Source organism: Xanthobacter sp. 126 (assembly GCF_000526175.1).
Taxonomy (GTDB): domain Bacteria; phylum Pseudomonadota; class Alphaproteobacteria; order Rhizobiales; family Xanthobacteraceae; genus Xanthobacter; species Xanthobacter aminoxidans.
In genome coordinates, this window is the sequence record NZ_JAFO01000001.1 from 4,827,870 (window position 1) to 4,884,534 (window position 56,665).

Below are 56,665 nucleotides of genomic sequence, written 5' to 3' on the forward strand. Positions count from 1 at the left end.
CCCTTGGCGCTGCCGGCCGTGTAGTTGTCGCCGAACTTCACGTCGGCATTCACGAAGCTGTTCCAGCCCGAGTCCTTGGCGAAGACGTTGAACCCGACGCCGACTTCACCGAACAGGCCGTCGAAGTTGTCGACGGTGCCGAAGGGCACGCCCGGATTGAAGATCGTGACGGCGTTGTCGCCGAGGAACTCGTACCAGAGGCGGCCGGTCACGCTCGCCTGCACCTTGTAGGTGGCGGCGTCGTAGATCTGGCCACCGACGCGGGCGCCGAGGCTGCCGCGCAGGCTGTCGTTGTTGCCGAAGTCCACGAAGGTGTTTCCGGCAATGGCGAGGTTGGAGATGTTGGTGTTCACGTAGGTCAGGGTGGCGAGGCCGTCGACGAACCCGCCATTGGCCCAGGTGTAGAGCCGGTAGCCGGTATCGAGCGCGAAGCCGACGTTCCGGGCGTCCGTGGACTTTCCGAAGTAGCCGATGCCCGCGAGCGTCGGCGCATTGTAGTCCATGGAGAGGAAGTCGGCCTTGATGAGGGCGTCGAAGTACCAGTTGCCGGTGATGTAGGTGGCATAGGCACCGACCGTCCCACCCGAGTAATCCGCCGAGGTGGGCGAATTGCTGAAGTTCAGGTTGGACCCGACGTAGCCACCGAGGACACCGAACACCACCGCGTCATTGGTGGCGAACACGCCTTCCTTGCCGAAGTCGGCACCGGCCATGAACCCGTAGATGCTCTGGTTGTAGCCGGTGTCGAACCCGTAGAGGTTGCCGCCGGCCGCGAAGGTGTTGGAGGCATCGCGAGAGCCCCAGCTGCCCACCACCTTGCCCCAGATGCCGGGGGTGACGGAGGCCGGAGCCCCGTCGATGGTCTTGATGCCTTCCTTGGTGACGAGCTGCGTGGGCGTGCCCTGCAGGTAGGTGCGCAGGTCGGCCTGGCGGTCGAGCCACACGCCGGTGGTCTCGTGCCAGATGGCCTGGGCGCCGGTGACCAGCTTCGGCAGCTCGAACACTTCCTGGTCGGGCAGGCCGATCAGGTAGTGGTCGTTGCCCATGACCGTGAGGTCATAGAAGAACAGACCCTTGTCGATCACGCCGCCGAACTTGGCCGAGTAGTGGCTGGAGTTTGGATCGATGACGAAGTTGTTCGGGTCCGTGGTGCCGGTGGCGGTCGGCAGGTCCACCACCTTGATGCCGGCGAGGTTGAAGGCGCCAGGACCGGGGTTGACGTCGTGGATGAGCAGGCTGGTGACGCCGGTGGTGACGGGGCCGGCAATCTCAAGGCCGTTCACGTCCTTGCCCTCCACCCCCAACTGGTCCGAGGTGGAGCCCGGCGCGCCGAGGTAGCTGTCGAGGCCCACCTTGCTGTTGCCGACGCCGTTCCAGGTGCCGCTCACGTAGGTCACGTCGCGGGTGCCGTTGCCGGCGATCTGGCCGGGGGTCTCGTCGATCATGGTCAGCAGGCCGCTCTGGAGGAAGAGCGGATCGCCGTTGTTGAAGGTCTCGAGGCTGTTGAAGGTGGTGGTCTCGGCCACCGCCCCCTGCAGCGCGGTGACGATGCGGCCGGTGTTGTTCAGGGTGTCGTTGCCGCCCCCGAAGTAGTTGTTGCCGACCGTCACCCAGGTGTTCGACGACAGGTTGTTGAAGGTGTCGTCGTTGTTGGTGAGGCCGATGCGGCCGACGATGGTGCCGTTGTTGGTGATGGTGGTGGCGCCGCCGTCGGTGTCGATGACGATGTCGCTCGCCGCCACGATCAGGCCGGGCAGGTTGACGCCGCCCAGGTAGCTCCAGGAGCTGACCAGCGTGCCGGCACCCACGTTGATGATGGTGCCGTCATCGCTGTTGACCGAGATCACCGCCTCGCCCCAGCTCTTGCCGGAGCCGATCACCGCATTGTTGGTGCCGATGTTCACCGTGGCGAAGTCGGCCGAGAAGATGCGGATGGCGTTGCCGACGCCGGTCATGTCCGCGTCGCCGCGGATGATGCTGCCGTCGGAGGTGTTGACGGTGACGTTGTCCCAGCCGCCGGCGCGGATGCCCTTGTCGTTGGCGAGAACCACGGAGTTGACGCCGGTGGCGACGAAGACGTCGTTGCCCGGGCCGAAGGCGAAGTTGGTGGCGGTCAGCCCGTCGTCGCCCGCAGCCACCGCGCTGGAAGTGCCGGTGGTGAGGAAGACGTCACCGGAGCCGGCGAACTTGTTCGCCACGATGCCGTCGCCACCCGCGGTCACGCCGCTGGTGGTGCCGGTGGTCACGGTGACGTTGCCGGTGGAGCCGATGGACTGGGCCTCGATGCCGTTGCCCGAGGTGGTGATGTTGCTGAGGAGGCCGGTGGTGACCACCACGTCACCCGTGCCGGCGAACCGGCCGGCGAAGATGCCGCCCGCGGTGGCATTGATGGCCGAGGCCGTGCCCGTCGTCACCGACACGTTGCCGGTGCCGAAGGTCTTCGAGGCGATCACGCCGAAGTCCTGGGCCGCGATGGTGGTCGAGGCCCCCTGGTTCACCGTCACGTCGCCGGTGCCGAAGAGGACATTGGCCTCGACGCCGTTGGCGGTGGTGGAGGTGACGTTGGCGTTGGCATTCACCAGCACCGCGCCGTCGCCGCCCTTCAGGATGAAGATGCCGTTGTCGGTGGCGGTGATGGCCGCGTTGTTGGTCACGGTCACGTCGCCGGTGGTCAGCGCCAGCGAGCGCACCTGGATGCCCTCGTCGCCGGCGGTGATGGTGCCGTTGGTGGTGACGATGACGTTGCCGCCGCCGAGCTGGCTCACCGCGATGCCGTCGTCACCCGCATTGATGGTGCCGTTGGCGGTGGTGAGGATGGTGACCGGGCTCTCGCCGATGGCATAGGCATGGATGCCGTCGCCGCCGGTGGCCGCGCCGCTGAGGCCGCCGACCGCCGCATCCACGTCGATGTTGGTCGGGCCGTCGCCGAGCTTCACGGTCAGGATGCCGATGCCGTCGGACTTGATGGTGCCGCCCGCATTGACGTTCACGTCGATGGCGCCGTTGCCGATGTTGGCGCCGACGATACCGATGGTGGTCGCCTGGACCTCGGCGTTCACGTTCACCGTGGCGGTGCCCGAGCCGATGGTCAGCGCGCCGCCGCCGATCGCGGGCGGGTCGATGACGCCGTTGATCGTCAGGGTGGCGTTGCCGGTGCCGCCGGCGATGGCTGCCGCGCCGATGAAGCCGCCGGCCGCGACCGACACCTTCTGGTTCACCGTCACGTCGGTGTTGCCGCCGGTGTTGAAGCCGACGACGCCCGCGATGGCGGCGTTGACCGTGCCGTCAGTGACCACGGTCACCTGCTGGCCGGCGCCGATGTTGCCGCCGAGGACGCCGATACCGTTGGCCGAGGTGACGGCCGCCAGCGTGTGCACGTCCACCGTGCCACCGTCGCCGATGGAGAGGGCGCCGACGCCGAGCAGGTCACCGCTCACGGTGCCCTCGGTGAGCACCTTCACGGTGTTGTTGTTGCCGAAGGCGAGGCCGGCGACGCCGAAGCCGTCCGTGGAGGTCACGGCCGCCTTGGTGTTGATGTCCAGCGAGCCGCCGGTGGCGCCGAGGATGCCGCCGACGCCGAGGAGGCGGCCATCGACCGTCTGGTCGGTGGTGACCTTCACGGTGTTGGCGCCGCCGCCGATGGCGCCGCCGAACACGCCGAAGCCGTCCGCCGACTTCACCGTGTCCTTGGTGTGGACTGTCACCGCGTTGGTGTCGCCCAGCGCCAGGGCGCCGACGCCGAGGTAGCGGCCGGTCACCGCCTTGTCGGTGGTCACGTCGATGGTGTTGGAGCCGAAGCCGAGCGCCGCCACGCCGAAGCCGTTGGCGCTGTCCACGGTGTCCTTGGTCTCGACGGTCAGGGTGCCGCCGGTGCCGCCGATGAGGCCGCCCACGCCGAGCAGGTCGCCCGTCACCGCCTTGTCGGTGGTGACCGAGACGGTGCTCGCGCCGGTGCCGAGGCCGCCGCCGAAGACGCCGAAGCCGTCCGAGGAGGTCACGGTGTCGAGGGTGTGGACCGTGACGGTGTTGGTGTCGCCGATGCCGAGGGCGCCGACGCCGAGGTAGCGGCCTTCGACCGCCTTGTCGGTGGTGACGCTCACCGTGTTGGCGCCGGTGCCGATGGCGCCGCCGAACACGCCGAGGCCGTCAGCGGACTTCACCGTGTCCTTGGTGTGGACCGTGACGCTGTTGCTGTCGCCGAGCGCCAGCGCGCCGACGCCGAGGTAGCGACCGGTCACCGCCTTGTCGGTGGTCACGTCGATGGTGTTGGAGCCGAGGCCGAGGGCCGCCACGCCGAAGCCGTTGGCGCTGTCGACCGTGTCCATGGTCTTGATGGTGAGGGTGCCGCCCGTGCCGCCGATGACGCCGCCCACGCCGAGCAGGTCGCCGGAGACCTGCTTCTGGGTGGTGACGTTCACCGTGTTGGCGCCGGTGCCGATGGAGCCGCCCAGCACGCCGAAGCCGGAAGCCGAGGTGACCTTGGCCTGGGTCTCGACGTTCACCGTGGTGCCGCCGCCGCCGAGGTTCAGCGCGCCGACGCCGAGCAGGTCGCCGGAGACTTCCTGCTGGGTGGTCACGTTGATGGTCTGGCCGGTGCCTAGGCCGAGGGCCGCGACGCCGAAGCCGTCGGAGGAGGTCACCTTGTCCTCGGTGACGATGGTGAGCTGCGAGCCCGCGCCGCCGATGAGGCCGCCGACGCCGAGGAAGGTGCCGTCCACCTGCTCGCCGGTGGTGACCTTCACCACCGAGCCGTCGCCGATGCCGGCGCCGACCACGCCCGCGCCGCCGGAGGTGACGGCCGCGGTGGTCTTCACGTCCACATTGCCGTTGGCGCCGATGGAGAAGCCGCCCACGCCGAGCAGGCCGGAGTCGATGGCGCCCGAGGTGGAGACCTTCACCACCTGGTTGTCGCCGATGCCGCCGCCCAGCACGCCGATGCCGTCATTGGTGACGGACGCGGAGTTCTTCACCTCCACGGTGGTGGCGATGCCGGTGGTGTTGTCGCCGATGACGATGCCGCCCACGCCCAGCACGCCGCCGGTGATGGCGCCGCTGTTGGTGACCTTCACCTGGCCGTCGTCGCCCACCACGAGGCCGGCGACCGCCGCACCCTGGGTGGTGATGGCGCCGGAGTTGGTGACGGTCAGGGTGCCCTTGTCACCGATGATGCCGGCGAGCACGCCGCCCACATCCGCGTCGATAGCGCCGGTGTTGTTGACGGTGGCGCCGTAATTGTCGCCCACCGCGAGGCCGAGCACGCCGACGCCGCTGTTGTTGACGATGGCGCCGTTGTTGGTGACCGTCAGGCCGTTGGCCTGGCCCTGGCCGACCGCGATGCCGGCCACGCCGAGGAAGCCGCCGGTGACGACGCCGCCGTTGCTGACCGAGGTGATCGCCGAGCCCGAGCCGTCGAGGTCGATGGCGGCGCCGATCACGCCGATGCCGTTGGTGTTGATGGCGCCGCTGTTGGCCACCGAGACGTTGGTGACGCCGGCGCCCGGGCCGTTGTCGATGCCGATACCGGCGACGCCCACGAGGTTGGCGTTCACCACCGCGAAGTTCTGGACGTTGACCGCGTTGCCCTCGCCGACCGTGAGGCCGAGCACGCCCACGCCGCCGGAGGTCACGACACCGTAGTTCTGCACGCCGACGGAGTTGCCGTCGCCGATGCCGGCACCGCCCACGCCCAGGAAGCCGGCATCCACGACGCCGAGGTTCTTGACGGCGACGGTGTTGCCATCACCCACCGCGAGGCCGGCCACGCCGATGGCGAAGTCTTCGACCACGCCCTTGTTCTGGACATCCACATCCGCGCCGGGGAGGGCGCTGTTGTTGCCCACCTTGATGGCACCGACGCCCAGCAGGGGGGTGGTGCCGACGCTCGATTCCACGGAGGCGTTGTTGTCCACCACCGCGCGGCCGTCGCCCACGTTCAGCGCGATGACGCCGATGAGGTTGGCGTCGATGTTGCCCGAGGTGTTGGCGGTGGCAGTGCCGTTGCCGATGGCCACCGAGCCCACGCCGATCAGCGGCGGGTCGATGGTGCCGGAGAAGTTGACGGTCGCGTTGCCGTTGTTGGAGATCGCGCCGACGCCGATCAGCCCGTCCGAGCTCACATTGCCGGTGGTGTTGACGGTGGTGTTGCCGTCAGTGTTGAAGGCGAGCACGCCGCCGAGGGTGCCCGACACGTCCTTGGTCTTGACGTTGACGTCGCCGCCGGTGCCGACCGAGCCGGCCAGCACGCCGAAGCCGCCGGTGGCGTCCACGTTGTCGCGGGCGTCCACCTTCACCGAGTTGCCGGTGCCGATGCCCACCGCGAGGATGCCGGTGCCGTTGCCGGCGGTGACATTGTCCTTGGTGGTGACGTCGACGGTCGCCTTGCCGGTGCCGACCGCCGAATTCCAGGTGGACGGGTCGCTCGGGTTGAAGCCGGAGAAGTCGCCGACGCTGGCGCCGATGGCGGAGATGCCGTTGCCGTTGGTGCCCTCGATGTCGCCGGAGACGTTCACCGTGGTGTTGGCATTGCCGTTGAGGCTGCCGGCCAGGGCGAAGATGCCGTTGGAGCCGCCGGTCACATCCGCCGAGCCCTGGACGGTGGTGGTGGCGGTGTTCGGGCCGCCCGAGACGGGCGCGGTGATGGCGGAGGCATTGATGCCGGCGCCCGTGCCGCCGATCACGCTGCCGCCGTTGGCGGTGACGGTGGTGGTGGCGTCAACGCCCACGCCGCCGAGACCGACCGCCGAGGCCGAGGCGTTGATGCCGTTGGTGCCACCCTGCACGAAAGTGCCGCTGGTGGAGACGCTCGAGATGGCCGGCAGCTGGAGCGGGCCAGCCGAGACGCCGACGGCGGTGGCGTTGATGCCGTCACCGCTGGTGCCGGTGGCGGTGCCGCCGATGAACTTCAGGTCAAGGTCGGTTCCCGCGGCGGCCACGCCGTTGGTGCCGCCAGTGAAGAAGGAGTTGTTCGCGGTCAGGTTGACTTCCTGCGCGAGGAAGTTGGCGCCGGACCCGGTGGTACCGGAGAAGAAGCCGCTGTTGGTGGTCGCGTTGACGGTGCCGAGGGCGTTGAAGTTCAGGCCGTTGGTACCGCCGCTGACGAACGCGGCAGGCGTCGAGGAGAAGGTGATATCGCCGGCCAGGGAATTCAGGTTGATGCCGTTGCCGGTGGCGCCGGTGCCGGTGGCCGAGCCGGCGAAGCCGGTCATGGAGATGTTGCCCAGCACCGAGGTGCCGCTGATGCCGTTGGTGCCGCCGGTGGCCGAGCCGGTGAAGTTGTTGGCGTTGATCCCGTTGCCGGAGAGGATCTGAATGCCGTTGCCGGTGGTGCCGGTGGCACTGCCGGCGAAGTTGTTCATGGTGACGCCGGTCGTGCCGTTGAGCACGAGGCCGTTGGTGCCGCCCTGGATGATGCCGGCCGACGTGGACGAGAAGTTCACGCTGCCGAGCGTGGCGGTGAGGTTGATGCCGTTGCTGCCGGCTTCGGTACCGGTCGCCGAGCCGGCGAAGCCCGTCATGGTGATGTCGCCGGTGGCGGCGAGGCCGTAGATGCCGTTATCGCCGCCCGTGGCCGTGCCATGGAAGCCGGTGGCCGAAATGCCGTTGCCCGAGGTGAGGCGGATGCCGTCCCCGGTGGTGCCGGTCGCCGTGCCGGAGAAGTTGTTCATGGTGACGCCGGTGGTCCCGCTCAGGACCAGGCCGTTCGTACCGCCGATTGCGGAGCCCGAGAAGTTGTTGGCGGTCACCGAACCGAGGGTCGCCGTGGCGCTGAAGCCGTTGCCCGAGGTGCCGGTGGACGAGCCGTTGTAGCTGTTGATGGTGATGCTGCCGGCGGGCGAGGTCAGCACGGTGCCGTTGGTCGAGCCGAGGACGGTGTTCGTCCCGGACGAATTCATCGTGATCGAGCCGAGACCGACCGTGCCGGAGAGGCCGTTGCCACCGTTGTTGGAGACGTCGGCGCCGTTCTGCAGATTGATCGTCAGGCTGCCGCTGGCGAAGCCTGTCAGACCGCCGGTCTTCGTCGTGTCGCAGGTCAGCGTCGCATTGCCGAACAGGTTCGAAGCATTGTTGCACGCCGCATTCGCCGTGCCCGGCTGAATGACGCCTGCAAGCACCGTCGCCAGTGCGGAACTGAGGAGGAGCGCCCGTGTCCGGCCGCGGGTGACGGATGCCCCCTTCGCAGAGGACCGAACATTCGCGCCAGACAGGATGGTGCCGCCCGTATTGACCATCTTCACCCCCAACATGTGGCGGCAGGAGGAAGCCCTCCGCCAGCCAGAACCTGTTTCGGCCGCCATATTGTGCGACCATTGGTTGTGGAGCGATTCTCACACTCCTCGAACTGAGGCGAACTTACCCAGCGGATGCAATCGCCTCTCCGCAGGACGCGAATCATCACTGCTCAAAATGCGAATTTCTTCATATTCGCGTGAGGTGTTGCACTTCTGCCATAGTCTTATTTATTGTTTTAATTCAATGAGTTAACCATAAAATCGACGCATGGCGGTTGCCTGCAACCGCTCTACGGCGGAGCCGAAGACAGAATAGCTGACGGTAATTTCGTAGCGCGGATTGCGTTTAGACTCTGTTTGACGTGTTGTAACGCCCGTCAAGGGAGGCGTGGCGGCCAGTCATGGGGGAATTTCAAAAGATTTCGCAGACGCAATATTTGAGTATTCATGATTGCTCTGCATCAGACTCACAGTCTCATCGTGCGCTGTTGCAAGGTAGCGATGAGGCTTTGCCCAAGGTCAAAGCGGTTAACAAGCGGTTAAGCGTGCGTCAGACGCTGTTGCCGAATGTGGCGATTATTTGCGCAGACGCGCCACAATTGGGCGCCCTGCGCATGACGGTACTGGAGCTGCCCCTGACCTTGGCGGGGCGGACCAGCGAATCCTCCACCATCACGCTCGATCAGGGGGCGGCCCAGCCGATCCCGGCCAATATGCCTTTCCTTGCAACGGTTCGCCGCGGCGCCGACATCCACTTCCCCGCCGGGTCGGTGATTCTGGTGGCGGCCCCGGACCGCTCGCCAGGCGCCGGAGAGGCGGGCGCGGGCGGCGGCGCGCTGTCCACGACGCCGGATGCATCGGTTGACCTGCTCATCACGCAGGCACAGTGCATTGTCGGACGCGAACTGCCGCCGGCCTTGGCGCGGGCCTGCGAGGCTGGCCTTCTCGCGCTACTGTCGGTTGCGCGCGAGCACGAGAGCGGCACTCCGCCCACCGGCGACCATCTCTTCCGCGACATCCTCGCCGACATCGCCGCCAACTGCCGCCAGCAGGATTACGGCGTGGCCCAGGTGGCGCAGCGCTACAAGCTCAATGTGCGCACGCTCCAGAAGATGTTCCAGAAGCACGGCACCACGCTCAGGGAGCACATCACCGCCGCGCGCCTGAAATATGCGGGCGCCGCTCTGCTCGATCCCGTCAATGCCGGGAAGAAGGTGTCGGACATCGCGTTCGAGGCCGGCTTCAACGACATCGCCACCTTCAACCGGCTGTTCCGCCGCACCTTCGGCCGCGCCCCCTCGGCTTTCCGCACCGAGGCCAACCAGGCGGCCGCCGACGTCGCCCGCGCCGAGCGGGCCGACGTCAGCCAGGCGGGCTGACCGCCTCCCGGCGTCACCCTTGGGAGTCGAGCGCCTGCCGGCGTCACCCTTGGGAGTCGAGCGCCTGCCGGCGTCACCCTTGGGAGTCGAGCGCCTCCCGGTGTCACCCTTGGGAGTCGAGCGCCTGCCGGCGCCTGCGCACCGCATCCGCGAGCGCGTCGAGGGCGGGATCGCGCACCCCGTGCCCGGCCAGCCCCTCGCATGTGGCGAACAGATAGTCGGCGGCCGAGCCGATGGCGCCCTGGGCGTTGGCGAGCCGGTCCACCACCTCCGCCTCGCTCAGCCCGCCGGCATAATGCGGGTTGGTGCGGTCCATGGTGAAGGCGATGGCGCAGCCGATGTGCCCGCCGGCGGGATCGCTCACCTCCAGCCAGCGCGGCACGTAGGCTCCGGCCAGCATCTCCCGCCGCCAGAGCAGGGAGAGTTCGTGCTCCAGCCCCTCCTCGGGCAGGCGGAGGGCGACGCCGGTGCAGTCGCCGCCCGCATCGAGGGCGAGGGTCAGGCCGGGATAGGCCGGCGAGCCGCGCCCCACCACCGTCTCCAGGCAGAAGGCGCGATGCCAGCCGTCGATGCGGCCGACGCGGCATTCCTCCACACGCACGGTCGGGTTCCAGATCAGCGAGCCGTAGGCGAACAGCCAGGCCGGCCCCTCCGGCCGCGCCGCCAGGGTGGCGTTGAGGGAGGCGGCGCGCTCGGCCTCCGTGAGCACGGCGAGGTCCGGCGCGTCGCGCGCCACCAGCGCGTCAATGCCGCCGGCCTCGATAAGTTCGCGGGTAAGAGCATGCATCTTCATGGCTGCCCCTATTTAAGCAGGAACCGCGCCAATTCCCATGCCCGCGTCCCATCGGCGGAGCACCTTCCCCGGGTACGGCCTCCCGAGGGGCATCGGGCTCGGCATTGGGGCTCGGCATTGGCGCTTGGCATTTGGCTTGGCAGCAATAGCCGTGCGATGAAGGGGAAATGAACCGCGACCTCCACCGTCCGCCATCGGCGACGGCGGGCGCGGACGTCGGGGCTCGCCGGGGGGCGCGGCCGGCTCCGGTCCATCATCGGCGCGGGATCGCCCGCGCCGCGAGCACGAGCGCGAACTGCCCCGCATGAATGATGCCTCCGCCAGCCGCACCGCGCCCCGCACCACGCCGGATCTCCGCGCCTGCGACCGCGAGCCGATCCACATTCCGGGCTCCATCCAGCCGCACGGCCTTCTGCTTGTGGCCGACCCGCGCAGCCGCACGGTGGTGGGCGGCGCCGGCGACATCGAAGGCCGCCTTGCCGGGGACTGGCTCGGCGCCCCCCTCGACGCCCTGCTCGGACAGGATCTGTCGACGCCGCTGCGTGAAGCGCCGCAAAACGGCGTCACCCGCCTCGGCCTCGTCGCCGGGCGCGCCGAAACTTTCGAGGTGCTGCTGCACCGCGCCCCGCAGGGCATCCTGGTGGAGCTGGAGCCGGCGCCGGAGGTGCGGCTTGGCGCCGCCGAGGTGCTGGCCGGGCTCGATGCCGCATTCGTAAGCTTCGAGCGCGCGCCGGACCTGCGCAATTTGTGTGCAGAAGCCGCCGCCGTGTTCCGCCGCATCACCGGCTTTGATCGGGTGATGATCTACCACTTCCTCGACGACGAGGCGGGGACGGTGCTCGGCGAGGCGAAGGCGAAGGAGATGGGCTCCTTCCTCAACCACCACTTCCCCGGCAGCGACATTCCCCGGCAGGCGCGCGCGCTCTATGTGCGCAACCGCGTGCGGGTGATCCCGGACGTGGCCTACGAGCCCGCCCCGCTGCGCCCCGCCGAGGCGGGGCTCGCCCAGCTCGATCTGTCCGATGTGATGCTGCGTTCCGTCTCGCCCATCCACATCCAGTATCTGCACAATATGGGTGTGGGCGCCTCCGCCTCCGTGTCCATCGTCAAGGACGGGGTGCTGTGGGGGCTCATTGCCTGCCATCACCGCACACCCCGGCGCCTGCCTTACGAACTGCGCATGGCCTGCCAGTCCCTGGCCGCCAACCTCGCCCGCCAGATCCGCACCCGCGAGGAGGCGATGCAGTATCGCGACCGCATCCGGCTGCGCGGCGCCGAGGATTCCCTCGCCGACTATCTCTCCGCCGACGCCCCCGTGGAGGATGTGCTGGCCCGCCACGGCGACGATCTGCGCCGGGCGCTGGGCGCCGACGGCTTCGCCATGGTGGAGGCCGACCGCGTCCGCGCATCCGGCCGCTGCCCGGACGAGGCGGCGCTCCGGCGCATCGCGCGCTGGGTGGAGGCCAAGGCGCAGACGCGGGCCTTCAGCACCCATGCCCTGCCCTCCCTCCTGCCCGCCGCCGCCGAGTTCGCCGCGCTGGCCAGCGGCGTCGCGGCGGTGAGCATCCCCGGCGACACGCCGCTGATGCTGCTGTGGCTGCGCGCCGAGCAGGTGGAGGTGGTCAACTGGGCCGGCAATCCGCATCGCGATGACGCGGCCGATCCCTCGACCCTGCTCACCCCGCGCGCCTCGTTCGAGGCGTGGAGCGAGACCGTGCGCGGCAAGGCCCGCGCCTGGTCGCTGGCGGAGGTGGAGACCATCAGCCGCCTCGGCTACGCGGTGCTGCAGGCGCGCCAGAACCGGCGCGTGCGCGACCTCAACCGCCGGCTCTCCCTGACCGTGGTGGAGAACGAGCAGCTGCTGCAGCACAAGGACTTCCTGATGCGCGAGGTGAACCACCGCGTGCAGAACAGCCTGCAGCTGGTGTCCTCCTTCCTGCGCCTGCAATCGCGCCGCCTCGGCGAGAGCGAGGCGGCGTCGGCCCTGGCGGAGGCCGAGCGCCGGGTGGCGGCGGTGGGCCTCGTGCATCGCCAGCTCTATGCCGGCGAGCAGGTGGAGGTGGTGGACCTCTCGCGCTATCTCATCGACCTCACCACCGAGGTCACGAGCGCCCTCGGCAAGGAGTGGGAAGCGCACATCATGCTCGATGTGGCGCCGGTGCTGATGGCGGCGGACCGCGCGGTGCGGCTGGGGCTGATCCTGACCGAGCTGGTGCTCAACACCGCCAAATATGCCTATGGCGGCGCCCCCGGCCCGCTCAGGGTGGCGCTGGAACAGCACCGCGAGCGCTTCCGCCTCATCGTCGCCGACCATGGCGGGGGCAAGGTGGGCGAGCGGCAGGGCTTCGGCACCATCATGATCAAGGCCATGGTGCAGGGCCTCGACGGCGTGCTCGCCGACGAGGAGAACGCCCCCGGCCTGCGCACCATCGTCACCGCCCCCATCTGCCCGGCGGGGACCTGACGCTCACAGCGTGAAGGCGACGGGCCGCCCCGGCTCCGGCGCTGCCAGCCTGTGCCCGGCGCCGAGGCTGGCGAAGGCCGCGGCGAGGCGCTCCGCGCTCTCCTTGAAGGGCACCCAGCCGTCCGTATGGGCGGCGAACAGCGTCGCGCCGGGGAAGACGCGGGCGGTTTCCAGCGCGTCGTTGGCATCCATGGTCATGTGGACCGCGCCACGCGGCTGGGCCGAGCCGGCGAACACCACCACTTATGCCGAACTGTCGATTTATGACGCGCACAACGGCTGCGCCTGTCCGTTGAAAACCGACCCCAAATCCATAAGGTGAAGGTTGAGGTTGGCGTCGGGGGGTGGCCTCATTTTCTCGAACCTAACGTGGTCCGGCTCCCGGCCGACCGGAGAAAATTGAAATGTTGTCACGCCAGGCTCTTTTTATTGCTCTCACCGCCTGCGCATCCGGCGCCGCCTACGCGGAGACCCCCAGTTTCTGCAACCAATACGCGTCAAAAGCCATTCACGACGTCCAGCTGGTGCGCTCCAATCCCAAGTGCAACACCGGCAACCTGCATGGGGGCGTTTTCTCGACGGACTATAACGTGCACTACTCTTGGTGCCTGCGCGTTGACGCCAACCGGGCCTACGCTGGAACCTCCGAGCGTGAGGCTTATCTCAAAAAATGCACCGCTTCCAATCCGGGGCCGGCTGTCCAAAACCCCGGAAATCAGCCTTTAAACGCCGCGTGCATGTCCGTTTACAGTCAATACCTGAAGGGCAAGGGTCCTAAAGCTTTTGCTATCAGTTCCGACAGGAAGTACTGCGGCGCCGCATGGGGCAGGAATAACGTTCAGTCGGCCAGCGCAAGAGCGATACAGATATGCGTCACCAAGAGCGGTGGCACATGCAGAATCCAGGACACGTCAAACTGATCGCAGCGTCGGACTGAAGTCCAACCACTGCCCGCCTGGCGAGGCGCCGTGGTGACGCCGCGCCGCGACGCCGGCGGACGGCGTCGCCCCTTCCGCTTCGCCCCCGCGCTCCCTATCTCACGGCCATATGTCGTTCGGGGGCGGACGAGGCAGTTGATGGCCCAGCTTTCCATTCTTGATCTCGTCCGGGTGCGGGAGGGGTTCGGCCCCCGCCAGGCCCTGGACAATGCCCGCGACCTTGCCGCCCACGCCGAAGACTGGGGCTATCGCCGCTTCTGGGTGGCCGAGCACCACAACATGCAGGGCATCGCCAGCGCCGCCACGGCGGTGGTCATCGCCCACATCGCGGCGGGGACGCAGCGCATCCGCGTGGGCGCGGGCGGCATCATGCTGCCGAACCACGCGCCCCTCGTCATCGCCGAGCAGTTCGGCACGCTGGCCCATCTCTTCCCCGGCCGCATCGACCTCGGCCTCGGCCGCGCGCCGGGCACCGACCAGATGACCATGCGGGCGCTGCGCCGCTCCCTGACCAATTCCGACAATTTCCCGCAAGACGTGCAGGAGCTGGAGGCCTATCTCGGCCCCGCCCAGCCGGGCCAGACGCTGTTTGCCGTGCCGGCGACAGGGACGAACGTCCCGCTCTGGATTCTCGGCTCCAGCACCTACGGCGCGCAGCTCGCGGCGGCCCTCGGCCTGCCCTACGCCTTCGCCTCCCACTTCGCCCCGGCCGACCTGCTGCCGGCGCTGGAGATCTACCGCGCGCGCTTCAAGCCCTCGGACGTGCTCGCCAAGCCCTATGCCATGGCCGCCCTGAACGTCATCGCCGCACCGACCGACGCGGAGGCGCGCCGCCTCGCCACCACCCAGCAGATGTCGGTGGCCGACATCTTCCGCGGCGCGCGCGGCCTCTCGAAGCCGCCCATCGACGACATCGAGGATTACTGGACCCCCATGGAGAAGGCGCAGGCCCAGCGCTTCCTCGCCCGCTCGGTCATCGGCGGACCGGACCGCGTGCGCGCGGGCGTCGCCGCCTTCGTGCGCGAGACGGGGGTGGACGAGGTGATGGTGGTCTCCGACGTGTTCGACCACGACAAGCGCCTCGCCTCCTACCGCATGATCGCGGAAGTGGCGGGAAATCTGGCGGAGGTGGAGGCGGCGGCGGCGGTGTGAGCGGCCGGGTTTGGCCCGCCCCTGCGCCGCCATCCCTCTCCGCCCGGCTCGTCCGGGCGATCCGCCCGTCCGCCTGCGCGATGCCCGAAGACCCGACCCAGCCCAACCGTGGATCGCCCGGACGAGCCGGGCGATGACGGCTCCTGAGCGGTCGTGCGTGCCCCTCACGCCTCCAGCCGGGCGTCGAGCGTGATGTTGGCGCGGATCACCTTGGAGAGCGGGCAGTTCGCTTTGGCCTTGCCGGCCAGCTCGGCGAACTGCTCGGCGGTCGCGCCGGGCACGGTGCCCACCAGGGTGAGGTCCACCTGGGTGATGGCATAGCCGGCGTCCTGCTTCTCCAGCGATACCTTCGCCGTGGTCTCCAACTGCGTGGCGGTGAGGCCCGCCTCGCCGAGGATGAGGGAGAGCGCCATGGTGAAGCAGGCGGCGTGGGCCGCGCCCAGCAATTCCTCAGGGTTGCTGCCGCGCTGGCCCTCGAAGCGGCTGGCGAAGCCGTAGGGGAAGCCGGCCAGCGCCCCGCTCTCGGTGGAGATCTTGCCCCGCCCGTCCTTGATGCCGCCGCTCCATTCCGCCGAACCGCTGCGCACGATCGCCATGGTCGTCTCCTCGCTCTGATGGCCCGCGCAGAGGTGCGCTTGGGCTTTGCATTGCCTGCGAAGGGAGGAACGTCCGAAGCGGCCCAAACGTTCACTTCGCCATCGTGCGAAACGGAAACATTCGTTCACACCCGTGACATCAAAAGTCGCAGCGCGGTCCAACTTGCGACATCTCGGCCGTGACAATGGGGGGTGTTCCGAGGGGCCCCGCTTTGCGGCGGCGCGGCACGGGACACAGGCGGATTTGTTTGGACCAGAGGGGCGGCACCCGGCGCGGCGACCGGACACCAAACGGTGGTCCGGGCGTTGCCTTCCAGATGAAAGGTGAAGCCCCATGAGCTTTTGTCCCGGCCAGCAGGATGCTGGCAGCCAGTCTTTGCCCGCCCGCAGCCGCTTCGCTCTCGCCCTTGCGCCCACCCTCTCGGCCCGCCAACGGGCGCGCCTCAGGCCCTGGCTGATGGCCCTCGCGGTGGCCGGTGGCGCGGCCGCTCTGGCCGCGCTGGCCGTCCACCAGATTCCCCTGCGCGCCCGCATCGCTTTGGAGGCGGATGTGCGCGCCCGCCTCAGCAATGCCCCGGTGCTCGCCATCGGCGACAGCATCACCTATCAGGCCGCCCCGCGCAGCCTGTGCGGGGAAGAGGTGCTGAACGCCGCGGTGCCCGGCGACAAGATCGACGATCTCGTCTCCCGCGCCGGCGCGCTGGAGCACCACCTCCAGCCCGCCCGCGTGGTGATCGCCGTCGGCGCCAACGATGCGGTTAAGCCGAAGCATTCCATCGCCGAGTGGCGGACCCTCTATCGCGAGATCATCTCCCGCTTTCCCGGCAGCCAATTGGTGCTGGTGGAGGTGAACCCGGTGGAGCACGGCCGCTCGCCCTATGCGGACATGCTGGACCAGTCCTATGTGGCGCAGCAGAACGCCGCCATCCGCGCCATCGGCGCCGAGACGGGCGCGGTGGTGGTGCCGGCGCCGCAATCGGTCTCGACCACGGACGGCATCCACCCGAGCCGGGCCGGCGCCCTGCTGTGGCGGGCGCGCCTGTTCTCGGCCGCGTGCCGCTGATCCAGCGACGCCTCAGCCCTCCACGCCGCGCACGGCGAGCACCGCCTTCATGCGCTTCACCGCAATGTCCGGATCAGTCAGCAACCCCGCCGCGTCGGCGAGGCGGAACAGCTCGGCGAGGTGGAGCGTGGAGCGGGTGCTCTCTTGCCCGCCCACCATGGTGAAATGGTCCTGGTGGCCGTTGAGATAGGCCATGAAGACGACGCCCGTCTTGTAGAAGCGCGTCGGCGCCTTGAAGATGTGCCGCGACAGGGGCACCGTCGGCCCGAGGATGTCGTGGAAACGCGCGGTGTCCCCCGCCGCCAGCGCCGTGAGTGCAGCGGACGCCGCCGGCGCGATGGCGTCGAAGATGCCAAGCAGCGCGTGGGAATGGCCCTTCTCGTCGCCCGCGATCAGCTCCGCATAGTTGAAGTCGTCGCCCGTATACATGCGCACGGCCGGGTCCAGCCGGCGGCGCATGGCGATCTCCTTGTCCTTGTCGAGCAGGGAGATCTTCACCCCGTCGATTTTGGACGTGTTGGCGTTGATGACGGCGACCGCCGTGTCCATGGCCGCGTCGAGGTCGCGCGTGCCCCAGTAGCCGGCGAGCGCGGGATCAAACATGTCGCCGAGCCAGTGGATGATGACCGGCGCCGACACCTGCGACAGCACACGGGCATAGACCTTCTCATAATCCTCCGGCGACTTCGCCACCCGCGCCAGCGCGCGCGAGGCCATGAGGATGATGCGCCCGCCCACCTTCTCCACCGCCGCGATCTGCTCCTCATAGGCGCGGATCACGTCATCCAGCGAGGTCGCCGCCTCGGGGGCGAGATGGTCGGTGCCGGCGCCGGAGAAGACCAGCGCCTCCGGCCCGTGCGCCTTCGCGGCTTCGACCGAGCGGCGGATCAGCTCCAGCGAGGTCGGCCAGTCGAGCCCCATGCCGCGCTGGGCGGTGTCCATGGCCTCTGCGACGCCGAGGCCGAGGTCCCACAGGCGGGCGCGGTAGGCGATGGTGCGGTCCCAGTCGATGGCCGCGTCGAGCCAGGGGTCGCAGTCCTTCAGCGGGTCCGCGACCACATGGGCGGCGGAAAAGGCGATGCGGTTCATGGGGCCGGAAGCGCGGGCGGGAAAATCGCGCGGGGCGGAGAGGCGGAAGGTCTCCAGCCCCCCGCTTGCCACGGGCAGGCGGATCGAGAGGGCGGTGGCGCGGGCGTGCTCGTTCATGGTGGCGATCCTGAAAAGGCGGCGCGGGCGCTCAGGCGAGCGTCCCGTGCGGGATGGGTTCGGGCACCGCGGCCGGCGCGATGGGAGTAAGGCTTGTCCAGTCGGGCTCGGCGGCGCGGGCAAAGCCGGGCGCCTCCAGCAGGCTGCGGGTGGGCAGCAGCCCGCGCGAGACATCGAGGCCGAGCCGGCCGTTGCGCTGGGCATAGAGGTCCGGATGGGCGTCGAAGAAGGCGCGGGCCTCCCGCTCCGGCGCGGGGCCGAAGCCGTCCACATAATGATGGCCGTTGCGCTCGCCATGGGCGAGCCCGAGGGCGGCGACGAGGGCAGTGTCCTGCTCGATGCCGAGGCCCGGCTGGCAGGTGAGATCCTCCGCCGAGATAAGGAAGGGCGCACGCGCCCCGCCCGCATTCCACGCCTTCACCCGCGCGGCGTTGAGGATGGCCTTGTAGAGCCCCTTGCAGCTCTTGGAGGAGACGCCGCGATAGCCGAGCGCCGCCGCGCGGGGGAAGGCGTCCGGCGCATCGTCCGCCTCGTCGATGATGACCGGCAGGCCATCCAGCCGCGGCAGGGGCGCGGCGAAGGTCTGGGCGCGGTCGAACGGCTGCTCGATGTAGAGGAGACGGGCGCGGAAGGCGGCAAGGCGAGGGCCGTTCAACGCCTCGGCGAGGGCCATGAGGCGGTCGGGATCGTACTGCTCGTTGGCGTCCAAAGTCGCCACATAGCCCGGGGCGGAGGCGGCGAGGATGGCGGCGATCTTTTCCAGCCGGGCGATGTCGGCGGCAAGGTCGCCGCCGATCTTGATCTTGAAGAAGGCGAGCCGCGCGGCGGCGATCTCGGCGGCGAGGCCGTGCGGGCCGTCGAGGCGGTCCATGAGGCCCACGGTGTGGCGCAGCGCCACCGCCGGGGCGGGCACCAGCGCCGAGAGGAAGGCGCCGATCTGGCCGGCGGAGAGATCGGGCGAGAGGCGCCCGTCGAGCCCCATCACATTGGCCTTGAGACCGGCGACGAGGCCGAGGCCCATGGCGCGCAGGAGCGCATCGAGCACCGCCTTGTCGAGCAGCGCCGGGCCGAAGCCGGCGGCGAGCGGCGGCACGCCTTCGCGCTGGCCCCACATGAGCTGCGGCGCCCGCGCCGCCACCGACAGGCCGAACGCGCTGGCCGGCAGCGCATTGGCATAGATGCGGGCCGCCTGGGCGAGGCCCCGGCGCAGGTCGTCCACGGTGTCGAGGGGGCTCTTTGCCGGCGCCTTGTCGAACCAGCGCGGCATCATCATCTCGGCGGCCATGCCGGTGGCGGGGCCGAAGCCCTCCACCTCGGCCGCGACCTTCACGAAGGCCTGCGGCGCCGTCTCCACCACCGAGGGGCCGAAGCGGAACGGGCGGACGAAGGGCATCAGCCGCTCGCCGATCTCCACCTCGCGGATGGTGATGCGCGGAAAGGGCATGTTCGTCCTCTCTGTCCTGCGGATCTCAAGCCCGCGCGGCGATTGAGCGAAGCCGCGCTCAGGCCCGCGCGGCGATTGAGCGAGGCCCCATCGTCCCGGTCGCGACCGGGACGATGGCCTGAGACCTCAGTCCAGATGGCCTTGGGCGTAGAAGTGGCCGCGGATGGTCTTGGCGAGTTCGGCGAAGACGGGGCTCGCCATCATGTCCAGCGCGCGCGGTCGGGGCAGCGGCACGTCATAGATGGCGGCCACCGAGCCCGGGCGGTCGGTCATCACCACCACCCGGTCGGCGAGGAAGATCGCCTCGGGGATGGAGTGGGTGATGAGCATGATGGTCTTGCCCGTCTCGTACTGGATGCGCTGAAGCTCGAGATTCATCTTCTCGCGCGTCATGGCGTCGAGCGCACCGAACGGCTCGTCCATGAGCACGATCTTGGGGTCGTGCACCAGCGCCCGGCAGATGGCGGCGCGCTGCTGCATGCCGCCGGAGAGCTGCCAGGGATACTTGTTCTCGAAGCCGTTGAGGCCCGCCGTCTTGAGCAGCTGGCGCGCCCGCTCCAGATGGCTCGCGCGGTCCAGCCGGCGCACCTCCACCGGCAGCATCACGTTGCGCAGCACCGTGCGCCAGGCGAGCAGCACCGGGCTCTGGAACACGATGCCCACATCGTCCGGCGGCTCGGTCACGGCCTTGCCGTCGATGAGGATCTCGCCGGCCGAGGCGGGGATGAGGCCGGCCACCAGCTTCAGCAAGGTGGACTTGCCGCAGCCCGAAGGGCCGACCACGCAGATGAACTCGCCCTCGGTGATGTCGAGATCCATGGGCTTCAGCGAGGGCACCTCGCCGTCGCGGGTGCGGTAGGTCTTGGCGAGGCCGCGGATGTCGATGAGCCGGCGGCGGGCCGAGGGGCCTTCGTTGCGGGCGATCACGCGCAGGGTGTTGGGTCTGGCCATGGCGCCCTCCTCAGACGGTGACGAAGGCATCATGGCGCTGGCTCGCATGCCACGGCACGATCAGGCGCTCCACGAGGTCGATCACCCAGAACAGCACCACGCCGATGAGGGCGAGCACGATGAGGGCGGCGAACATGGTGGGCAGCTCGAAATTGCCGATGGAGCGCTGGAGCACGAAGCCGAGGCCGGAATTCGAGCCCACGAACTCGCCCACCACCGCGCCCACCACCGCCAGCGTCACCGACACCTTCAGGCCGGCGAAGATGGCCGGCATGGCGTGGGGCAGGCTCACCATGGCGAAGGTCTGGAGGCGGGAAGCCTTCATGGAGCGGGCGAGGTCGCGCATGTCTGCCTCCACCGACTTGAAGCCCTGCACCCCGGCCACCACCACCGGGAACACCCCGAGCAGGAAGGCGGAGATGACCTTCGGCACGATGCCGAAGCCGAACCACACCACGAACAAAGGCGCGATGGCGACCTTCGGGATGGACTGGGAGAACACCAGAAGCGGGTAGAGATAGGCCTCGATGGTGCGCGATCCCGCGATCAGCATGGCCAGCGGAATGCCGATGGCCGCCGAGAGCGCGAAGCCGGCCAGTGTCGCGATGGTGGTGGGCACCGCCTCGCGCGCCAGCATGGCGCCATCGTTGCGGAAGGCGATCATCACGTCCCACGGGGTGGGGATGAGATAGGCCGGGATCTGGAAGATCCGGACCGAGAGATCCCAGATGGCGATGAGGATCACCAGCAGGCCCACCGGCCGCGCCCACGGCGCGTCGATGACGGCGAGCACGGGATTCCTGTGGCGCGGCGACGCCATGCGGCTTCCTCCCTCAGGTTGCGTTTCAGCCCGGCCGGGACTCTGCGGTCCCGTTTTAACTAACTAGTGAATTACATTTCCCGGCGCGGCCGTTGTCAAGCCCATCCGGCCCCGTCAAGGCGGCACCGCGGTAGCGCGAGAACCCTATTTTCTTTCGCATCTTCGCCGCACTGCAGCGAAAGCCTTGAGCCGACGGCCCTTTCCCGCTTATCTCGGTAGGGGAGGCTTCCACGATGCCGCGTCGCTGTCCAGACACACGGACGATACTACCCCGGAACGGGGACGCCTGAGCCGTGCGCCTCGTCTGCCTGCCCCATGCCGGCGGCTCCGCCGTGCTCTATCGCAGCTGGAAGGCCGCGCTCGCGGGCCTTGCCACCGTGGACAGCCCCGAGCTTCCCGGCCGCGGTTCCCGCCACGGCGCGCCAGTGCCGGCGAGCCTTGCGGCGCTGGCCGAGGACATCGCCGCGCCCCTCGCCCATCGCCATGTGCCGGTGGCGCTCTACGGCCATTCCATGGGCGCGCTGCTGGCCTTCGAGATGGCGCGGGCGCTCGCCCGCTACGGCGTCACCGTGGCCGGGCTGGTGCTCTCCGGCCGCGCCGCGCCGCATCTGCCGTCTCCCCGGCTCGACCGGCACTTGATGAGCGATGCCGCGCTCATCGAGGAGCTGAAGCGCTTCGGCGGCACGCCCGAGGTGCTGTTCCGCCGTCCCGAAATCCTCGCCATGACGCTGCCGGCGCTGAAGGCGGACTTCCGCATGGTGGACACCTATGCCTTCACCCCCGGCCCGGCTTTGGCCTGTCCGGCAGTGATCCTCGGCGGCGCGGACGATCCCGCCACCCCCGCCGCCAGCCTCGAAGCCTGGCGCGAGCACATCGCCGGCCCGGTGGCGGTGGAGGTCTGGCCCGGCGGGCACTTCTTCACGCGCTCCGACGAGGAGCGCCTTCTCACTTTGCTGAAGCGCACCCTCTCCGTCTGGCGCGCCGCCCGTGCTTGATCCGTCCTCGCCGGTGGATGCCGCGCGGCTGGCGCCGGGGACGAGCCTCCTCGCCATCGCGCGGGTCGCCGATGCGCCTGTGAATCCCGACCTTTCCATCGCGCTGCCGGCCGGAGAGGCCGCGCGCATCGCCCGCCATGTGAAGGCGGACGACCGCGCCGCCCGCACCGCCGCCTGGAGCCTCGCGCGCACGCTTCTGGGCGCCGCCCTCGGCCTTCCCCCCGCCGACGTGCCGGTGGCACGCCGCGCGAACGGGCGGCCGGCGCTCGGCATCGCCTCGGATCTCGACTTCAACCTCACCCATTCCGGGAGCTGGGTGGCGGTGGGGCTGGCGCGCGGTGGCACCATCGGGGTCGATGTGGAAAAGGCGCGCGGGCTGGATTTGTGGACCCGCCTCGCCCCCGATTTCATGCATGAGGACGACCGCACCCGCTGGTCCGCCCTCCCCGAGGCCGATCGCGCCCCGTCCGCACTACGCCAATGGTGCGGCAAGGAGGCGGTGCTGAAGGCCACCGGCGAGGGCCTCGCCGGCGATGCGCGCGGCGTGCGCCTGCCCGAAGGCGGCGGCCTCGTGGTGCGCGCCGGCCGCGCCTTCCTCACCGGCAGTGGCGCTTTGCCCGCCGCCGCCTACGCCTTCGCCGTGGAGGCGGACGCGCCGACGCTGTTCCTCTCCGCCGGAGCGGGATGGGAACGGCTCGCCGGCTGACGGCCATGCGCCGTCCGGAACCGCCGTCGTCCTCCGACTTGATCGGAGGACCCATCCCGCCGCCGGTGCAAACGTCAACATGGGCCCTCCGGTCCAGCCGGAGGGCGACGCAGGTGAAGCGATGCAGAGCGGTCGTTGCCGGTCCATCGCACGGATGCGCTAGCATGGCCGGTGGCGGTCCGGTCGAGCCGGGATCGACGACGCGGAGGGGACGATGTCGGGGGACACGCACACTTTGAGCCTCGCCGAGCGGCTGGCGGCCCTGTGGAATCATCTGGGGCTCGACGCCGCCCATGTGGCGACACAGATGCCGGGCAGCCTCTCCGGCTTCGCGGCGGCCCATCCGGCACGCATCGCGGGCCTGCTGTTCCATGAGCCGGTGGGCTGCGAGCCCGCCGCCTTCGCATCCGTCGCCGACCGCCTGACGGTGCTCGCCGGGGATGGCGGCACCTCCTCCCAGATCGCCGGAGTGATCGCGGCGGCCCTTCCCGAGAGCCGCCGGCGCGTCCTCGAAAACTATGCGCAGCCCGGATGGGCCGACCATGTGCGCGACCGCACGGACGCGGTGGTGGACGCCCTGAAGGATCTGCCGGGCACGCCCAGCGTGCTGGCCCGCGCGCCCGAAAGCGGCGCCCATGCGGGCATCAGCTACGACATCAGGGGATCGGGCCCGGCCCTCGTGCTCTTTCCCCTCTTCCTCGCCCCCACCCAGTGGGACGCGGCACTGCCCCGCCTCGCCGCGCATTTCACCGTGATCCGGCTGGGCGGCGCGCATCTCGGCGGCGTCTCCCTGCTGGAGGACCGCGCCAGCAGCCCCAGCTATCGCGGCATGTTCGGGACGCTCCTCGACATCCTCGACCCCGACCCCGCGGATCACATCCTCGACGTGGGCACCGGCTCCGGCGCGCTGGCGCGGATCGCGGCCCGGCGGGCGGGTCATGTCACCGCCTGCGACATCAATCCCTACATGGTGCGGGAGGGGGCGGACCTCGCCGCGAGCGCCGGCCTGTCGGATCGCATCACCTTCCGCGAGGCGGATGCCGAGCACCTGCCGTTCGCGGACGCGAGCTTCGACCATGCCTACAGCGTGACGGTGCTGGAGGAATGCGACGCCGACCGCGCCCTCGCCGAACTGTTCCGGGTGGTGAAGCCCGGCGGGCGGGTGGGCGTCATCGTCCGCGCCATCGACGGCCGGCACGTCTTCAGCGCCGACCTGCCGGATGCGATCCGCGCCAAGGTGGAGGTGGTGCCGCCCATGGTGTCGCCCGGAGGCGTTGCCGATGCCAGCCTTTACCGGCGCATGCGCACGGCTGGCCTTGTCGATCTCGTGCCCTGCCCGGCCATGCCGTCCTTCGACAACGGCAGCGGGTTCTGGCGCTTTGTGGTCGGCCGGCTGGAGCCGCGCCTCTCGGCCGAGGAACTGGCCGTGTTCCGCGCGGCCCTCGCGACGGCCGAGGCCGAGGGCAAGCTGTTCGTCACCTTCCCCCATCACGGGGTGGTGGGCACCAAGCCGGCGGCGACCTGATCTCATCGCCATCGTCTTCATTTGGTGCATGTCATTGGTGATCGTCATGGCCCGGCTCGTCCGGGCCATCCACCCCGCCGCAGCAGGATTGCAGCAGGATCGGCACCGCTCCGGCGGCGAAGTGGATCCCCCGGACAAGCCGGGGGATGACAGCCGCGAGGGCGCAGCGAGGTCCCCTTAAAGCTGCCGGTTGAGGTTTTCGGCGAAGGAGAGGATGTGGGCGCGGGTGGCCTGTTCGGCGGCATCGGCGTCGCGGGCGGCCAGCGTGTCGACGATGGCGGCGTGCTCGTCCACCACGCGGCGGTGGTGGGCGACGTCGCGGAGCGAAACGAACCACACGCGCTGCGCCCGCTCGTGCAGGTTCCGCAGGATCTCGCCCAGCACCGGATTGCGCGCGCCGCCGGAAATGGTGAGGTGGAACTCGCGGTCGAGGGCCATCAGTTCCGTAATGTCGCCGTCGCCCGCGGCGGCGGTGCCCCGGCGCACATTCTCCTTCAGCGCGGCGATGACGTTTGCATCCGCCCGCTCGGCGGCAAGGCGGGCGCAGAAGCTCTCGTTGAGCAGGCGCACCTCCACCATGTCGCGCACCTCGTCCTGCGTGATGGGGCGCACGATGATGCCCTTGCGCGGCAGCACCTCCACCAGGCCGTCGCGCATGAGCCGATCGAAGGCCTGGCGCACCGGCGTGCGGCCGAGGCCGAGGGAGGCCGCCACCTGCGCCTCGCTCAGCGCCTCGCCGGGGCGGAAGGCGCACATGATGATGCGCTGCTTGATGACGTCATAGGCCGTGTCGCGGAGGGAGCGGACCTGCGGCGGCCCGACATCCTCGGCGATCTCCGGACCCACGTCGCGCGCATCGAGCTGCATGGCGCCTCTCCCTGACCGGTGCCGGTCGTTCTGCCTTGGCCCTTGCCCCCTGTCCTGCCCCCGCTCAGCCGGCGACGGGAAGGACGGTCACATCATACCCATGGCGGATGATCCGGCCCAGCACCGGGTCCTCGATCTCGAACTCGAACCGCGCGGCTGGGCGGATGCCGCCGATGGCCGCGAGCGTGCCGCAGAACATGGCGGTGCCATCGGAGAATCCGGGCTCATAGCCGGCGATGATCTCCTCCGGCGGCAGCATGGCCGCCACCGAGCCCTGCTGGTAGAGCACGCGCGCGCCGTCGATGACCGCATAGGAGCGGATGAGCAGGCTGTCCCAGTGCGGCAGCACCTCGTCCAGCGCCCAGAGATCGGCGGCGACGGGCTTGTCGCACATCTGCTTGGACACGGTGATGCCGTAGGTCTCGACCTTGCGGTCTGTGTGGTCCGAGCCGACGCCCAGCCAGCGGCGGCCGCCGGCCTGGAGGATCATGAACTCCACCTCGCCGGAGGACTCCGGGCCGGTGGATTCGATCTCGCCGGCCGTGGTGAAGCGGGCGGCGGCGACGCGGTAATAGATGGGCGTCGAGGCCGGGCGGGCGACGCCCAGTTCCTCCAGCTCCACGATGTGCTTTTCCAGCGCGACCTTGTCGCGGCCGGTCCAGCCCGCGATCACCGCATGGCGGATGGCGAGGGTCTCCGTGCGGCTCTCGCCGCCGGCGTGGAGGGTGAAGGTGAGCTTCGTGCCCATCGGGATCTCTCGTTCAGAAGACAGGGAAGTGACCGGCGCCTCCGAAAGGGGGAGGAAAGGAGGCGCCGGCCGCACGCACTGGCCCGGAGCGCGATCCGAGCAGGGCAATCTGCTCGGTGAATCGCCCTCCAAACTGAGACAGAGAACGCGTTGCCCGATCAGCTTGCGATGCAAGCTGATCGGCGCGTGCCCTGGTCAGTTCGGCGTGCGCGTGTCGAGAAGGGTCCACTTTCCGCCCTTCACCTCGAGGATGTAGACGGGCTTCACGGCGTCGCCATCGGTGAAGGAGATGGCGCCTTCGAGCGCCTGGTAGTCCTTCAGCTTGGCGAGCTGGTCGCGGATGGCGGCGCGCTCCTCGGCGAGCTTCGCCTTGTCGCCGGTCACGCCCGCGCGCTTCATCGCCTCGGAGTAGAGGTAGACGATGTCATAGACCGAGGCGTCCATCTGGTTCGGGTCGGTGCGGGTGAGGCCGGCGGCCTTGGTGCGCTTGCCGAACTCGGCGGTGAAGGCCTTGGTCTTGTCGTTCACCTCGGGGAAGAAGGTGGTGCCGATGGTGAGGTTGTCGCCGGCGCCGTCCATGCGCTTGGGCAGCTCGGGATCGGCGATGGTGGTGCCGCCGACGATGCGGGTGGAGACGCCCTGGCGCTTCAGCTCCTTGGCGAGGTTCACCGCGCCCTCGGGCGGCGAGCCGAGGCCGACGATGTCAGGCGCCATCTGCTTCAGCTGCGCCACCTGGGGCGACAAATCGAAGGCGGCGAGCTGGAAGTCCACCGACCCCTTGGAGGGGATGGAGTACTTCTCGAACATCTTGGGCACCACCACGGTGCCGATGGACTTGGACACCACGTCATCCGTGGCATAGGCCGCCGCGCCCGAGGCCATGGGCAGCTTCTTGTCCTTGATGGAGCCGAGCACCTGGTCGATGACCTTGCCCTCGTCCGTGGTGTTGCGGAAGCCGTAGGTGAAGCCCTTGGTGAGGCCGGGGGCCGAGGAGGCCATGGACATCTGCGAGATGCCCTCGCGCTCGCCCACCGGGAAGGTGGTGCGCACTTCCGAGGACGAGAACGGGCCGATGACGGCGAGCGCATTGGCATCCTGCGCGAAGGAGCGCAGCGCGGTGGTCGCCTGCTTGGGATCACCGGCGGTATCGAACTTCACCACCTTGATCTTCTTGCCGTTGATGCCGCCCTTGGCGTTGATCTCCTCCACCGCCATGTCGACGGCCACCTCATTGGTGTTGGCGAGGCTCACATAGGGGCCGCTCTTGGCCATCATGTAGCCGAGGACCAGTTCGCCCTCCGCCCGCGCGGCACCGGAGGCGACCAGCGCCGCCAGAAGGCCGGCGCCGAACAGCACGCTCTTCTTCATGTCCCGTTCTCCTCTGAGGGTTTTATTGTCTCAATGGGCGGCCGACCCGCCGCCCAGATACGCGTCCTGCAAGCGGGGATCGGCCGCGAGCACGTCGGGCGCGCCGGCCATGGCCACGCGGCCGAGTTCCAGCACGGTGGCCGAATGGGCGGCCTTCAGCGCCTTGCCGGTGTTCTGCTCCACCAGCAGCACGGAGAGGCCGTCCCCGTTCAGCTCGCGGATGAGGTCGAACAGCTTGGAGACGAACAGCGGCGAGAGGCCCAGCGACGGCTCGTCCAGCATCATCAGGCGGGGCTTCGCCATCATGGCGCGGCCGATGGCCAGCATCTGCTGCTCCCCGCCGGAAAGGCAGGAGGCGGCCATGTGGCGGCGCTCGGCGAGGTTGGGAAAGCGGTCGTAGATGGCCGCCATCTCCCGCTCCACCGCCGCCGTGTCGCGCCGCATGTGGGCGCCGAGCCGCAGGTTTTCTTCGACCGTCAGGGTGATGAGGATGCGCCGGCCTTCCGGCACCAGAACCAGCCCCGCCCCCATGCGCCGGTGCGGCGGCAGGCGGGTGATGTCGGCCTCAGCGAAGGCGATGCCCCCCGCCTTGGCCGGCACGGCGCCTAGGATGGCCTTGAGCAAGGTGGACTTGCCCGCGCCGTTGGCGCCGAGCACGGTGACCACCTCGCCCTCGTTCACGGTCAGCGACACGTCCGAGAGGGCCGCGACGCGGCCGTAGGAGACGGAGAGGCCGGAGACTTCGAGCAGCGCCATGGTTCAGGCCTCCTCGTCCGTGCCGATATAGGCCTCGCGCACCAGCTTCTCCTGCCGCACGCGCGAGAGCGGGCCCTCGGCGATCTTCTCGCCGAAGTTCAGCACCACCACGTTCTCGCAGATCGAATCCACGAAGTGCATGTCGTGCTCCACCACGAGGAGGGTGACGCCCTTCGCCATCAGCGCCTTGAGATGATCGCGCAGGGCATTGGTCTCGTTGGGATTGAGGCCGGCGGCGGGCTCGTCCAGCATCAGCAGGCTCGCGCCGGCCAGCGTCGCGCGCACGAGGTCGATGCGCTTGCGCACGCCATAGGGCAGCGCGGAGACCATCTCGTCCGCCCAGCGGCCGAGGCCGCTCTCCTCCAGCGCGGCGCGCGCCTCGCGCTTCCAGCGATGGTTGGGGAAGAGGCGGTAGGGGGTGAGCAGCGCGCCGAGGGAGGAGGCGCGCACATGCTGGCCCACCAGCAGGTTTTCCAGCACCGACAGGTGCGGCATCAGCCGGATGTTCTGGAATGAGCGGGCGACGCCGGTGGAGATGCGCTTGCGCGAGGGCATGCGCGTCACGTCCTGCCCGTTCACCTCGATGCGCCCGGCATCGACGCCGTAGACGCCGCTGACCAGGTTGAACACCGTGGTCTTGCCCGCCCCGTTGGGTCCGATGAGGGCGGTCGTGACGCCCTTCGGCACGGTGAAGGACAGATCGCGGATGGCGCGCACGCCGGCGAAGGATTTGGAGAGACCGGTGATGGCGAGAGCAGCACTCATCACGCGGCCTCCGCCTTGCGCCGGAACAGGCGGAACAGGGAAGACGTCACCAGCCCCTGCGGCCTGATCGCCATGAACAGGATGATGAAGACGGCGAACAGGGCGTAGCGCCACTGGTCGGAAGCGCGCAGCAGCTCCGGCACCAGCGTGAAGAAGGCGGCGCCCACCAGCGGCCCCCACACGGTCTGCGTGCCGCCGAACAGCACGTAGAGCACGGTGAAGACCGAGAGCAGCACGTTGAAGTGCTGGGCCTCGACGAAACTGTAATGGTGCGCGTAGAGCCCGCCGCCGAAGCCAGCCACCGCCGCCCCCAGCGCGAAGGCCGCGACCTTCATGCCCCGCACCGACACGCCGAGCAGGTCCGCCACCGTCGCATCGCTCTTCACCGCCGTGAGGCACAGCGCGAAGCGGGTGCGGGAGATCAGCAGCATGAGCACCACCACGCCGGCCGCCGCCGCATAGACCACATAGGGCCCGGCATAATCGGTGACGGGATAGCCGGCCGCGCCCCCCACCACTTCCAGATTGAGGAAGACGGCGGAGATCACTTGGCCCAAAGCGAAGGTGGCCATGGCGAGATAGATGCCGTGGGTGCGCAGCACCGGCATGCCGATGAGGAGGCCGACAACCCCCGCGAGGCCCGCGCCGAGCGGGATGGCCGCCCACATGGGCCACATATATTCGTTGGTGAGAAAGGCCGAGGCATAGGCGCCGATGGCCATGAAGCCGGCGATGCCGAGGTTCAATTGCCCCGCCGCAAGCGGCAGGTAGACCGCATAGGCGGCGATGACATTGAAGGCGAGGACGACGAGGACGCCCGTCAGATAGCCGCTCATCACAGCTTCTCCCGGCTGGCGGCGCGGCCCATGAGGCCCTGCGGACGCACGATGAGGATGAGGAGCAGGAGGCCGTAGACGGAGATGTTCACCACGTCCGCGCCGATGAAGGAGATGGACAGCACCTCCGCGAGGCCGATGACCAGCCCGCCGAGCACCGCGCCCCAGATGGAGCCCATCCCGCCGACGATCATGGCCGCGACGCCCTTGAAGCCGACGCCCTCGCCCATGAAGGGCGACACCTGCTGGTAGTTCACCGCGAAGAGAATTCCCGCCAGCGCCGCCAGCAGCGCCGAGGCGATGAAGAGCTGCGGCACGAGGCGGGAGATGTCGATGCCCATGAGCAGGGCCGTCTCTCGGTTCTCCGCCACGGTGCGGATGCGCCGGCCGCCGGCGGTGGAGGAGAGATACCAGGATAGGAACGCCACGAGGCCGAGGGAGAGCGCCAGCGAGATGAGCTGCGCGATACCGATGACGAGGCCGCCGAGGCGGATGTTGAGGTCCGGCAGCAGGGCCGGAAACGCCTGCTGGTCCGAGCCGTACTGGATCAGCATCAAATTCTCGAGCAGCACCAGGAAGCCGAGGGAGGAGACCAGCGGCACCTCCGGGTCGCCGCCCTGCATGGGCCGGTAGGCGAAGCGCTCCACCAGCAGCGAGACGAACGCCGCCGCCGCCAGCGCTCCGGCCGCGGCGAGGAGGAAGGGCCAGCCCGCCTTCATCAGCCCGAAGGCGAGCATGCCGCCCACCATGAACAGGCCGGGGAGCGAGAAGTTCAGGAAGTTGAGCACGCCGATGGCGAGGGTGAAGGCCACCGCCACAAGCATGTAGATGGCCCCGAGCATGAGGCCGTTGACGATCTGCTGCGCGAGCATGGGCCGGGGCAACCTTCCTCTCGTACGCCGTGACGCGGGCGCTGCCCTTCCCCCTCCGCCTGAGGCGTCGCCCTCCGGAGATTGCGGACGGCACGGAAGCGGGGCAGCGATTAGGTTTGATACAAAGCTATTTTGAGCGTGGCTTCAAGCTGAAATTTCAGGCGGATTTCACTGCATTGCAGCAAGCGCCCTCCCCGCCTGTGCGCTGCATCGCCAAGGGCTTGCGCCGAGTTGAGAGAGTTGCGCGCGCAGCGCCTGCCCTCGGCGCGGGCGCCCTTCTGCACACGCCTGCGGCAGAGCGGCCGGTGCCCCGGCGCCCAACCCTCCGCGCCCGGCGACGCCCTGCAGGGCTCCGGCCCCGATCTTGCTATCGCCCTTGCATCCCCGTTCGCGATGCCAGGGCGTGTCACAGGTCGGCCAAAAATGTCGAAGCCCCGACATCGTTCGAGACATGAGGCTGCCCCATGAAACTCATCGTCGAACGCCTGGTGGTCGAAAGCCTGGTGGACGCCTTCCCGGACCAGGCGCATCTCCTCGCCCAGCCGCGCTTGTCGAGCCGCATGGAGCTGGGCCTCGATGCGCTGAAGCCCGATGAGCTGGCCCACCTGCACGAGCTGGTGCTTAAAACGGGCGGCACCACCATCCGCGGACAGGAGGAGCAGCTCGCCAATCTCGTGGGCGTGTTCCGGGACGACGGCCGGCGCTTCGGCCCGGACGAGCTGGAGGATCTGGCGGGGGCGATCGCGCTTTACTTCGTCAAGCACTGCATTCGCGGCTGGCTGTTCCGCATGAACCCCTCGGGCAAGCCCGAGCCCTATCTCATCACCCGCCTCGACTACACGCCCCCCGGCGAGGAGGAGGCGGGGCGGCTGATCGTGGAGTTGAAGGCCAACAATCGCGGCAAGACCCACGTCGAGAATTTGCTGATCCGCTCCAAGGACCTGCGCGGCCTCACCATTCCCGGCACGCTCGCCGCCAAGGGCTGGCTGATGGAGGATGTCGGCCTCCTCGCCTCCTTCGACGACCAGATGGTGCGCTATTTCGAATGGCGCGGCCGCTATGGCGAACAGTTCTCAGGGCGCGGCACGGGCCTCTTCGCCGAAGACCCCACCGCCAACCGGCGCGACACCGACTGGGCGCGCAAGGCGACCGTGGTCCTCTCCTCCTCCGGCAGCGAGGCGCGGCTGGTGAACGACGAGGAACTCCTCGGCGAGCGCACGCTGGGCACGGAGACATCCGGCTTCTTCCTCGACAAGATCGTGAAGAAGGCGGACAAGCAGAACCTGTTCCACATGGCCGTGGACGAGGCGCTGCGCGCGGCGAAGGACAGCATCCCCAAGGGCGCCTTCACCGACATGCCGGTCCATCCCCTGATCCTGATGTTCCATCTGGAGCTGCACCACCATGTGTGGGTGCATGTGGACGACATCCGGCCCTACGAATACCACCCGGAGCTGAAGCAGAAGCTGGTTCTGCCGCCGGAGCAGACCGACCTCATCGACATCCTCACCGCCGAGATGAACACGCTCATGGACGACGTGGTGGCGGGCAAGTCCGGCGGCACCACCGTGCTCTGCGCCGGCCCGCCCGGCGTCGGCAAGACGCTCACCGCCGAGGTCTATTCCGAGATCATCCAGCGCCCGCTCTACCGCGTGCATTCCGGCCAGCTCGGCCTCGATGTGGCGCACATGGAACAGGCCTTGAAGGATGCCCTCACCCGCGCCCAGCGCTGGGGCGCGGTGATGCTGATCGACGAGGCGGACGTCTACATCAAGCGCCGGCAGGACAACCTCACCATGAACGCGGTGGTGGGCGTGTTCCTGCGCGTGCTCGAATACTTCAACGGCCTGCTGTTCCTCACCACCAACCGGGTGGACGACATCGACGAGGCCATCGTCTCGCGCTGCATCGCCCTCATCAAATATCACTCCCCCGGCCCGGATGACCGGCGCAAGATCTGGCGGGTGATGTGCGACCAGTTCGGACTCATCCTCTCCAACGAACTCATCGACACGCTGGTGGAGATGTTCCCGGAGACCTCGGGCCGCGACATCAAGGGCCTCGCCAAGCTGGTGGCGAAATACTGCTCGCAGAAGGGCGTGCCCCCCTCCATCGACGCCTTCCGTCGCTGCGCCATCTTCCGCGCGCTGGACGTGCCGCCGCTCGCCTGAGCGGCGCCCGGATAGGGCACCCCCATTGCCCTCACTGGCCCGCCCGGTCCCTCGGGCGGGTCTTTTTTGTCTGCGGCGCCTGAGCGTAGCCTCTTGGACCGGTCGAAGACCGGCGGCATTAAGACCCGTTGAAATGCACCCGGCCGAAGCCGGAGACGTCGTAGCCGCCCAGCTCCGCCGCCCGCGCCTCGAAGGCGGGGTCGTGGCAGAAGGCGACGAGCTTCTGGAACGAGGGCTCGAAATAGGCCCGGCGCCAGACCATGAGGTCGAAGCGCTCCTCCACCAGCGGCACGAAATCGAGATTGTGCAGGCGCGCCGCGGCGGCGATGCCGAGGCCCACATCCGCCCGCCCGGCGGCAACCGCGAGGGCGAGGTCGGTCTCCGAGCGCTCCGCCGTGCCAGCGCAGGTGAGATGGTCGCGGCCCATCCCCTCGGCGGCGAGCAGGCGGTCGAGTACCAGCTCGCTCGCCGCCTCCTTCTGGCGCGTCTGGAATTTGAGGCCCTTCACGTCGGCGAGGCAGGTGGGCGGACGGGGAAGGCCCGGTCGGCAGATCAGCCCGCGCACCCGCCGCGCCCATTCCACCAGCACCCACGGCGCGCGGCCGAAGCGTTCCTCCACGACACCCGCGTTCCAGTCGTCGCCCTCCGGCACATGCAGGCCCACGGCGATGCACTCGCCCCGGTCCGCCCGGTCGAGGCCGTCGAGCGCGCCGTCCATAAGGCAGGCAATGCCGGAGCGCGATTCGCGCAGCGCCCATTCCAGCAGCGGATCGTGACCCCCGGTCATCACCGACGGCGGGGCGTGATGGTCCGCCGGTGGGGCATGGTGGGTGGCGTCCGGCGTGGGGGTCGAGGCCGGTCCGGGATCAGCAGAGCCGGCGATCCAGTCCTGGATTTCCCGGCGCGGGAACAGCAGCTTGCCGGTCACGCGCCGGACCGGAAGGCCGCCGGTGGCGACGAGGTCGTAGACCTTGCGCTCGCGCACCCTCAGCAGCGCCGCGAGTTCGCGGGTGGTCAGATATTCCGACATCCGGTCCGGCCCGATTGGCCTCCACCACGCAGGGCGCGCCGGAGGAAACGACACTTTTCTCTTATATTTACATGAATACGGCATGACCGCCGCGCCGCAAGCCCAAATTGTAACCCTGCGACGGGGCACCGCTGGTGTGGCGCTTGCGTTAGACTGCCGGGCACGCCAGCACAGGCGGAACGATTTCCAGCCGGATTTTCCCCATGACCACTGCCGCGTCTCCTGCCCGCATCGGCATCGTCACCATCTCGGATCGCGCCAGTTCCGGCACCTATGAGGATCTGAGCGGCCCGGCCATCGAGGCCTGGCTGCGCCACGCCATCACCAGCCCCTGGGTCGCGGACTACCGGGTGATCCCGGACGGGTTCGAGAGCGTGCGCGACACCCTCATCGCCCTTGCCGACGACGAGCACATGGACCTCATCTGCACCACGGGCGGCACCGGACCCTCCCCGCGCGACCTGACGCCGGAGGCCATGGCGGCGGTGATCGAGAAGCCGCTGGCGGGCTTCGGCGAGCAGATGCGGCGCATCAGCCTCAACGAGGTGCCCACCGCCATCCTGTCGCGGCAGGAGGCGGGGGTGCGCGGCAAGTCGCTGATCGTGAACCTGCCGGGCAAGCCCGCGTCCATCGCGGTGTGTCTCGCGGCGGTGTTCCCGGCCATCCCCTATTGCCTGGACCTGATCGGCGCCGGGCGCATCGAGACCGATCCGCAAGTCTGTGCCGCGTTCCGGCCCAAAGGCGCGTAAGGCAGGCTCAGACCACCACCACGCCGCGGTGCTTGGCCTCGCCCTCGGGCTCCACATGGATGGTGATGATCGCATCGTCCATGTCGCGCTCGAAGGCGTTCTCGATGCGGTCGCAGATGTCGTGGGCGGCGGCCACCGTCATGTCGCCGGGCACCACCAGGTGGAATTCCACGAAGGTGATGCGCCCGGCATGGCGGGTGCGCAGGTCGTGCGCCTCGATGGCACCGGCGGCATGGAGCGAGACCAACTCGCGGATGCGCGCCACCACGTCCGGCGGCGGGGCGGCGTCCATCAGCCCGCCCACGGAGTCCTTCATCAGGCTCCAGCCGGTCCACAGCACGTTGAGCGCCACGAGGCCGGCGATCAGCGGATCGAGCACCGGCCAGCCGGTGACGGGCACCAGCACGAAGCCGATCAGCACGCCCACCGAGGTGACCACATCGGTCAGCACATGCTTGCCGTCGGCGACGAGGGCTGGCGAGCGCATGCTCTTGCCCACCCGCAGCAGAACCAGGCACCAGATGGCGTTGATGACCGTCGCCGCGCCGTTGATGAGCATGCCGGTGAAGGGCTGGTCGGGCAGATGCGGGTCGAGGAAGCCGTAATAGGCCTCGCGCATGATGGTGACGGCCGCCACCACCACGAGCACGCCTTCCAGCACCGCCGAGAGATATTCCGCCTTGTGGTGGCCGAACTGGTGGTTGTCGTCGGCGGGGCGCGCGGACACGGTGATAGCGAACAGCGCCGCGGCCGAGGCGGCGACGTTGATGATGCTTTCCAGCGCATCCGACAGCAGCGCCACCGAGCCGGTGACCCACCAGGCCAGTGTCTTCAGGCCGAGCACGATGGCACCGACGAGCACGCTCGCCGCCGCGATCCAGAGCACCTTGCGGCTCATGTCGGCCTCCATTCTGATACCGTCGGGAGCGGTCCCGCGGGTCCGTCCCCTGCGGTCGGCAGGACGTACCGAACCGCGCGCCCCGGCGCAACCGCGCCGGGGTCGCACTCCCGGACAAGCTGGAGGTTACACCCGCCTTACACCGTCCCTTAGGGAAGCTTCATGTGCTCGAGCGCGCGCTGGATGGCTTCCGGCCCCACCATGATGACGCCGTCGAACGGGGAGCTCATCTCGAGGATCAGGAAGATGGCGCCGGCCAGCGACAGCGCGCACAGGGGAAAGACGATGAGCGAGACCAGGTTCACGGGCGAGAACAGCCCGAAGCTGGCGAAGATCAGCGTCAGCCAGACGATCAGCACGACGATGAACACCGGCGGGATCTCGGTGACGGCCTCGGCGATCAGCGTCCAGCGCAGCGCGTTGAGCGACTTGAACCGGTCGAGCGCCTCCGCCTTGAGATCGGTCTGCTCGGGACCGGTGGGCTCGAGGATGCGGATCTCGTGGCCGGCTCGCTCCAGCAACTGCTCCGAATCGAAGCTGGCGACCATCACCGGCGGCCCGTCGGGCTGGGGCCAGGTCTCGTTCATGGCGTGGACCGTATAGGCGCGCAGGGCCTCACGCGCCGGCTTGGCAGCGGGTCCATAATGCTGGAGCGTGGCATCGAGGATGGTGAGGTACGTCGCATATTGCTGCACGTCCTTGCCGGTGGTGTCGAAATTGCCCTTCACCGAGGCCGTCATCAGGCCGAGGATCAGCGACGCCATGGCCGCGACCATGCCGACACCCAGCTTCACCGCCTCCTGCGTGTCCTTGGAAAGGTGATGCGCCTTCAGCCAGCGCTGCGAGCCCATGCCGAACAGCGCCCCGCCCTCGAGCGCCAGGAAGACCAGTAACGCGACGTGCCAAGCCTCCATGGCTTCCCCCCCGGCCTGCACTCCCGTCTGAGTCTTGCTTGATTATCGGCGCAGGCGACCGAACGTATCGCCCGATACGATGCCGGCTTTGCAGCGTAAAGGGAGAAAATCGTGCGCGGGCGGCCGAACCCTCGCGAAATCGGGCGGCGATCAGCGGGAGGCGGCTGCGATCAGCGCCCGCTTGCGGGCAAGGTCGGCATAGCCGGCGACCACGTCCGCACCGATAACGTAGGCGGGCGGATCGAGCACACGGAGCGCGGCGGCGAGCGCCACCCCCTGAGTGAGGATGTCCGTAATGTCCGGCTGGTTGGCGGCGCGGAACACCTTGTAGTGGTCCAGCCCCTCGGCACGCACCACGTTGAGCGCCTTCACCCCGTCGATGTCGCCGGTGGTGGCGGCGAGCGCGAGGTAGAAGTCGCCGAACTTGGCCGGCTGCATGGCGAGCACGGCCAGCGCCACGCGCGCCGCCTCGATGGAGCCCACGTCCACCCGCGGCGTCTGCACGATGGCGTAGGCGAGCTTGGCGTCGCCGGCGAGCAGCTCGCGCATGTCGAAGGCGGAGCGGCGCCAGTCGGGGGCGTTGAAATCCACCAGCTCGGTGACGAGTGGCTTGGTCTTCTGCGCGCCCAGCACGGCCTTGCCGGGCATGGCGTCGAGCAGCTTGCGCGCGTCGGGCGTGAGGGGATCGGCGAAGGCGGGGGATGCCGCAGCGGCAATCAAGCCGGCACCGGCGGCCAGAAGCCCCCGGCGTGTCAGCGGACGATCCGGGGCGCCCATGCCCGCCGGCCCTATTCGGCCGCTTTGGTCGGTACCTCGGAGGCGGCCTGCGCCTCCGCATCCTCCTGCGCCTTCAGCACGTCGGGGTGCGGCATGGAGATGATGTTGTAGCCGGAATCGACGAAATGCACCTCGCCGGTGACGCCCGCGGAGAGGTCGGAGAGGAGATAGAGGGCGGAGCCGCCCACCTCCTCGATGCTGACCGTGCGGCGCAGGGGGGCGTGGCGCTTCTGGTAGTTGAACATCACCCGCGCATCGGCGATGCCGGCGCCCGCCAGCGTGCGCACCGGGCCGGCGGAGATGGCGTTGACGCGGATGCCCACGGGGCCGAAATCCGCCGCCAGATAGCGCACCGAGGCCTCAAGGGCCGCCTTGGCCACGCCCATCACGTTGTAATTGGGCATGACGCGGGTGGAGCCGCCATAGGTGAGCGTAATCAGCGAGCCGCCGTCCGGCATCAGCGCCGCGGCGCGCTTGGCGATCTCGGTGAAGGAGAAGCAGGAGATCACCATGGTGCGGGAGAAGTTCTCCCGGCTGGTGTCGGCGTAGCGGCCCTTCAGCTCGGACTTGTCGGAGAAGGCGACGGCGTGGACCAGGAAGTCGATCTTGCCCCAGCTCTCCTTGAGCGCGGCGAACACCGCGTCCACGCTGGCGAGGTCTTCCACGTCGCACGGCAGCATGAGGGAGGAGCCGACGCTCTGCGCCAGCGGCTTCACGCGCTTGGCCACCTGCTCGCCCTGGTAGGTGAAGGCGAGTTCCGCGCCCTGACCCGCCAGCGCCTTGGCAATGCCCCAGGCGATGGAATGATCGTTGGCGACACCCATCACCAGGCCGCGCTTGCCCTTCATCAGGTCCTGCATAACCTACCCTCTCGCGCCTGAGACGCCGATAGCAGACGGCGCCCGGCCACGCCATCGCGTTTCGGCCGGCGCCGGCTCACCATTGATGACCAATCCTGAACGCCGCCCTATCGGAGCAGCAGGCGTCCAGCAGTTTCAGGCGTCCACCTGCCTCAGGCGTCCACCTGCGTCAGGCATCCACGTGCTTGATGACGAGGCTGGCATTGGTGCCGCCGAAGCCGAAGCCGTTGGACAGCACATGGCCGAGCGTCACGTTATCCACCCGCTTGCGCACGATGGGCATGTCGGCGAAGGCCGGGTCGATCTCCTCGATGTTGGCGCTCTCGGCGATGAAGCCGTTCTGCATCATGAGGATGGAATAAATGGCCTCGTGCACGCCGGTGGCGCCCTGCGAGTGGCCGGTGAGCGACTTGGTGGCCGAGATGGGCGGGCACTTGTCGCCGAACACCGCGCGGATCGCCTCGATCTCCTTGAGATCGCCGATGGGCGTCGAGGTGGCGTGGGGGTTGATGTAGTCGATGGGCGCCTTGATGCCGGAGATGGCGAGCTTCATGGCACGCTCGGCGCCCTCGCCCGAGGGGGCCACCATGTCCACGCCGTCAGAGGTCGCGCCATAGCCGGCGATTTCGCCATAGATGCGCGCGCCGCGGGCCTTGGCGTGCTCCAGCTCTTCCAGCACGAGGACGCCGGCGCCGCCGGAGATGACGAAGCCGTCCCGGTTCTTGTCATAGGCGCGGGAGGCCACCGCCGGGCGGTCGTTGAAGTTGGACGACATGGCGCCCATGCCGTCGAACAGCACGGAGAGGGTCCAGTGCAGGTCCTCGCAGCCGCCGGCGAAGATGATGTCCTGCTTGCCGTACTGGATCAGCTCGTAGGCGTTGCCGATGCAGATGTTGGTGGTCGCGCAGGCGGCCGAGATGGAATAGCTCAGGCCCTTGATCTTGAACCAGGTGGAGAGCGTCGCCGAGGCGGTGGAGCCCATGGCCTTGGGCACCGCGAACGGGCCGACGCGCTTGGGCCCCTTCTCGCGGGTGATGTCGGCCGAGTCGACGATGGTCTTGGTGGAGGAGCCGCCGGAGCCCATCACCAGGCCGGTGCGGATGTTGGACACCTCGTTCGGCTCAAGGCCCGAATCGCGGATGGCCTGCTCCATCGCCACATGGTTCCACGCGGTGCCGCCGCCGTGGAAGCGCATGGCGCGGCGGTCAACCACCTCTTCCGCATTCAGGGTCGGCGCACCGTGCACCTGGGAACGGAATCCGAGCCGGGAATAGTCCTCAGCGAAGGAAATACCGCTCTTGGCTTCGCGCAGGCTGGCAAGAACCTCCTGCGTGTTGTTGCCGATGGACGAGACAATGCCCATCCCGGTGACGACGACGCGCCGCATGTCAAATCCCCATTGGAGTGCACCCAGTGTCGCCGCAGATCGTGGCGAGGCCTTGTCAGGCGCTCGCGGCGCCTGCGGGCTGGGGTGCCGTCTCAGCCTGGAACAGGCCCACCTTCAGATCCTTGGCGCGGTAGATCACCTCGCCGTCCGCCGCCAGCCAGCCGTCGGCGATGCCGAGCACCAGCTTGGAGCGCATGACGCGCTTGAACTCGATGCCGTAGACCACCTTCTTCACGCCCGGGAGAACCTGGCCGGAGAATTTCAGTTCGCCGAGGCCCAGCGCCCGGCCGCGGCCGGACGAGCCGAGCCAGCCGAGATGGAAGCCCACGAGCTGCCACATGGCGTCAAGGCCGAGGCAGCCGGGCATGACGGGATCGCCCTTGAAGTGGCAGGCGAAGAACCAGAGGTCCGGATTCACGTCCAGCTCGGCGCGCACCATGCCCTTGCCGAATTCGCCGCCGGTCTCCGAGATTTCCGTGATCCGGTCGAACATCAGCATGGGCGGCAGCGGCAATTGCGCGTTTCCGGCCCCGAACAGCTCGCCACGTCCGCACGCGAGGAGATCCTCATAATCGAAGCTGGTCTGCCGGTCCGCCATTCTTGCCAGTATCGCCGTTTGCCGCCTCTGCACCGCCCGCAAGGGCCGCCGAGGGTTGCTGTTGATGAGCCCGCAAGGGCCGCCCCCGCCATCGGTGGCGGGCACTCCCTAACATAGGCAGGGGCGCGCTCAAAGTCATGAAAGCGTCACGGGTGGCACGACGCGCGCGATATCCGGCCGCGCCGGGCGAACCGGATCGGCAACTCGGGCGTTGCCCTTGGGGCACTGGGCTATGGTATCGCCAAGGGGCGGGGCGCATCGGCGCCCAGGTCGCGACATCGGGCGGGAGCATGCAATGCCGATTCTCAAGGAGTTCAAGGAGTTCGCGGTCCGCGGCAACGTGGTGGACCTGGCGATAGGCGTCATCATCGGTGCCGCCTTCGGCAATATCGTCACCTCGCTGGTGGGCGACGTGTTCATGCCGGTCATCGGCGCGGTCACGGGCGGGCTCGACTTCTCGAACTATTTCATTCCGCTCTCGAAGTCCGTGACCGCTGCCAACCTCGCTGACGCCAAGAAGCAGGGAGCGGTATTGGCGTATGGTTCATTCATTACCATCGCCATCAATTTCATCATCGTGGCCGCTGTGCTCTTCCTCGTGGTGCGCGGCATCAACGCCTTGCGCCGGGCCGAGGCCGGCAAGCCGCCGGCCGCGCCGACCAAGACAGAGACGCTGCTGATGGAGATTCGCGACCTGCTGGCTTCGGAACGGCCCGCCGCCCGCCCACCGGTGATGCCCGCGCGCCCCACGCCGCCGACGATGTGAAACCGGGAGCGAGGTGGCTCAGGGTTTCGCTCCCTGCGCCGCCAACGCATCTTGCCGGCGCAGGAAGCCGCGCACCACCGCCACCGACTCGTCGGGGCGGTCGTTGAAGATGCCGTGGGCCGCGCCGGGGATCACCGCGAACTCAGCGCCGCCGGGCACCTGCTCGGCAAAGGCCGCGACGGTGGCGATGCGTGTCTCGTCATACTGGCCGATGACGAACAGGGTGCGCGCCCCGTCGAGCCGCGCCAGCAGCGGTTCCCCATCGTAATCCTTCAACGTGCCGGTCTGGGTGAACTCGCCGGCCCCGTTCATGGCCACATAGAGCTTTCCGTTGAGCTTGAGGTTCTGCGCCGCCTCATAGGCCTTGCGCATGGCGGGCAGCGGCTCGCGCCGGTTGAAGGCAGCGTAGAAGGCGCCGGCGGCGGCATCGCAGGTGGCCGGCGGCGGTGAAGCGCTGCCTTCGCAGGCGTCGATCACCGCCTGCACGTCCGTCGGCAGCGCGGCGCGGCGGGCGGCCACATCGGCGATCCAGCTCTTGCCGGAGACGAAGGGGCTCGCCAGCACCAGCCCGGCCAGCGTCGCGGGGCGCCGCGCCGCCCATTCCAGCGCGATGGTGGCGCCCCAGCTGTGCCCCAGCACATGGAAGCGCCCGAGGCCCAAGGCGGCGGCGACGGCGTCGATCTCGTCGGCGAAGCGGGGAACGGTCCAGTTGGCGGGATCGTCGGGATGGTCGGAGCGGCCGCTGTCGAGCTGGTCATAGAGCACCACCATGCGCTCGTCGGCGAGTTCCAGCGGGTCGTGGAAGGTGGAATGCATCCCGCCCGGCCCGCCGTGGAGGAGCAGCACCGGCAAGCGATCCCCCGTGCTCACCCCGTTGGTGCGCACATAGATGCGCCCGCCCTTCACCGGAACCATCAGCTCCCGGTCCGCCGGGGGAAACACCGCCGGCCGCGCGAGGGCCGGCCGGAGAGGCGGGACCAGCGCCGCCGCGCCGATAAGAGAGAGGAAGGCGCGTCGATCCAGCCCGGCCATGGTGCCCCGCCGTCAGAAGGAAGGAACATCACGGGTATCATAGTAGCCGCCGCGGTCAAGCGGCGCGCCACCGGACAGGATCAGCGGAAATCCGCGCCCACCGCGTCCGCCACATGGGCGAAGCCGTCGGCCTTCAGGCGGGCGGCAAGGTCGGTCTTGATGCGACCGACGAGGCCGGGGCCATGGAACACCAGCGCGGAATAGAGCTGCACGAGGCTCGCGCCGGCCCGGATCTTGGCATAGGCGTCGGCGCCCGAGCTGATGCCGCCCGAGCCGACCAGCGGCAGGCGTCCACCCACGAGGCGATAGAGCGCCCCGAGCCGCTCGGTGGAGAGCGACATGAGCGGCTTGCCGGAGAGGCCGCCGGCCTCGCCCTTGTGCGCGCTGTGCAGGCTCGCCGGGCGCGACAGGGTGGTGTTGCCCATGATGATGCCGTCGATGCCGGTCTCCAGCGCCACCTCTGCCACGTCGGCGAGGCCGGCGTCGTCGAGATCGGGCGCCACCTTCACCAGCAGCGGCGGGCGTTCCGCAGGGTCAGGCACCGAGGCATTGCGCACGCCGACGAGGTGGGCGAGCAGCGCCTCCATCTCCGCCCGCGCCTGCAGGGCGCGCAGGCCCGGCGTGTTGGGGGAGGAGATGTTGCACACGATATAATCGGCGAGCCGGCAGGTGGCGGAAACGCCGGCGGCGTAGTCCTCCAGCGTGTCCTCGCTCTCCTTGTTCTTCCCCACGTTGGCGCCGAGGATGCCCTTGCCGCCCGCCGAGCGGCGCTTGGCCAGCCGGTAGACGAACGGGGCGAGGCCCTCGCTGTTGAAGCCGAAGCGGTTGATGACCGCCTCATCCTCCTCCAGCCGGAACAGGCGTGGCTGCGGGTTGCCCGGCTGCGGGCGCGGCGTGACCGTGCCCATCTCGGCGAAGCCGAAGCCCATCTTCAACAGGCCGTCCGCCACCTCGCAATGCTTGTCGAAGCCGGCTGCGAGGCCCACGGGATTGGGGAAGTCGAGGCCCCACACGCGGGTCGCGAGCACCGGGTCGTCATGGCCGGAGAGGTTCGGCATCAGGCCCCGTGCCATGGCGCGGACGGCATAGCCGTGCGCCCGCTCCGGGGTCACCAGGCCGAGGAAGGGCCGAACAAGGGCGTAGAGATCCATGAAGGGCGTCACTCGCCGGTGGTGGCGGTGCCGCCGTGGGCCTTGGACCAGCTGTGCGGATCGTTGAGGAACGATTCGATCTCGGCCACCTGCTTCGATTCGAAGCGGTTCATCTTCTTCACCTGCGCCAGCACGTCCCACCAGGTGGCGAGGCGGTGGAGGCTGAGGCCGGCGCTGTCCAGGATGCCCGAGGCCTCGGAGAAGATGTCGTAATAGAAGAACACGAAGCAGTGCTGGCACTCCGCCCCGGCCTCACGCAAGGCATTGACGAAATTGACCTTGCTCTTGCCGTCGGTGGTTAGGTCCTCGACCAGGAGCACCCGCTCACCGGGCGCGAGGTGGCCCTCGATCTGGGCGTTGCGGCCGAAGCCCTTGGGCTTCTTGCGCACATACTGCATGGGCAGCATCATCCGGTCGGCGACCCAGGCGGCGAAAGGAATGCCCGCCGTCTCGCCGCCCGCCACCGTGTCGAACTGCTCGTAGCCGATCTCGCGGTAGATGGTGGAGATGCCGAAATCCACCAGCGTCTGGCGCACGCGGGGGAAGGAGATGAGGCGGCGGCAGTCGATATAGACCGGGCTCGCCCAGCCCGAGGTGAAGATGAAGGGCTCGCCGGAGGAAAAGCGCACCGCCTCGACCTCGAGCAGCATCCGCGCCGTCTGCTCGGCGATGGTAGCCTTGTCCGGGAAAGCAGTGACATTCGCCATGAGTGAAGCCTTCGTCGCGGTTTCGTCGCTTGTGTGTGACGCGCATATATCAGAGCGGAGCGGCATTGCCACACCTGCGACCGCAGGGCGCCCCCGCGCAGGAGGAAGGCTCACCCCTTCCGGGCGAGGCCCCGGGCGTGCTCCAGCGCCATTTCCAGCCGGTCGTTGCCCCAGAACAGCTCGCCATCGGTGGTGAAGAAGGTGGGCGCGCCGAACACGCCGCGGGCCTGCGCCTCCTCGGTCTGCGCGCGCAGGCGCGCCTTGTTCACCTCGGATTCGGCGTCGGCGATCACCTCGTCCCAGAAGTGGCCGAGGCCGGCGAGCACCTGACGGATGGTCTCCCGGTCCGAAATGTCGCGCCCCTGCGCGAATTCGGCGGAGAACAAGGCGCGGGTGAAGGAGGGGCGGCACGCATCGTTAAGGTGCATCGCCACCCGCGCCGCCAGAAGGCCGTTGGCCGGAAAGGTCGCCGGCTTGGTGATGGGCGGCAGGCGCTGGGCGGCGGCGAGGCGGTCGAGATCCCGCCACATATGCGCACCCTTCAGGGGATAGACGTTGAACGGCGAGCTTGCGTAGCCCTGCGCGGCGAAGATGGGGCCGAGCAGGAACGGCTTCCAGTGCACCCGCACGTCCGCAAGCTCGGCCAAGGCGGCGATGCGGCAGGCGGCGAGATAGGAATAAGGCGAGGCGAACTCGTAATAGAAATCGAGGCTGCCGCTGGCCATGGGCGTCTCCGGCCTGTACATCGCGGCGGAAGAGTGCGGCGGGGGAAGCTCCGCGTGCAAGGGTCTGAATCAATCGGCTGAATCAATTCCGGATCGGAGCTGGCGACGCGGTGAAGTGGGTGTTGTTCTTCGCGCTGGTGATCGGGGCCGCGGTGGCGATCCTGTTCACGGTGTTCCCCGAATGGGACATGGCCATCTCCAGCCTGTTCTGGAACGCCAGCCGGCGCACTTTCGGCGTCGCCGGCCTCGGCTGGGCGGCCGATATCCGCACCCTCGCCAACTGGCTGCCCTGGGTCTTCGCCGGCCCGGCCTTTGCCGCCATCATCCTCAAGTTCATTTTCCCCCGGGGTAAAATGTTCATCCCGGCGCGGGCGGCGGTGCTGCTCGCCGTGACGATGGCGCTGGGGCCTGGCCTCCTCGTCAACGGCATCCTGAAGGAGCATTGGGGCCGGCCACGGCCGGTGCATGTGGAATCCTTCGGCGGCAAGGACACCTTCCGCCCCTGGTATGCCACCGACGGCACCTGCCCCAGCAACTGCTCCTTCGTTTCGGGCGAGGGCTCGCTGGGCTTCTGGCTGGTGGCCCCGGCGAGCCTCGTGTCCGGCCCGGCGGGGGCGGTGGCGATGGTGGCGGCGGTCTCCTTCGGCGCGCTGGCCGGCGGGTTGCGTATCGCCTTCGGCGGGCACTTCTTCACCGATGTGGTGTTTTCCGGCGTGCTGGTCATCCTGCTCATCGTCGCCATGCGGCTCTGGCTCTACGACCGGTCGCGCAGCCCCACCGATGCCTCCGTGGAAGACGCCATCGGCAATGCCGGCCTCGCTCTTCAGGCGAACCTGCGCCGGCTTCTCGGCAAGGCCTGACAAGCCGCCTGACCCGCCGCCTGACTCCATCCTTGACCGAGACGGCTTGCCACGCCGCCGCGCGCGCCTATAGTCCGCGCCGATTTTCCCCGAACATCCGAGAGACGTGATGGCGCGTGACGTGAAGAAGGTGGTGCTGGCCTATTCCGGCGGGCTCGACACCTCGGTCATCCTGAAGTGGCTCCAGACCACCTACAATTGCGAGGTGATCACCTTCACCGCCGACCTCGGCCAGGGCGAGGAGCTGGAGCCGGCGCGCAAGAAGGCGGAGCTGCTCGGCATCAAGCCTGAGAACATCTTCATCGAGGACGTGCGCGAGGAATTCGTGCGGGACTACGTGTTCCCCATGTTCCGCGCCAATGCGGTGTATGAGGGGCTGTACCTGCTCGGCACCTCCATCGCCCGCCCGCTGATCGCCAAGAAGCAGATCGAGATCGCCCGCAAGATGGGCGCCGATGCGGTCGCCCACGGCGCCACCGGCAAGGGCAACGATCAGGTGCGCTTCGAGCTGGGCTATTACGCCCTCGAGCCGGACATCACCGTCATCGCCCCCTGGCGCGAGTGGGACCTGACCTCCCGCACCCGCCTGTTGGAGTTCGCCGAGGCGCACCAGATCCCCATCGCCAAGGACAAGCGCGGCGAGGCGCCCTTCTCGGTGGACGCCAACCTCCTGCACTCCTCTTCCGAGGGCAAGGTGCTGGAAGACCCGGCCGACGACGCACCGGAATATGTCTACCAGCGCACCATCTCGCCGGAGGAGGCCCCCGACGAGGCCACCCTCATCACCATCGCCTTCGACAAGGGCGACGCGGTGGCCATCAACGGCGAGGCGCTCTCCCCCGCGACCCTGCTCACCAAGCTCAACGAGCTGGGCAAGGCCAACGGCATCGGCCGCCTCGACCTCGTGGAGAACCGCTTCGTCGGCATGAAGAGCCGCGGCATCTACGAGACCCCCGGCGGCACCATCCTGCTGGCCGCCCACCGCGGCATCGAGAGCATCACCCTCGATCGCGGCGCGGCCCACCTCAAGGACGAGCTGATGCCCCGCTATGCGGAGCTGATCTACAACGGCTTCTGGTTCTCTCCCGAGCGCGAGATGCTACAGGCGGCCATCGACCACTCGCAGGCCTATGTGACCGGCGAGGTGACGGTGAAGCTCTACAAGGGCAACGCCACCGTGGTCGGCCGCAAGAGCCCCTACTCGCTCTACAATCAGGAGCTGGTCACGTTCGAGGAAGGCGCGGTCGCCTACGACCACCGCGACGCCGCCGGCTTCATCAAGCTCAACGCGCTGCGCCTGCGCACGCTGGGCAGCCGCGCCCGCAAGATCTCCGAGTGAGCAAGATCTCCGAATAGGATCGCGACCGCCGGGGACAGGCGCCTTTTTGCGCTTGCCCCCGGCATCGGCTTGGACAAACTCCGTCCCGGATAGGGGGCGGACTCATGGATCGACGGGACCTTCTGAAAGGCGCTGCGGGCTCAACTTTGCTCGCGGCCACCTCCGGCCTTGCGGCGGCCGATGATGCCCCGGCCCCGGTGCTGCGCATCCATCCCGCCATCGGCATCGCCCGCGTCGGCAACAGCCCGGACTATTACCTCGCCCCCGAGACGGCGGCCGGCGAACTGCCCCCCTCCGGCGAAGGCCTGTGGGGCGGCCTGCCCCTCGATGCCGCGACCGGCCAGCCCCTTACCTCGGACGGCTTTCGCGACGGACAGGGCCGGCTGAAGCGGCAGGCCGTGCGCTTCCGCATCTATGCCTACACCCGCACCGGCTGGCCCACCGGCGAGAGCACCGAGGTCACGCTGGGCGCGCTCATCGGCGGCAAGCGGGTGGTGGACATCGTGTGGCAGGTGCACGTCGCCAACAAGAAGCTGAACTGCTTCGGCATGATGAACCCCATCGGGCATTTCCCCGCGCTGCCGGGGTTCGCCGACGGCAAGCTGATGCCCATCCGCCGCCCGCAGGACGGCCCGCTGGAGAGCCCGGACCGCCTCAGGCGCCTCGTCATCGATCCCGGCCCGCGCGCCCTCTCGGCCCGCACGGATCAGGGGCGCGTCCGGGCGTTCGATCGCGCCACGCCTGCGAGCTGCCTTGCCGAGGGGGGCGGCGGCGGAGCACCGGTGCGTCCCCTGCCCGCCTATCCGGTGAGCTTCCCGCAGGACCATTTCCGGCTGCACACCCCGGCGGATCCAGTGACCCGGCTCGGCGACGTGAGGACCGAGGCGGGCACCGGCCGGCTCATCTTCGCCGCCGGCTTCGGCGCGGCGGAAGGCATCACGAGCGATGGCAGCGCCCCCTCCGTCAGCGATCAATGGGGTGCGGAAAATACCGACTGGTTCGACGACATGAGCGACGGCCCGGTCTCGGCCCGGATCGTCTTCGAGGATGGCACGTCGCAGGATGCGGCCGGCGCCTGGGCGACCTGCGGCGATCCCGGCTTCGCGCCGCAGACCCGCAACGTCGTCACCGCCTGGGACGAGGTCTACGACACCTTCGTGCGCGCGCTCGCGCTGGAGCCGGCGCTTTACGCCGATGGCGCCTTCAACGACGGCTTCTCCGCCGCCTTCCCCGACGATGCCGCGCCCCTGTTCCGCGCCATCATGCAGCAGCGCTGGAACACCAACCTGCCGGCGCCCGCCATCGCCGCCCACAACCGCATCGGTGCCATCACCCCCGCCGACAGCCCGACCGAGAAAATTCCCGACTTCAGCCGAACCATCCGCAACCCTTCGGACCCGGCGAGCCTCGTCCTGGGCGCGCCCGTGATGCCGCTGGCGCTGGGCGATACCAACAGGCCGTTCCTGACGCTGACGCCCACCCAGTACCATCTGCTGCGCCAGTGGCACAAAGGCGTGTTCACGCCCGGCCGCCGCCTGAAGCTCGGGGCGGGCGAGGAACTGGACCGGGTGGCGCTCGCCAATTGCCTCGGCGGGCGCTTCAGCCCCGGCATCGAGGTCTCCTACCCCGTGCGCGACCCCAATCTCTATGTGAAGGATTGGGCGAACGGCCCCGGCGGCGCCTTCCGCGTCAACGCCGCCGTGCTCGACTATTCGAAGGCCCGCGCCGACACGCCCTTCCTGTCGGTGGGCTACATCCCCCTGCGGGACCGGCCGCTGGAGCCGGGCGACATGACCAAGTTCATGGCTGTCCCCTGGCACTCGGACTTCAACCATTGCGCCTCCCACCTGCGCGATCCGAACCCCGGCAACGACCAGACGCTCTATTGGTCCTGGCCCGCCGAGCGGCCGGTGGCGGTCTATCCGCAGGCGCTGGCGCGCTTCGATCCCGCCACGGGCTGGGTGCCGGGGCGCCAGCTCTTCGCCGTGCGCGGGGCGGGGACGACCACCATCTATCCCGCCAATGCCGGGCGCTTCCAGAAGGGGTCGGACTTTCTCGTCAACTGGCACAAGGTGGGCTTCGTGGTGCAGGCGAGCCGGATCAACCCGGACGCCCGCCCCGCCGCACCGGAAGACCCCTTCCTCGAAGTCGCCTGCGTCTTCGAGAATGACACCAGCCAGATGGTCGCCCCCTGGCCCACCTTCAACACCCCTCCGGCGCCGTGAGTGTGTCGCCGGAGCAGGTGGGTATCGCCATCATCGGCGCCGGCCCGGCCGGCTGCGCCACCGCCATCGCGCTGGCGCGGCGCGGCATTGGCGATGTGGTGCTGTTCGAGGCCGGCACGGCGGATGGACCCCGCATCGGCGAGACCATTCCGGGGGCAGCGATGCCGCTCCTCTCCCGCCTCGGTGTCATGGAGAGATTCACCGCGCGCGGGCACCTGCCCTCGCAGGGATCGACCGCTTTGTGGGGTAAGGCGGAGCCCCACCACAATGACGGCTTCGCCAACCCCTTCGGCGGCGGCTGGCATCTCAACCGCGCCGGCTTCGACGCCGATCTGAGGGCGCAGGCGCAGGCGGCGGGCGTGCCGCTCCATGCGGGGCGCTTGCGGATGATGTCGGCGGTGGGGAGCGGCCATCGCCTCCGTTTCGAAGGCGCGAATGGGCCGTTCGAGATCACGGCCGCACGCGTGGTGGATGCGAGCGGCGTGCGCGCGGCGGCGCTCCGCAGCCTCAAGGTGGCGCGCAATCCCGTGGATGCCATCGCCTTCCATTGGAGCCTCCTCGCCCTCGCCGAGCCCGAGGCCCTGCCCGCCCGCACCTTCCTCGAAGCGATGCCGGAGGGCTGGTGGTATGCGAGCCACATTCCCGGCGGGCGAGCAGTGGTGGGCCTCGCCACCGATCCCGATGCCGGCGCGCGCTTCGCCGACGCCGCCGCCTTCCGCGCCGCCCTCGGCGGCACGCGCCTCATCGGCCCCCAGATCGCGCGCGGCCGCCCGCTGGACGCGGATGCGCCGCCGCGCATCGCCATCGCGCCCACCGCCATCCTCAGCGCCGTTGCCGGGCCCGGGTGGCTTGCCGTGGGCGATGCCGCGGCCTGCCTCGATCCCCTGCTGTCGCAGGGCCTGACGCGCGCGCTGGAAGACGGTATCGCCGCCGCCGACGCCATCGCCGGAGCGCAAGCGGGGGACGCGGGCGCGTTCAACGCCTACCAGGACCGCGTGTTCGCCCGCTTCACCGCCGGCGTGCGGCTGCGCGCGGCCTTCTATGCAGCGGAGACCCGCTGGCCCGATGCCGCCTTCTGGCGCCGAAGGCAGGTCCAGGCCGCCGCATAGGGCTCAGTCCGCGCCCTCGCCCGGTCCCGGGATGAGCACGCGCAAGGCGTTGAGGATGACCACCACGTCGATGGCCTCCTGCAGCAGCGCCCCCTGCACCGGTTGGAGATAGCCGAACGCCGCCGCCACCATCCCCGCCAGCGACAGGCCGATGCCCCAGCGCACGCTCTGCCGCGCGATGGCCAGCGACCGGCGGGCGATGGCCATGGCCTCGGCGAGGCGATCCAGCCGGTCCACCAGCAGCACCGCATCCGCCACCTCGGCGGAAGCCGCCGCGCCCCGCGCGCCGAGCGCGACGCCGATGTCCGCGGCGGCGAGCGCGGGGGCATCGTTCACGCCGTCGCCTACCATCATCACGCCGCCGCCGTTGACCGTCCCCCGCGCCAAGGCGATGTGCTCGATCTTGCCCTGCGGCGTCAGCTCTCCCGTCCAGGCGTCGAGGCCGAGGGCCAGCCCGACCGCATCCACCGCCTCCTCCCGGTCGCCCGAGGCCAGCGCCACATAGGTGACGCCGCCCCGGCGCAGCGCAGCAATCATCTCCGGGGCATCATCGCGCACGGGATCGGCGAACAGCAGCAGCCCCGCCGGCCGGCCATCCACGGCCACCGCCACCACCGCGCTCGCGGGGGGAAGCTGCGCCCTGAGTTCGCTCCAGTCGCCGGACGCGCGGGCGGCCACATAGGCCGTGCCGCCCACCGCGACCGCCCGGCCCTCCACCCATCCCTCAAGCCCCGCGCCGCCATCCTCCCTCACCGCGCGGGGCGGCGCGAGCGGAAGCCCCCGGTCCTGCGCGGCATGGACCAGCGCCTGCGCCACCACGTGGCTCGATGCCTGATCGAGGGAGGCGGCAAGGCGCAGCACGTCGTCCGGCTCGAACTCCGGCGCGGTGCGCACCTCCTCCAGTTCGGCCCGGCCGTGGGTAAGGGTGCCGGTCTTGTCCACCACCAGGGCGCGGACGCGGGCGAGCTTCTCCAGCGCGCCGCCGCTCTTCACCAGGACGCCGCGCTTGGCCGCCCGCGACAGGCCGGCCATGAGCGCCACCGGCACGGCGAGGATGAGGGGACAGGGCGTCGCCACCACCAGCACCGCCAGCGCCCGGCGCGGATCGTGGGCGAGGATCGCCGCGCCGATGGCAAGGGCGATGGAAACGACGAGGAAGGCGAGCGCGTAGCGGTCGGCGAGGCGCACCATGGGCGCGCGGCTGGACGCGGCCTCCTCCACGAGGCGCACGATGCCCGCATAGGTGCTGTCCGCCGCCGGCCGCAGGATGGCGAGATCGAAGGCATCGCCGGCGTTCACCGCGCCGGAGGGCGCCTCCTCGCCGTCCTCCAGCCGCGCCGGGCGAGTCTCGCCGGTCAGGGAGGAGAGGTCCAGCACCGCCGGCCCGCCGATGACCGCGCCGTCGGCGGGCACGGTGTCGCCGGAGCGCACCAGCACGCGATCGCCGGCCACCAGATCCACCGCCGCAACGACCACCAGCCCGCCGTCGCGATGGAGCATCGCATCGCGCGGGGCGCGGGCGACGAGGGCGGTCATCTCCCGCCGGGCGCGGCCTTCCGCGAACCGCTCCAGCTGCTGGCCGCCCGCATACATGAGCGCGACCACGTTGCCGGCCAGAGGCTCGCCGAAGGCCAGAGCCGCGGCCATGGAGAGCGCGGCCAGCACGTCGAGGCCGAACCGGCCTGCGCGCAGGGAGCGGGCGATGTCGAGGAGCAGCACCGCCAGAACCGGTGCCGTGCCCACGGCGAAGGCGGCCGAGGCGGCAGCCTTCATCCCCATGAGCTGGAGCAGCAGCCCCACGGCGAGGGGCAGCACGGCGGCGGCGAGCAGAAGGTAGCGGTTCCGCCCGGCGGCGGCCTCGCTTTGGATATGCCCCGGCTCCGTCATCTCTCCCCCGGTGCGGCGCTTTGGTCGCACTGCCGTCGCTGTTGTCGCGCGAACATCAGATTGTTAGAAGAGTTCTAAACAGGAGTCACTCGGCATGTTGTCGTTTCTCTCCGGCCGCCGCCGGTTTGCAGACCTTTCGGAGCGGGAAATCCTCGCCCTCGCCATCTCCTCCGAGGAAGACGACGCGCGCATCTACATGGAATATGCCGAGGCGCTGCGGAGCGAGTATCCTGACACGGCCAAGGTGTTCGAAAGCATGGCGGCGCAGGAGCGCGGCCATCAGACCAGCCTCACCCGCGAATATGAGCGGCGCTACGGCGGCACCGTGCCGCTGATCCGCCGCGAGAGCATCGCCGGCTATTACGGCCGCCGGCCGGTCTGGGCCGTGGTGAACCTCGGCATCGAGCGCATCCGCGCCGAGGTGGGGCGGATGGAGGACGAGGCCGCCAACTTCTATCTGAAGGCGCAGAAGAAGACGTCCGATCCCGACACCCGCAAACTGCTCGAAAGCCTCTACCAGACCGAGCTGCAGCACGAGGAGATCGCCGGCAACCTCGCCGACCGCTATCTGCCCACCGACAAGAAGAAGGAAGAGGACGAGAAGGCCCGCCGGCAGTTCCTGCTCACCTTCGTGCAGCCGGGCCTCGCGGGCCTGATGGACGGCTCGGTCTCGACGCTGGCCCCCATCTTCGCCACCGCCTTCGCCACGCAGAATTCCCACACCACCCTGCTCGTCGGCCTCGCCGCGGCGGTGGGCGCGGGCATCTCCATGGGCTTCACCGAGGCCCTGCACGACGACGGCGTCATCTCCGGCCGCGGCTCGCCGCTGAAGCGCGGCCTCTCCTCCGGCATCATGACCGCGGTGGGCGGCCTCGGCCACGCTCTGCCCTACATCATCCCGGAATTCTGGACCGCGACGGCCATCGCCATCATCGTGGTGTTCATCGAGCTCTGGGCCATCGCCTTCATCCAGAACCGCTATATGGAGACGCCCTTCTGGCGCTCGGTCTTCCAGGTGGTGCTGGGCGGCGCGCTGGTGCTGGCGGCCGGCATCTTCATCGGCGGCAGCTGACCCATATGCCGTTGCGGGAGATCATGTCTCCCGCTCCCAAGGCGTGAGAGGGTGCCTCAGATATCGCGAGGCACCTCATGCACGCCATGGTCCTGAAAGCGGTCGGCGGTCCCCTTGTCGCCGAGGAACGGCCAGATCCCGTGCCGGGGCCGGGGGAAGCCCTCATCAAGGTCGGTGCCTGCGGCGTCTGCCGCACCGATCTGCATGTGGTGGACGGCGAGCTGCCGCAGACGCTGCTGCCCATCATCCCCGGCCATGAGATCGTCGGGCGCGTCGCGGCGCTGGGTGCGGGGGTTTCCCATCTCACGCTCGGCGAGCGGGTGGGCGTCGGCTGGCTCGGCCGCGCCTGCGGCTGCTGCTCCTATTGCGAAGAGGGCGCGGAAAACCTGTGCGATGCGCCGGTCTTCACCGGCTGCACCCGCGACGGCGGCTTCGCCAGCCACACGGTGGCGGATGCCCGCTTCGTCTATCCCCTCGGAGAAGAGGGCGAGGACATCGCGCTGGCGCCGCTCCTCTGCGCCGGGCTGATCGGCTGGCGGACACTGAAGATGGCGGGCGAGGGAAAGCGCATCGGCCTCTACGGCTTCGGCGCCGCCGCCCACATCATCGCCCAGGTGGCGCGCTGGCAGGGCCGCGAGATCTACGCCTTCACCCGGCCCGGCGACACGCGAGCGCAGGATTTCGCGCGATCGCTGGGTGCCGTCCATGCCGGCGGCTCGGACGCCCCGGCGCCGGAGCCGCTGGACGCTGCGCTCATCTTCGCCCCGGCGGGCGAACTGGTGCCGCAGGCGCTGAAAGCCGTGCGCAAGGGCGGGCGCGTGGTGTGCGGCGGCATCCACATGAGCGACATCCCCGCCTTTCCCTATCGCTGGCTGTGGGAGGAGCGGAAAATCCTCTCCGTCGCCAACCTCACCCGCGACGACGCCCGCGAATTCCTCGCGCTGGCACCCAAGGCCGGCGTCTCCACCCATGTGACGCCTTATCCGCTGGCCGACGCCAACCGCGCGCTCGACGATTTGCGCGGCGGGCGGCTGGAAGGGGCTGCCGTGCTGGTGCCTTAAATCTTGTTCAACCGTGGCCATAGACACGGGAGGGACGCCATGGCGCGCAAGACAATCCGGCGATGGCGGTGGGCATTGTTTGGTCTTGGCGCGCTCATCGCGGGTGGCGCCGGAGCCGTCGCCTTGGCGGAACCGGCCGTGGCCGCGCTGGTCTGCCCCTCATGCTACGGCTTCGCGGCCATCGGCCCCCGCCTCTACGCCGACCCGGCGATGTCCGAAGAAGCCCGCGTTATGTTGCGCCGGACGGTCGCCGAAGCGCCCGCGCGCCTCGCGCTCTTCTTCGGATCCGCGGCCTCGACGCCGATGGTGCTTGCCTGCGCCAGCACCGCCTGTCAGACGCGAATCCGCGGCGGCGGAGCGCGTGGGATGGCCTATGGCTCCTTCGGGCTGAGGCTCTCGCCCGCGGGCCTCGACCCCACCATCGTGGTGCACGAAATGACCCACATGGAGCTGGCCGCCCACCTCGGGCTGCGTCGGACCGCGGCGGGAAGCGTACCCGCCTGGTTCGACGAAGGCGTCGCCGTGATCGTATCGGACGACGCGCGCTATCTCGATCACGACGCAGAGGGTGCGCCGCGCTGCCGCACCGGCCTCGATGGGCCGGTTCCCGACGACCCACGCGCCTTCCGCCATTCTGCCCTGGCCGCCACGCCCCTCTACTCACGGGCGGCCTGCCGGGTGCTGACGTGGATGAACGCCACCGGCGGCCCGCCCGCCGTCGGCCGTCTCGTGGATGCCGTCGCGCGGGGCGAGCGCTTCGCCGACCTCTATGAGGACAAGGGGGGCTGGTGAAGCCCCGCCCTCAGCGCTGCATCACATATGTTCCCGGCGCCGGGCAGAGCACCGGATAGCCGGGCGCGCCGAGCGGCGGCAGAGCGCGGCCGAGGGCGGAGCGGGCGGAAAGAAAGGCTTCCCACGCCGGCCACCACGAGCCCTCCTCAACCGGAGTCGCCTCCACCCACTGGTCGGGGCCGAGATGGTGGTCGCCGTGGCGGGTCTCGTGCAGGCGGAAATGCCGGTGCTTGTGGCCCGGCTCGCTGACGATGCCGGCATTGTGCCCACCGGAGGTCAGCACGAAGGTGACGTCCGTGTCGGTCAGCTGATGGATCTTGTAGACCGAGCGCCACGGCGCCACGTGGTCGCGTTCCGTGCCCACCACGAACAGGGGCACGCTGATGTCCTGCAGGGAGACCGGGCGCTCGTCCACCTTGTAGCGGCCGGCGGCGAGGTCGTTGTCGAGGAAGAGCTGGCGCAGATACTGGGAATGCATGCGGTAGGGCATGCGGGTGGCATCGGCGTTCCAGGCCATCAGGTCGTTCATGGGCGCGCGCTCGCCCATCAGATATTCGTGGACGAGGCGCGACCAGACGAGATCGTTGGAGCGCAGCATCTCGAACGCCCCGGCCATCTGCCCGGACGAGAGGACGCCCTGGTCCCACATCATGCTTTCCAGCGTGTAGAGCTCGCCGGGGTCCACGAACAATTGCAGCTCGCCCGCCTCGGAGAAATCGGTCTGCGCCGCGAACAGCGTGACGGAGGCGAGGCGGTCGTCGTCGGCGCGGGCCATGGCGGCGGCGGTGATGGAGAGCAGCGTGCCGCCGAGGCAATAGCCCACCGCATGGACCTTCTCGCCCGGCACCACCGCATTGATGGCATCGAGCGCCGCCATCACGCCCTCGCGGCGATAGTCGTCGAAGCCGAGGTCGCGGTCCTCCGCCGTCACGTTGCGCCAGGAGAGGCAGAACACCGTGTGGCCCTTGGACACGAGGTAGCGGATCAGCGAGTTCTCGGGAGACAGGTCGAGGATGTAGTATTTCATGATCCAGGCCGGCACGATCAGCACCGGCTCGGCGGCGACCGTGGCGGTGGTCGCGCGATACTGGATCAGCTCCACGAGGTGGTTGCGGAAGATCACTTCGCCCGGTGTCACCGCCACGTTGCGGCCCGGCTCGAACGCCTCCGCGCCCACCGGCGGCTGGCCGGAGGCCTTGCGCGCCGCGTCCTCCATGAAATTGCGCGCGCCCTGCACGAAATTGAGCCCGCCCGTCTCCCGCGCCCGGCGCAGCACTTCGGGATTGGTGAAGGGCGAGTTGGAGGGCGAGAAGACGTCGAGCAGTTGGCGGGCGGCGAAGGCCACCACCGCCTCGTTGTGGGGCGCGACGCCGGGCACGCCGTGGGTGGCGTTGTGCCACCACTGCTGGTTCAGCAGGAAGGACTGGTACCAGAAGCGGAACGGCCAGTCCTGCCACGCCGGAGCGCTGAACCGTTCGTCCCCCGGCAGCGGCTGGATGCAGTTGGGAAAGCTCCGGTCGAAGCTGGAGGCCACCATGTAGGCGCCGAGCCGGGCGGACTTGCGCCATGCCTTCAGCGCGAGTTCTGCCTGCTTGCCGGGGGCGGCGGCCAGATGCATCCACCAGTCCATCAGCGACAAAGTGAGCGCCGTGGGCGAGAGGCCCGAGGTGGCGCGGGCGGAGAGCGCGGCGGCGGCGCGGTCCACCGCGCGCAGGGCTTCCGGCCCCGGCCCGTGCTCGAAATCCTCCTCGTCATGGCAGGCCATGCGCGCCCAGGCCTGGGCGATCAGCCGCCCGGCCTCGGGCAGCTTGGAGAAATCCATGGCGGCGCGGGCGAGATCGGCACCGGATGCCGGCGCCTCCGGCGCGGTCACGGCGGGTGCCGGAGCCGGCTCCGGCACTGCGGCGGGCGCACCGCCCACGGTCTGGGGCTGGATACGGGGCGAATTGGCGGGCAGGTTGACCATCGGCCGATCTCTTCAGGGCGCGGGAGGCGCCCGGGACTTGAAACGGATGCCGGAGCCTCGCCCGGCAGCGCGCCGGACGCTCGAGCTTTCGACCTCAGCTTTTGCCGCTTCTCGCGG

Annotated in this window: 46 protein-coding genes (1 of these 46 running past the window's edge); 18 read left to right on the forward strand and 28 right to left on the reverse strand. The window is 69.2% G+C overall.

The window, feature by feature from the left end:
- Window positions 1-8,228 carry the 5' portion of a hypothetical protein gene (locus tag XAN126_RS0122885; protein ID WP_155982383.1) on the reverse strand. The gene continues 22 nt to the left of window position 1, outside the view, so 8,228 of the gene's 8,250 nt are visible here — the first part of the coding sequence; its start codon is at window positions 8,226-8,228; the stop codon falls past the left edge of the window.
- Between the two features lie 401 nt (window positions 8,229-8,629).
- On the opposite strand from XAN126_RS0122885, the gene XAN126_RS0122890 reads away from it, so the two are divergent.
- Window positions 8,630-9,607 (forward strand): helix-turn-helix transcriptional regulator, encoded by a 978-nt coding sequence (locus XAN126_RS0122890; RefSeq protein WP_081762758.1) that lies wholly within the window; start codon window positions 8,630-8,632, stop codon window positions 9,605-9,607.
- A 103-nt stretch (window positions 9,608-9,710) separates the two neighbouring features.
- Here the strand turns inward: XAN126_RS0122890 and XAN126_RS0122895 are convergent, their stop codons facing one another.
- The gene (locus XAN126_RS0122895) at window positions 9,711-10,400 is read right to left on the reverse strand and encodes a gamma-glutamylcyclotransferase (protein ID WP_024280882.1); all 690 of its coding nucleotides are present in this window, start codon (window positions 10,398-10,400) and stop codon (window positions 9,711-9,713) included.
- Window positions 10,401-10,704: 304 nt separating this feature from the next.
- Here XAN126_RS0122895 and XAN126_RS0122900 point away from each other — a divergent pair, with 304 nt between their 5' ends.
- On the forward strand, window positions 10,705-12,864 hold the full coding sequence (locus XAN126_RS0122900; RefSeq protein WP_024280883.1) for a histidine kinase dimerization/phosphoacceptor domain -containing protein: 2,160 nt from the start codon (window positions 10,705-10,707) through the stop codon (window positions 12,862-12,864).
- A gap of 3 nt (window positions 12,865-12,867) precedes the next feature.
- Here the strand turns inward: XAN126_RS0122900 and XAN126_RS0122905 are convergent, their stop codons facing one another.
- The gene (locus XAN126_RS0122905) at window positions 12,868-13,107 is read right to left on the reverse strand and encodes a hypothetical protein (RefSeq protein ID WP_024280884.1); all 240 of its coding nucleotides are present in this window, start codon (window positions 13,105-13,107) and stop codon (window positions 12,868-12,870) included.
- Between the two features lie 161 nt (window positions 13,108-13,268).
- Between XAN126_RS0122905 and XAN126_RS28515 the strand changes: the two genes are divergently transcribed.
- Window positions 13,269-13,784, forward strand: a complete 516-nt coding sequence (locus XAN126_RS28515) for a hypothetical protein (RefSeq protein ID WP_155982384.1) — start codon at window positions 13,269-13,271, stop codon at window positions 13,782-13,784.
- 156 nt (window positions 13,785-13,940) lie between these two features.
- Window positions 13,941-14,954, forward strand: a complete 1,014-nt coding sequence (locus tag XAN126_RS0122910) for an LLM class flavin-dependent oxidoreductase (protein WP_024280885.1) — start codon at window positions 13,941-13,943, stop codon at window positions 14,952-14,954.
- Between the two features lie 164 nt (window positions 14,955-15,118).
- Here the strand turns inward: XAN126_RS0122910 and XAN126_RS0122915 are convergent, their stop codons facing one another.
- Entirely contained in the window at window positions 15,119-15,550 is a 432-nt protein-coding gene (locus tag XAN126_RS0122915) for an OsmC family protein (RefSeq protein ID WP_024280886.1), read from the reverse strand.
- A gap of 334 nt (window positions 15,551-15,884) precedes the next feature.
- On the opposite strand from XAN126_RS0122915, the gene XAN126_RS0122920 reads away from it, so the two are divergent.
- Window positions 15,885-16,613 carry an SGNH/GDSL hydrolase family protein gene (locus tag XAN126_RS0122920; RefSeq protein WP_081762759.1) on the forward strand — a complete coding sequence of 243 codons (729 nt, stop codon included), beginning with the start codon at window positions 15,885-15,887 and terminating at the stop codon, window positions 16,611-16,613.
- Window positions 16,614-16,625: 12 nt separating this feature from the next.
- Here XAN126_RS0122920 and XAN126_RS0122925 read toward each other — a convergent pair whose 3' ends face one another.
- The 4 genes from XAN126_RS0122925 to XAN126_RS0122940 all read right to left on the reverse strand — a co-directional run bounded on the left by XAN126_RS0122925 (window position 16,626) and on the right by XAN126_RS0122940 (window position 21,034).
- On the reverse strand, window positions 16,626-17,819 hold the full coding sequence (locus XAN126_RS0122925; RefSeq protein ID WP_024280888.1) for a dihydrodipicolinate synthase family protein: 1,194 nt from the start codon (window positions 17,817-17,819) through the stop codon (window positions 16,626-16,628).
- A gap of 31 nt (window positions 17,820-17,850) precedes the next feature.
- On the reverse strand, window positions 17,851-19,263 hold the full coding sequence (locus XAN126_RS0122930) for an enolase C-terminal domain-like protein (protein WP_024280889.1): 1,413 nt from the start codon (window positions 19,261-19,263) through the stop codon (window positions 17,851-17,853).
- A 126-nt stretch (window positions 19,264-19,389) separates the two neighbouring features.
- Window positions 19,390-20,214 (reverse strand): ABC transporter ATP-binding protein, encoded by an 825-nt coding sequence (locus XAN126_RS0122935; RefSeq protein WP_024280890.1) that lies wholly within the window; start codon window positions 20,212-20,214, stop codon window positions 19,390-19,392.
- Window positions 20,215-20,224: 10 nt separating this feature from the next.
- Window positions 20,225-21,034, reverse strand: coding sequence for an ABC transporter permease (locus XAN126_RS0122940; protein ID WP_024280891.1), 810 nt, complete (start codon window positions 21,032-21,034; stop codon window positions 20,225-20,227).
- A 293-nt stretch (window positions 21,035-21,327) separates the two neighbouring features.
- Here XAN126_RS0122940 and XAN126_RS0122945 point away from each other — a divergent pair, with 293 nt between their 5' ends.
- The 3 genes from XAN126_RS0122945 to XAN126_RS27365 all read left to right on the forward strand — a co-directional run bounded on the left by XAN126_RS0122945 (window position 21,328) and on the right by XAN126_RS27365 (window position 24,260).
- Window positions 21,328-22,029: an alpha/beta fold hydrolase gene (locus tag XAN126_RS0122945; protein WP_024280892.1), complete on the forward strand. Its 702-nt coding sequence runs from the start codon at window positions 21,328-21,330 to the stop codon at window positions 22,027-22,029.
- On the forward strand, window positions 22,022-22,735 hold the full coding sequence (locus tag XAN126_RS0122950) for a 4'-phosphopantetheinyl transferase superfamily protein (RefSeq protein WP_024280893.1): 714 nt from the start codon (window positions 22,022-22,024) through the stop codon (window positions 22,733-22,735). The genes XAN126_RS0122945 and XAN126_RS0122950 overlap by 8 nt, the downstream gene beginning before the upstream one ends.
- A 214-nt stretch (window positions 22,736-22,949) precedes the next feature.
- Entirely contained in the window at window positions 22,950-24,260 is a 1,311-nt protein-coding gene (locus tag XAN126_RS27365; protein ID WP_024280894.1) for a methyltransferase domain-containing protein, read from the forward strand.
- A gap of 177 nt (window positions 24,261-24,437) precedes the next feature.
- On the opposite strand, the gene XAN126_RS0122960 is transcribed toward XAN126_RS27365, so the two are convergent.
- The 7 genes from XAN126_RS0122960 to XAN126_RS0122990 form a co-directional block, all read right to left on the reverse strand.
- Entirely contained in the window at window positions 24,438-25,127 is a 690-nt protein-coding gene (locus tag XAN126_RS0122960; protein WP_024280895.1) for a GntR family transcriptional regulator, read from the reverse strand.
- Window positions 25,128-25,191: 64 nt separating this feature from the next.
- Complete coding sequence (locus tag XAN126_RS0122965; RefSeq protein ID WP_029877627.1) at window positions 25,192-25,875, reverse strand: DUF2848 domain-containing protein; 684 nt, start codon at window positions 25,873-25,875, stop codon at window positions 25,192-25,194.
- 195 nt (window positions 25,876-26,070) lie between these two features.
- Window positions 26,071-27,243 carry an ABC transporter substrate-binding protein gene (locus XAN126_RS0122970; RefSeq protein ID WP_024280897.1) on the reverse strand — a complete coding sequence of 391 codons (1,173 nt, stop codon included), beginning with the start codon at window positions 27,241-27,243 and terminating at the stop codon, window positions 26,071-26,073.
- Window positions 27,244-27,273: 30 nt separating this feature from the next.
- A complete protein-coding gene (locus XAN126_RS0122975; RefSeq protein WP_024280898.1) occupies window positions 27,274-27,999 on the reverse strand; it encodes an ABC transporter ATP-binding protein in 726 nt (241 codons plus the stop codon).
- Window positions 28,000-28,002: 3 nt separating this feature from the next.
- Window positions 28,003-28,764 (reverse strand): ABC transporter ATP-binding protein, encoded by a 762-nt coding sequence (locus XAN126_RS0122980; protein ID WP_024280899.1) that lies wholly within the window; start codon window positions 28,762-28,764, stop codon window positions 28,003-28,005.
- Window positions 28,764-29,600: a branched-chain amino acid ABC transporter permease gene (locus tag XAN126_RS0122985; RefSeq protein ID WP_024280900.1), complete on the reverse strand. Its 837-nt coding sequence runs from the start codon at window positions 29,598-29,600 to the stop codon at window positions 28,764-28,766. Before XAN126_RS0122985 ends, XAN126_RS0122980 begins: the two co-directional genes overlap by 1 nt.
- Window positions 29,600-30,472: a branched-chain amino acid ABC transporter permease gene (locus XAN126_RS0122990; RefSeq protein ID WP_024280901.1), complete on the reverse strand. Its 873-nt coding sequence runs from the start codon at window positions 30,470-30,472 to the stop codon at window positions 29,600-29,602. Before XAN126_RS0122990 ends, XAN126_RS0122985 begins: the two co-directional genes overlap by 1 nt.
- Window positions 30,473-30,936: 464 nt before the next feature.
- Here XAN126_RS0122990 and XAN126_RS0122995 point away from each other — a divergent pair, with 464 nt between their 5' ends.
- Complete coding sequence (locus XAN126_RS0122995; RefSeq protein WP_024280902.1) at window positions 30,937-32,643, forward strand: ATP-binding protein; 1,707 nt, start codon at window positions 30,937-30,939, stop codon at window positions 32,641-32,643.
- A gap of 118 nt (window positions 32,644-32,761) precedes the next feature.
- Here XAN126_RS0122995 and XAN126_RS0123000 read toward each other — a convergent pair whose 3' ends face one another.
- Window positions 32,762-33,673: a helix-turn-helix transcriptional regulator gene (locus XAN126_RS0123000; RefSeq protein WP_024280903.1), complete on the reverse strand. Its 912-nt coding sequence runs from the start codon at window positions 33,671-33,673 to the stop codon at window positions 32,762-32,764.
- A gap of 203 nt (window positions 33,674-33,876) precedes the next feature.
- On the opposite strand from XAN126_RS0123000, the gene mog reads away from it, so the two are divergent.
- On the forward strand, window positions 33,877-34,422 hold the full coding sequence (gene mog / locus XAN126_RS0123005; protein ID WP_024280904.1) for a molybdopterin adenylyltransferase: 546 nt from the start codon (window positions 33,877-33,879) through the stop codon (window positions 34,420-34,422).
- 7 nt (window positions 34,423-34,429) lie between these two features.
- On the opposite strand, the gene XAN126_RS0123010 is transcribed toward mog, so the two are convergent.
- The 6 genes from XAN126_RS0123010 to fabA form a co-directional block, all read right to left on the reverse strand.
- Window positions 34,430-35,320 carry a cation diffusion facilitator family transporter gene (locus XAN126_RS0123010; RefSeq protein WP_024280905.1) on the reverse strand — a complete coding sequence of 297 codons (891 nt, stop codon included), beginning with the start codon at window positions 35,318-35,320 and terminating at the stop codon, window positions 34,430-34,432.
- Window positions 35,321-35,469: 149 nt separating this feature from the next.
- Window positions 35,470-36,234, reverse strand: a complete 765-nt coding sequence (locus XAN126_RS0123015; RefSeq protein ID WP_024280906.1) for a DUF4239 domain-containing protein — start codon at window positions 36,232-36,234, stop codon at window positions 35,470-35,472.
- Window positions 36,235-36,384: 150 nt separating this feature from the next.
- The gene (locus XAN126_RS0123020) at window positions 36,385-37,011 is read right to left on the reverse strand and encodes a hypothetical protein (protein ID WP_024280907.1); all 627 of its coding nucleotides are present in this window, start codon (window positions 37,009-37,011) and stop codon (window positions 36,385-36,387) included.
- Between the two features lie 11 nt (window positions 37,012-37,022).
- Window positions 37,023-37,871, reverse strand: a complete 849-nt coding sequence (fabI, locus tag XAN126_RS0123025; protein WP_024280908.1) for an enoyl-ACP reductase FabI — start codon at window positions 37,869-37,871, stop codon at window positions 37,023-37,025.
- 169 nt (window positions 37,872-38,040) lie between these two features.
- Window positions 38,041-39,258 (reverse strand): beta-ketoacyl-ACP synthase I, encoded by a 1,218-nt coding sequence (gene fabB / locus XAN126_RS0123030; protein WP_024280909.1) that lies wholly within the window; start codon window positions 39,256-39,258, stop codon window positions 38,041-38,043.
- Window positions 39,259-39,313: 55 nt separating this feature from the next.
- On the reverse strand, window positions 39,314-39,856 hold the full coding sequence (fabA, locus tag XAN126_RS0123035) for a 3-hydroxyacyl-[acyl-carrier-protein] dehydratase FabA (RefSeq protein WP_024280910.1): 543 nt from the start codon (window positions 39,854-39,856) through the stop codon (window positions 39,314-39,316).
- Window positions 39,857-40,157: 301 nt separating this feature from the next.
- On the opposite strand from fabA, the gene mscL reads away from it, so the two are divergent.
- A complete protein-coding gene (gene mscL / locus XAN126_RS0123040; RefSeq protein ID WP_024280911.1) occupies window positions 40,158-40,622 on the forward strand; it encodes a large conductance mechanosensitive channel protein MscL in 465 nt (154 codons plus the stop codon).
- Window positions 40,623-40,640: 18 nt separating this feature from the next.
- Here mscL and XAN126_RS0123045 read toward each other — a convergent pair whose 3' ends face one another.
- The 4 genes from XAN126_RS0123045 to XAN126_RS0123060 form a co-directional block, all read right to left on the reverse strand.
- Window positions 40,641-41,654, reverse strand: coding sequence for a proline iminopeptidase-family hydrolase (locus XAN126_RS0123045; RefSeq protein ID WP_081762760.1), 1,014 nt, complete (start codon window positions 41,652-41,654; stop codon window positions 40,641-40,643).
- Window positions 41,655-41,734: 80 nt separating this feature from the next.
- The gene (locus XAN126_RS0123050) at window positions 41,735-42,805 is read right to left on the reverse strand and encodes a quinone-dependent dihydroorotate dehydrogenase (protein WP_024280913.1); all 1,071 of its coding nucleotides are present in this window, start codon (window positions 42,803-42,805) and stop codon (window positions 41,735-41,737) included.
- Between the two features lie 8 nt (window positions 42,806-42,813).
- Window positions 42,814-43,512 (reverse strand): orotate phosphoribosyltransferase, encoded by a 699-nt coding sequence (locus XAN126_RS0123055; RefSeq protein ID WP_024280914.1) that lies wholly within the window; start codon window positions 43,510-43,512, stop codon window positions 42,814-42,816.
- Between the two features lie 110 nt (window positions 43,513-43,622).
- Window positions 43,623-44,237, reverse strand: a complete 615-nt coding sequence (locus XAN126_RS0123060) for a 2-hydroxychromene-2-carboxylate isomerase (protein ID WP_024280915.1) — start codon at window positions 44,235-44,237, stop codon at window positions 43,623-43,625.
- Between the two features lie 110 nt (window positions 44,238-44,347).
- Here XAN126_RS0123060 and XAN126_RS0123065 point away from each other — a divergent pair, with 110 nt between their 5' ends.
- The 4 genes from XAN126_RS0123065 (at window position 44,348) to XAN126_RS0123080 (ending at window position 49,770) form a co-directional block, all read left to right on the forward strand.
- Window positions 44,348-45,097, forward strand: a complete 750-nt coding sequence (locus XAN126_RS0123065; RefSeq protein WP_024280916.1) for a phosphatase PAP2 family protein — start codon at window positions 44,348-44,350, stop codon at window positions 45,095-45,097.
- Window positions 45,098-45,206: 109 nt separating this feature from the next.
- Window positions 45,207-46,436: an argininosuccinate synthase gene (locus tag XAN126_RS0123070; RefSeq protein WP_024280917.1), complete on the forward strand. Its 1,230-nt coding sequence runs from the start codon at window positions 45,207-45,209 to the stop codon at window positions 46,434-46,436.
- 104 nt (window positions 46,437-46,540) lie between these two features.
- Window positions 46,541-48,661, forward strand: a complete 2,121-nt coding sequence (locus XAN126_RS0123075; RefSeq protein WP_197024083.1) for a LodA/GoxA family CTQ-dependent oxidase — start codon at window positions 46,541-46,543, stop codon at window positions 48,659-48,661.
- On the forward strand, window positions 48,658-49,770 hold the full coding sequence (locus tag XAN126_RS0123080) for a tryptophan 7-halogenase (RefSeq protein ID WP_197024084.1): 1,113 nt from the start codon (window positions 48,658-48,660) through the stop codon (window positions 49,768-49,770). The genes XAN126_RS0123075 and XAN126_RS0123080 overlap by 4 nt, the downstream gene beginning before the upstream one ends.
- Before the next feature lie 3 nt (window positions 49,771-49,773).
- Here the strand turns inward: XAN126_RS0123080 and XAN126_RS0123085 are convergent, their stop codons facing one another.
- The gene (locus tag XAN126_RS0123085; RefSeq protein ID WP_024280920.1) at window positions 49,774-51,657 is read right to left on the reverse strand and encodes a heavy metal translocating P-type ATPase; all 1,884 of its coding nucleotides are present in this window, start codon (window positions 51,655-51,657) and stop codon (window positions 49,774-49,776) included.
- Between the two features lie 94 nt (window positions 51,658-51,751).
- Here XAN126_RS0123085 and mbfA point away from each other — a divergent pair, with 94 nt between their 5' ends.
- The 3 genes from mbfA to XAN126_RS0123100 all read left to right on the forward strand — a co-directional run bounded on the left by mbfA (window position 51,752) and on the right by XAN126_RS0123100 (window position 54,582).
- Entirely contained in the window at window positions 51,752-52,729 is a 978-nt protein-coding gene (gene mbfA, locus XAN126_RS0123090; protein WP_024280921.1) for an iron exporter MbfA, read from the forward strand.
- A gap of 77 nt (window positions 52,730-52,806) precedes the next feature.
- Window positions 52,807-53,790 (forward strand): zinc-dependent alcohol dehydrogenase family protein, encoded by a 984-nt coding sequence (locus XAN126_RS0123095; RefSeq protein WP_024280922.1) that lies wholly within the window; start codon window positions 52,807-52,809, stop codon window positions 53,788-53,790.
- A 39-nt stretch (window positions 53,791-53,829) separates the two neighbouring features.
- The gene (locus XAN126_RS0123100; protein WP_024280923.1) at window positions 53,830-54,582 is read left to right on the forward strand and encodes a hypothetical protein; all 753 of its coding nucleotides are present in this window, start codon (window positions 53,830-53,832) and stop codon (window positions 54,580-54,582) included.
- A 10-nt stretch (window positions 54,583-54,592) separates the two neighbouring features.
- Here XAN126_RS0123100 and XAN126_RS0123105 read toward each other — a convergent pair whose 3' ends face one another.
- Window positions 54,593-56,347 (reverse strand): alpha/beta fold hydrolase, encoded by a 1,755-nt coding sequence (locus tag XAN126_RS0123105; protein ID WP_245272401.1) that lies wholly within the window; start codon window positions 56,345-56,347, stop codon window positions 54,593-54,595.
- Between the last annotated feature and the right edge of the window lie 318 nt (window positions 56,348-56,665).

What these genes read in the sequence shown, in the direction of transcription:
- XAN126_RS0122965 (WP_029877627.1), bottom strand. Translation starts at nt 25,875, where the DNA reads ATGGGCACGAAGCTCACCTTCACCCTCCACGCCGGCGGCGAGAGCCGC.
- XAN126_RS0123000 (WP_024280903.1), bottom strand. Translation starts at nt 33,673, where the DNA reads ATGTCGGAATATCTGACCACCCGCGAACTCGCGGCGCTGCTGAGGGTG.
- XAN126_RS0122940 (WP_024280891.1), bottom strand. Translation starts at nt 21,034, where the DNA reads ATGGCGTCGCCGCGCCACAGGAATCCCGTGCTCGCCGTCATCGACGCG.
- XAN126_RS0123085 (WP_024280920.1), bottom strand. Translation starts at nt 51,657, where the DNA reads ATGACGGAGCCGGGGCATATCCAAAGCGAGGCCGCCGCCGGGCGGAAC.
- XAN126_RS0123105 (WP_245272401.1), bottom strand. Translation starts at nt 56,347, where the DNA reads ATGGCCTGCCATGACGAGGAGGATTTCGAGCACGGGCCGGGGCCGGAA.
- mbfA (WP_024280921.1), top strand. Translation starts at nt 51,752, where the DNA reads ATGTTGTCGTTTCTCTCCGGCCGCCGCCGGTTTGCAGACCTTTCGGAG.
- XAN126_RS0123020 (WP_024280907.1), bottom strand. Translation starts at nt 37,011, where the DNA reads ATGGGCGCCCCGGATCGTCCGCTGACACGCCGGGGGCTTCTGGCCGCC.
- XAN126_RS0123055 (WP_024280914.1), bottom strand. Translation starts at nt 43,512, where the DNA reads ATGGCGAATGTCACTGCTTTCCCGGACAAGGCTACCATCGCCGAGCAG.
- XAN126_RS0122990 (WP_024280901.1), bottom strand. Translation starts at nt 30,472, where the DNA reads ATGCTCGCGCAGCAGATCGTCAACGGCCTCATGCTCGGGGCCATCTAC.
- XAN126_RS0123060 (WP_024280915.1), bottom strand. Translation starts at nt 44,237, where the DNA reads ATGGCCAGCGGCAGCCTCGATTTCTATTACGAGTTCGCCTCGCCTTAT.
- XAN126_RS0122900 (WP_024280883.1), top strand. Translation starts at nt 10,705, where the DNA reads ATGAATGATGCCTCCGCCAGCCGCACCGCGCCCCGCACCACGCCGGAT.
- XAN126_RS0122980 (WP_024280899.1), bottom strand. Translation starts at nt 28,764, where the DNA reads ATGAGTGCTGCTCTCGCCATCACCGGTCTCTCCAAATCCTTCGCCGGC.
- XAN126_RS0122910 (WP_024280885.1), top strand. Translation starts at nt 13,941, where the DNA reads ATGGCCCAGCTTTCCATTCTTGATCTCGTCCGGGTGCGGGAGGGGTTC.
- XAN126_RS0123095 (WP_024280922.1), top strand. Translation starts at nt 52,807, where the DNA reads ATGCACGCCATGGTCCTGAAAGCGGTCGGCGGTCCCCTTGTCGCCGAG.
- XAN126_RS0122925 (WP_024280888.1), bottom strand. Translation starts at nt 17,819, where the DNA reads ATGAACGAGCACGCCCGCGCCACCGCCCTCTCGATCCGCCTGCCCGTG.
- XAN126_RS0123050 (WP_024280913.1), bottom strand. Translation starts at nt 42,805, where the DNA reads ATGGATCTCTACGCCCTTGTTCGGCCCTTCCTCGGCCTGGTGACCCCG.
- XAN126_RS27365 (WP_024280894.1), top strand. Translation starts at nt 22,950, where the DNA reads ATGTCGGGGGACACGCACACTTTGAGCCTCGCCGAGCGGCTGGCGGCC.
- XAN126_RS0123010 (WP_024280905.1), bottom strand. Translation starts at nt 35,320, where the DNA reads ATGAGCCGCAAGGTGCTCTGGATCGCGGCGGCGAGCGTGCTCGTCGGT.
- XAN126_RS0122970 (WP_024280897.1), bottom strand. Translation starts at nt 27,243, where the DNA reads ATGAAGAAGAGCGTGCTGTTCGGCGCCGGCCTTCTGGCGGCGCTGGTC.
- XAN126_RS0122960 (WP_024280895.1), bottom strand. Translation starts at nt 25,127, where the DNA reads ATGCAGCTCGATGCGCGCGACGTGGGTCCGGAGATCGCCGAGGATGTC.
- XAN126_RS0122930 (WP_024280889.1), bottom strand. Translation starts at nt 19,263, where the DNA reads ATGCCCTTTCCGCGCATCACCATCCGCGAGGTGGAGATCGGCGAGCGG.
- XAN126_RS0123015 (WP_024280906.1), bottom strand. Translation starts at nt 36,234, where the DNA reads ATGGAGGCTTGGCACGTCGCGTTACTGGTCTTCCTGGCGCTCGAGGGC.
- XAN126_RS0123045 (WP_081762760.1), bottom strand. Translation starts at nt 41,654, where the DNA reads ATGGCCGGGCTGGATCGACGCGCCTTCCTCTCTCTTATCGGCGCGGCG.
- XAN126_RS0123075 (WP_197024083.1), top strand. Translation starts at nt 46,541, where the DNA reads ATGGATCGACGGGACCTTCTGAAAGGCGCTGCGGGCTCAACTTTGCTC.
- XAN126_RS28515 (WP_155982384.1), top strand. Translation starts at nt 13,269, where the DNA reads ATGTTGTCACGCCAGGCTCTTTTTATTGCTCTCACCGCCTGCGCATCC.
- XAN126_RS0122920 (WP_081762759.1), top strand. Translation starts at nt 15,885, where the DNA reads ATGAGCTTTTGTCCCGGCCAGCAGGATGCTGGCAGCCAGTCTTTGCCC.
- fabA (WP_024280910.1), bottom strand. Translation starts at nt 39,856, where the DNA reads ATGGCGGACCGGCAGACCAGCTTCGATTATGAGGATCTCCTCGCGTGC.
- fabI (WP_024280908.1), bottom strand. Translation starts at nt 37,871, where the DNA reads ATGCAGGACCTGATGAAGGGCAAGCGCGGCCTGGTGATGGGTGTCGCC.
- XAN126_RS0123100 (WP_024280923.1), top strand. Translation starts at nt 53,830, where the DNA reads ATGGCGCGCAAGACAATCCGGCGATGGCGGTGGGCATTGTTTGGTCTT.
- XAN126_RS0122895 (WP_024280882.1), bottom strand. Translation starts at nt 10,400, where the DNA reads ATGAAGATGCATGCTCTTACCCGCGAACTTATCGAGGCCGGCGGCATT.
- XAN126_RS0122915 (WP_024280886.1), bottom strand. Translation starts at nt 15,550, where the DNA reads ATGGCGATCGTGCGCAGCGGTTCGGCGGAATGGAGCGGCGGCATCAAG.
- mog (WP_024280904.1), top strand. Translation starts at nt 33,877, where the DNA reads ATGACCACTGCCGCGTCTCCTGCCCGCATCGGCATCGTCACCATCTCG.
- XAN126_RS0122995 (WP_024280902.1), top strand. Translation starts at nt 30,937, where the DNA reads ATGAAACTCATCGTCGAACGCCTGGTGGTCGAAAGCCTGGTGGACGCC.
- XAN126_RS0122890 (WP_081762758.1), top strand. Translation starts at nt 8,630, where the DNA reads ATGGGGGAATTTCAAAAGATTTCGCAGACGCAATATTTGAGTATTCAT.
- fabB (WP_024280909.1), bottom strand. Translation starts at nt 39,258, where the DNA reads ATGCGGCGCGTCGTCGTCACCGGGATGGGCATTGTCTCGTCCATCGGC.
- XAN126_RS0123070 (WP_024280917.1), top strand. Translation starts at nt 45,207, where the DNA reads ATGGCGCGTGACGTGAAGAAGGTGGTGCTGGCCTATTCCGGCGGGCTC.
- XAN126_RS0122975 (WP_024280898.1), bottom strand. Translation starts at nt 27,999, where the DNA reads ATGGCGCTGCTCGAAGTCTCCGGCCTCTCCGTCTCCTACGGCCGCGTC.
- XAN126_RS0122985 (WP_024280900.1), bottom strand. Translation starts at nt 29,600, where the DNA reads ATGAGCGGCTATCTGACGGGCGTCCTCGTCGTCCTCGCCTTCAATGTC.
- XAN126_RS0122935 (WP_024280890.1), bottom strand. Translation starts at nt 20,214, where the DNA reads ATGGCCAGACCCAACACCCTGCGCGTGATCGCCCGCAACGAAGGCCCC.